This window comes from Cognataquiflexum rubidum, from assembly GCF_022538115.1.
In the GTDB taxonomy this organism is placed as follows: Bacteria; Bacteroidota; Bacteroidia; order Cytophagales; family Cyclobacteriaceae; genus Cognataquiflexum; species Cognataquiflexum rubidum.
Genome location: NZ_JAKZAL010000001.1, coordinates 288,358 through 346,028, shown reverse-complemented (window position 1 = coordinate 346,028; position 57,671 = coordinate 288,358). Strand labels below are relative to the sequence as shown.

Sequence of the window (57,671 nt, the reverse complement as noted above, 5' to 3'; positions counted from 1 at the left end):
ACTTTTAGGCTGCCGCCATAAAGTTTGCCGGAAAATCCCCTGAAATCATGGAAGGCTTCCGTCCTAGGTCTCGTTACATATTGGATCGGAAATCTTGCCACTGTGCTTTCATGTAAATCCGATGATTCCAACACTTCAAGGTGATCCAAAAGCGAATTCCCGACATACCAAGGCATGAGTTCTGAATGCTTGGCTATATTTTCTCCTTTCAAAGCGGAGATCGGAATGAAGGTGATCTGATCGGTATCGAAATCGCTTTTTTCGGCCAAGACCTCAAAGTCTGCTTTGATTTTAAGGAAAATATCTTCGTCGTAATTGACAAGATCCATTTTGTTGACAGCGACGACCACATGTCCAAGACGGAGTAGGTTGCTGATAAAGAAATGCCTGTTGGTCTGCTCGATCACACCTTTTCTGGCATCTATCAGGATGATCGCGACCTGCGAAGTGGATGCTCCTGTCACCATATTTCTGGTATACTCCACATGTCCGGGAGTATCTGCAATGACAAAATTGGTCTTGGCGGTATTAAAATAAATATGTGCCACATCGATGGTGATGCCTTGCTCACGCTCTGCAATCAGGCCATCGGTGGCCAAAGAAAAATCAAGGTAATCAAAGCCACGCTGACGGCTGGTTTTCTCGATTGCTTCCAGTTTATCAGTAGTAAGGGATTTGGTATCAAACAAAAGCCTTCCGATAAGTGTACTTTTGCCATCATCCACCGATCCTGCAGTTGCAATTTTTATAAGTTTTCTATTTTGTGTCATGGGAAAAAGGGAAATAAGTTAATGGTTATTGGGTTACTTTTAATTGGTCCACAGACCACAGACGACAGACCACTGCACTTTTAATTTAGAGTTTTTTGTCTCACGTCTCATGTCTAGCGTCTCACGTCTCTTTAAAAATACCCGACTTTCTTCCTGCTTTCCATGGCTGCTTCAGAGCGTTTGTCGTCGATCCTTGCGCCCCGCTCGGAGATGGTCGAATCCCTGATTTCTGCTACTACGGCCTCCAAAGTGTCAGCATCAGAAAGTACGGCCGCAGTACAGGTCATGTCGCCGACAGTCCTGAACCTGACCATTTTCTCAAATACTTCCTCGTGGGATTCCCTGTACACATGCTCGTTTGCTGTCCATACCATGCCGTCACGGAAGAATACTTCTCTCTTGTGGGCGAAATAGATGGATGGAATCGCAATGTTTTCTGTTTTGATATATTCCCATACATCCAATTCAGTCCAGTTGGAAATAGGGAAAACCCGCACATTTTGGCCTTGGTGGATCCGGCCGTTGAGCATGTCGAATAACTCCGGGCGTTGGTTTTTTTCATCCCACTGACCAAAATCGTCTCTCACAGAAAAGACCCTTTCTTTGGCCCTTGCTTTTTCTTCATCCCTTCTTGCTCCACCGATGCAGGCGTCAAACTTGAATTCTTCGATGGCATCCAAAAGGGTAGTGGTCTGCAAGGTATTTCTGCTGGCATACCTTCCTCTTTCTTCGGTGACTTTCCCTTGGTTGATGCTGTCCTGCACGTTGCGGACGATCAGTTCAAGGCCCAATTCGGCGACCAATTGGTCACGGAACTCGATGGTCTCCGGGAAATTATGTCCTGTGTCAATGTGCAGCAGAGGGAAAGGAATCCTTGCCGGATAAAATGCCTTTTGGGCCAATCTGACCAAGGTAATCGAATCTTTTCCTCCCGAAAAAAGCAAAACCGGTCTTTCAAACTGTGCCGCCACTTCCCTCAGGATATGGATCGATTCTGCTTCTTTAGGATTAGGTATAAATAGGTTTGACATGTCTTTTTACTTTTGTTTCTCAAATCTCAAATCTCGTTTCTTACGTCTCGTCTCTCGCCTCTCGCCTCTCGTTTCTCGCTTCTCATCTAGCGTGAAGCCCACATTCCTTTTTGGAATCTTCCCACCACCACCGTCCCGCTCGGGCATCTTCTCCGGGAAGGATGGCTCGCGTACAAGGTGCGCAACCGATGCTGACAAAACCTTTGTCATGAAGCGGGTTATAGGGGATTTTGTTTTCATTGATGTAAGCGATCATTTCACCAAAACTCCAATCCAGCAAAGGGTTGAACTTGATAATCTGATTTGCTTCGTCCCATTCGATCTTTTTCATGTCACTTCGGTTGGCACTTTGCTCTGCACGAAGTCCTGTGACCCATATACTGTTTCCGAGAAGGGCCCTTTTGAGGGGTTCGACTTTGCGGGCATAGCAGCAGGATTTGCGGTTATCAACCGAATCATAAAAACCATTGATTCCTTGTTTCACGACCAGGTTCTCCACTGATTCCCTTTCAGGATAGAGGACTTTGATTTTAGTGTTGTATTTGGTTTCGGTGCGGGCTATCAGGTCAAAGGTTTCCGGAAAAAGCCGCCCTGTATCCAATGAAAATATATGTATCGGAAGAAAGTTGTCAGCGATCATTTGGGTGATGACCTGATCTTCTTGGCCCAATGAGGTAGAAAAGACAACTTTCCCCCTGAAAAGATCAGAAAGAAATGCCAGCCCTTCTGCCGCAGAAAGGTTGTCTATCTTTTCGCTGAGGTTATGCAAATTCTTTTTTAGGCTCATCTTTTTCAATTTTTGTTGCGCTTTCCCACGCCCTTTCATGGAAGTAGTAGAGAATGATTTTGGTGACCACCTCGATGGATCCGATGGATATCGCCATCACCAGCTGCCCGGTGACAAAAAAAGAGATCACCATGGTATCCAAAGTCCCGACGATTCTCCAGGAAATGGATTTCATAAAGCTCTTTAAATTGGAATCTTTGCCCTGTTTGGCCACAAACCACTTTTTGATCGGCTGGTCTAAAATCATATAGTTAACATTATAACACTTTTACAAAAGTATATAAAGTCTATAAATATTATAGGGTAATAGGATAAAAAATTTTATTCTTTATCTAAAATGTCTGCTAAGGACTTGTTTTCCAACACATTGAGCATCTCGTCACGGACTTGGATCATAACTTTGTTGAGGCCACAAAGTGCCTCGCTTTTGCATTCGGCGCAGGGTTCGTAGTAATTGAGGCTGACGCAGGGAAGCAGGGCAATTGGTCCGTCAAGCAGGCGGATAACTTTGGATAGCGCCACATCTTTGGGTTCTTTGATCAGGTAATAGCCGCCGCCTTTGCCTTTTTTGCTTCCGAGGATGCCCGCTTTTCTGAGTTCGAGGAGGATGTTTTCCAAAAATTTATGTGAAATCCCGTATTCCTCAGAAATGTCATGGATTAGCACTGTCTTTTGGTCACGGTGCTTGCCAAGGTAGGTCAGGGCATGAAAAGCGTATTTGGTTTTTTTGGAGAGCATGGATACAAAAATAGGGTTTTTCCGCTATTCTCAAAGTTTCTCTTGACCCCTCAGAAAAGTGAAAAGAACAAAGATTTGTGGTTTGTTCATGGTCTATTTATTAGAGGAATCAAGTCTTTACCGTTTTCAAACCTCTGAAAATTCTATTTATGTCGGACTGTCAATATTTGGTTTTATTAATATTTAGATAGATTCATCAAAGAAACCATAAAAAGTTCATCGATCATTTTACCAGCCCAAATCATTATTTTGAAAGGTTAGGTTCAAGGAATTGACAAATTCGGATATCTTTTTCATGTATGCTGTACTTGATTGGTCGCTTTGGTTCATTTTTTCATAGTACAGATAGGGTTGATCATAGGCTTGGTTGAGGAGGTTAAGATTGGTTGTTGATCTCGAATTAAAGCTTATCATTTTTACGTATTCCAAAATTTCATTATTGCTGAAAAATGATTTCTGAAAGGAATAATCAGGGGAGGAGGAGTGCGCTAAGGCCGCAGTGAAAAAGGCCATCTTTTCTTTCTCTTCGGATAACCTATCAGGTATCTGAATATCATAAGGAAAACCATGAGTTAGATAGTTGATTTTAACTTCCCGGTTTTTGACATTCATAAGCAAATTAATTTTGGCGATGTAAGACCTTCCCCGGTTTTCAAAAAAATGGACTTCTGCCCGATTTATTTTTATTGGAATCCCGTTGGCTGAAATAAAACTTGTGTTATTGATTGAAATCTTTTGGATCACACCATGTTCTGAAATATTGGTTTGAATGGTGCGGTTTTTATCACTATAGGTGATGATGTTGGTGTTGGATACGACTTTGGATTCGAGGGGTTGGTATTCATTCTTATGTGATTGGATTATTCCAAAAAACAAATCATTTAAAAATTGACTGAGGATTGCAAAGGAGGTTTGGTAAGGTATTTCATTAGGATCGAAATTGGCCAAAAGCTGTTTTTGATGGAAATAAGCAATGTTTCCTGCCGAAAATTTATTGGCTTTTTGGTTTCTATCGATCAATCCTGAATAAGCGAGTATACCAAATGAATGAAATTCAGTTTTGCCAATGAGTTCCAGGTATTGTCCTTTTAGCATGGTGAAATTATTCAGGTCATTTTTTAACAGGAACCTGAAATTTTCAAAAACCCTTTTTTCATCAGCTGTCTTCACATCCACAGGGCTTAATTCCAGGAAGCTTTCCTTGAGTTTTATCAGTGTCACTTCATCATCGACAAGGATTGAATCACAAAAAGCAAGGGGTTCAAATCCAAGGTATCGGATTTCTATTCCGCAAAGTGGCATTTCGATTCCGGACAAATCCATTTCCCCGCTTTCATTTCCGACTTTCACCAGATTTGAATCTGGTGACCTCAAAGAAAAGAACGGTAGTCTTTCACCTTTCGAATCCACAACCCTTATCTTTTGAGAAAACGATCGGTCTGTCAAAAAGACCATGAAAAGAAATAGAACCAAGAATGTTTTCATTTTAACGAAAATTTAAAAATACCAAGCTTGTCTTTTTCTTCATCCAAAATACCATCTGCAATGAAGGTACTTCCTTCACTTCCCAAAACCCTAAACCTTTCTGGAACCTCAAAATCACCAACCAAAATATGGTTTTTGAATACCTGCAACCTTGACTTTCCTTTTTCTAAGCCATCAGGAAAATAGGTTCTAAACAGCAACTGACTTGCACTGTCAAAATAGATATGATGGTAAAAACCGGCCTTTTCCAAATCGGTTTTATAATTGTCAATCGCTTCTTCGATGGTTTGTGTTTTTGGATAATTGACGTTCATTTCTTCTCCCGGCCATCCAAATTTTCCAATCAGTTTAAAATCCTGATTATAGACATGGATCAAAGGATCGATGCCAAAGGACACCAAAATGGAATCTCCTTTTGTGGTAAAATGAAAGAAGTCAAAGTTTGGGATGAAGCCGTGACGGAGATATTCCTCACTTCGGTTTCCAAATCCCGTTTCTATCTTATTCAAGCTTAGGTCGTATCTCCCAAAAGTGTACACGTTTTTATAATATTCTTCAGAAATATAACCGTTGAGTGTTGGATGACTCATGGAAATTGGCAATAGGATTGATCTTTGTGCATCTTTGCCAACTGGAAGAAAAGCAGAATTTTCTCCCTTCATCTTCCATGCGATTTCATAAAGTCCCAACATCTCTGCTTTGGGATTATCGAGCATTTCCTGATAGGAGTCGCTGTGGTTCCATGCAATCGGCAGTCTTTTTTGTCTGACAAAGTTGCTGTCGAAGATTACCAATTCAAAGTTGTCCAATACCACATGGCCCTCTTCCAAGGCTTTTGGTACAAAGCCTTGGATATTGTTTTGTTCACTTGGACCATCTCCTTTTCCCAAAAATGTACCTATCAGTTCTCCTGAGGCATTGTACTTCGAAACTGTGCTGAAAATCTGATCTACGAAATATAGCTCGCCTTGGGAAAACTGGAAAAAGCCAATCCCTGAGAAATCATCTTTTACCAAATACACGGTATCTACGGCAATTCCTGAATACAATATTTCCTTTTCCTGAATGGTGGTGTTGGTTTTGGGATTCTCGCATGAAAACAAAAAATAGGGTAGAAGCATGAAAGTGAACCATGCATTTTTTGAATACAAAACATAAACGGTTTTTTCAAAAATGATTTTGAAACAGCTATTCAACTTCATATCGACTTTTCATTAATGGTGGTGGGCAATAATATGGTTTTGGTACGAATGAATTCAATTACTGGCCAAGGGAAATATTGAGACCATTCAAAGTGGATATTTAGCGCTATGATTTGGGACTTAATAGAGTTTGAAATTGATTGACCGCCATTAGAGTAAAAGAATTTAAATAAAACTAATTCTACTCCAATGAAAAAAGAATTGTGGCCAAAAGCAAGAATTTGGTTTGTGGGCGAATTGTGAAATCTTCTAAAGCCTTGATTTTCAGATCAAAAAATTACTAACGATCTAAGATTAAAAGAAAAGCCCTTGGAAACCGGAATTTCCAAGGGCTTGATTGTTCTTTGAAGTTTCTGAAAAACTCAAAGAATGGAATTTGTCAAAAGTTGAAAATCAAAATTTAAAACGCTTTCACTTTTCCAATCAGCAAAATCGGATTGTCATCAAGGTAATCGGTCGGGATATACTCAGAGATTAAAGCTTTTTGTTCCTCCGTGAGATTATTGATATACTCGATATTCAAACTTAAAATGAATCGGTCGTCAGAAATTTGCCCAATTATTATGGATTCTAGTTCTACTCCCCTGATTATAATACCCTTAAATGTTTTTGAATTTTTGGAATCTTTATGGATGAGGGTATTCAAATAATCCCCATTCATAAAAGAACCCAAATAATACGTGACTACATAATAATTCTCTGTTTCCAACAGACCGAATGAATGCGCTTTCTTTTTTTCATCATTTTGAATTAGGTCGAAAAATGGATTTGGGTCATTCTTAATATTCTTGATTTCGGATTTCAGGATTTCAAAATCCCCAAAGTCAAGGTCAATTGAATCTGTTTTTTGGAAGCCAAAGTTATTTTGGAAGATCATACTCTCGACAGGGTGTATTGAGGAAAATCCATCTTTATTTCGGACAACCTGTCTGTCGCCTCCATAATTCAGGTGAAGGTAAGCTGAATCCAAAGGTTGGAACAATTGGTATTCATTTTTATCCATTAGTACTTTCAGAAATCTATGGTTTTTTCCGCCAATAATGTCCAAAATGATTTCATTTTCTGGTCCGAGGATAAAAGCACCATAAGATGCTGTGAATCCCGGTTGGATTAGAAAACTACCTGAAAATTGATTACGGTCAGAGAATCTACAAATAGTTCTTTTGCCATTGTCAAATACTATCAATTCACCCGAACCTTTATTGAATTCAAAGTTTCCGATGGATTTGTATTCCTCAGGACCTTCTCCTGAGGCTTGAATGAAAATATCTAAGTCCCCATTTTTGCCAAGTTTGAAAATCCTGTCTTTTCTTCCGTCCAATAAAAATAGGTCCTCCTTATATTCCTTTACCCTAAAGATAGAAGGAATCAATTCATCATACTTCAAATGGATGAATTCAAATTCAGAGAAAAGGTCCGATATCTCAGTTTTTTCAGTAGATATAGAGACTTTGACAGGTTTGTTTAGAGCTTCCTCACCATTCTTTTGGCAAGAAACCAATAAAATAAACAACAATATCAAAGTGCATTTTGAATTCATAAGAGGAAGTTTTCTTTAAGATTAGAGGAAAATCTACTTGTTTTATTTTATAGGTATCCTTTTAAGATTGGAGGCTAGTCGTTCAACCTAATCTTTGAACCAATTTAACTAGAAACCTGTAAAAATATGGATTTAGGTATCATTATCTATAAACAAATAGATATCAGCTTGATTTTCAGATCAAAAAATTACTAACGTTCTAAGTTTAAAATAAAAGCCCTTGAAAACCGGAATTTCCAAGGGCTTGATTGTTCTTTAAAGTTTCTGAAAACTTCGAAGAATAGAATGTATCAGAAACCTTTGAGGTCTCCAAGACCTCGAAGGTTTAATGATCAAATATGCTATTAGTGGATTGGATTGTTAATTGTCAGAAAACAGAAAACCCTCGAGGTTTAGAAAAAAACCTCAAGGGTTCTGAGATTAAATCAATTCCACACTTCTCTTCACAAAGGCTGTCAGGTCTTTGCCTGTAAGCATACCTTGGGAAAGCAAAGCTAAATCAAATGCCTGCTTGGCAAGTTTGGTCTGCGCCTCTTCATCCTCGGTTTTGAGGAGTTTGTCGATCACAGGGTGATTGCCGTTGATGGCTACTTTGTAGTTGTCAGGAAGTGAACCGTAGAAGCTCATCCCGCCGCCCATCTGCGCCATGTCCTTCATCCTGCGCATAAACTCATCCATTGTCACGGTCACAGGCATTTCCTCAGGGCTCAGTCCTGCCACATCCACGCTGTAGGTGGCGTTGGAGATTGCTTTTTCGAAGATTTCCTTCACCTTCTTGGATTGGTCTTCGGTAAGGAGGTTGGCATAGGAATCGTCCTTCTCGATCAGCTTCTCCGCTACATCCGCATCTACACGCTTCAGTTGGGTTTTTTCCTCTTTCATCTCTAGATGTTGGATGAAGTGGCTGTCGATCGGAGAGTCCATCACAAGGACATCGTAATCTTTTTTGTTGGCAGATTGGATAAATCCATCCTGCTTGTTGACATCAGTGGCGTAGAGATAGACGGTTTGGTCATTTTTGTCTGTCTGGATCGCCTTCACTTTTTCTTTGTATTCAGGCAAAGTGAAATATTCGCCTTTGGTGTTTTTGAGCAAAGCGAAATCTTTTCCTTTTTCGGCAAATTTGTCTTCGCTGATCATGCCATACTTGACAAAAAGGCCGATGTCATTCCACTTTTCTTCGTAGACTTTTCGGTCTTTTTTGTAAAGTTCTCCAAGCTTGTCTGCTACTTTTTTGGTGATATAGCTGTTGATTTTCTTCACATTGCTATCCGCCTGTAGGAAGCTTCTTGATACGTTAAGCGGAATATCCGGCGAGTCGATCACCCCATGCAGGAGCATCAAAAACTCAGGCACGATGTCCTTGACCTCATCGGTGATGAATACCTGACGGCTGAAGAGTTTGATTTTGTTTTTCTGCATTTCGAAGTCGTTTTTGACTTTAGGGAAATACAGCACCCCTGTAAGGTTGAACGGATAATCCACATTCAGGTGAATCCAGAAAAGAGGATCCTCGCCCATAGGATAGAGTTCCTTGTAGAATTTCAGGTAATCCTCGTCCTTCAGGTCGTTGGGAGACTTGGTCCAGATCGGGGAAGTGGTGTTGATGATATTGTCTGTTTCGACAGACTTCCATTTTTTCTTGCCTTCAGCGTCTTCACCGTCTTCTACAGAATCGGTTTTTGTACCAAATTTGATCGGAACAGGAAGGAATTTGCAGTATTTGTCCAGGATGCCCTGAAGCTTCCATTTGTCCAAAAATTCTTCAGAATCAGCATTGATGAATAAAGTGACTTCTGTTCCCCTTTCGGTTCTGTCACCGGCGCTGATTTCAAATTCGGTGCTGCCGTCACAGGTCCAACGTGCCGCTGCTGCGCCTTCCTGATAGGAAAGGGTGTTGATTTCCACCTTGTCAGCCACCATGAATGCGGAGTAGAAACCCAAACCAAACTTGCCGATGATTTCATTGGCGTCTTTGGCATCTTTGAATTTCTCCACAAACTCAGCCGCACCGGAGAAAGCAATCTGATTGATGTACTTTTTGATTTCCTCGGCAGTCATGCCAAGGCCACGGTCAGAGATGGTGATGGTTTTTTTGTCTTTGTCAAAAGCCACTTCGACAGTGATGTCGCCGAGTTCGCCGTTGTATTGGCCCAAAGTTGCCAACCTTTTGATTTTCTGTGTGGCATCTACCGCATTGGAAACCAATTCACGGAGGAAGATTTCATTGTCAGAGTATAAAAACTTCTTGATGATCGGGAAGATATTCTCGGTATGTATCGAGATGGTACCTTTTTCCTGCATAGCTATTTTCGTTTTAGTGAATACATTTTTGATATAATGCCCTTATCAAGGCTTGTTCCAATTAGCTGAAAATGTCATTTTGGCAGATTTAAATGAAATAAGTGGAAATAGATAGAAATAAATTGAAATAGGGGGAATTCGAACCCTACTTTTATTTCAACCATTGACTTCTAACTCCTGCAATCTTCTTTACTTTTTACTTCTAACTTTTCACCTCGTACTTCCCAACTTCCCGACTTCCCTCTTCCCTACTTCCAACTTCCAAACTTCTTTCTTTATCTTTGCCCCATGCTCAAAGAAATTGCTGTTCTGATCCAAAAAGAAATCACCCTCGAATGGAGACAGAAGTATGCGCTCAATGGCATTCTTTTGTATGTCGTATCGGCAGTTTTTATTACGTATCTCAGCGTGGGAGCGAAGCAGGGCAATATCGGAGTACCTACGTGGAATGCACTGTATTGGATCATTATCCTGTTTTCTGCCGTCAATGCCGTGGCCAAAAGCTTTGTGCAGGAACATCAGGGCCGACAGCTTTATTATTACATGATTGCTTCTCCTGAGGCTATCATCATTTCCAAAATCATCTACAATACACTTTTGACACTTGTTTTGGCATTGTTGGGATATCTGGTTTTCAGCGTGATTTTGGGCAATCCCGTTCAGGATCAGGGGATGTTTTTGTTGAACCTCATATTGGGAGCGGTTGGTTTTTCGGCCTGTCTGACGATGGTATCGGGGATAGCGTCCAAGGCGAGCAACAATGCGACGTTGATGGCGATATTGAGTTTTCCGGTCATCATCCCGATTTTGCTGATGGCCATCCGGGTGTCAAAGAATGCCATTGATGGGTTAGATTGGTCAGTGAGCTTGGATAAGATTGTAACGCTTATGGCGATCAATGTTATCGTGGCTGTGACGGCGTATATCCTGTTTCCTTATTTGTGGAGGAGTTAGGGACTGTCCCGTAAAGGCGCAGAGAAAAAATAAGTCAGAAGGTTATAGGTTGTTAGACTTTGGTAAAGAAACTTTTTCCCGCAAAGTCACAAAGACCCAAAGATAAAAAAGCAAGTCGGAGGACAACAGGCCGGTAGACTTAGGCAAAGAAACTTTTTCCCGCGAAGCCGCAGAAGAAAAGGAGAGCAAGAGGAGAATGAATTATTCAGAATTAGAATGTTTGTGGAGACACAAACATTGGCGGTGTCGACCGACCACGTAGTGGTCAAATATTGGTAGCCCCGAGTAAGGAACGCAACTCGGGGTAAAAACGAAAACCGTGATTCCGGTTTTTGGCCGAAGAAATGCAAATAGGGAATTGAGGTTTTCGCCAAAAACAAGGACGTTCAAAATCCTTTGCGCCCCATGGAGTCCTTTGTCGAAAAAGAAGGATATTTTTTAAATCAATTTCTTTCGCCCTTTCAGGGCTTTGATGAAACCATTCCTCATGATAACGATGGGCTTCACCCATCGCTAGGATATTTCGCACTTTCAGTGCTGATATTTCCAAACCGTATCAAACCAACGGCGTACAACGGCGTCGAATGATCCCATAGGGATCAAATATTGGTAGCCCCGAGTGAGGAACGCAACTCGGGGTAAAAACGAAAACCGTGATTCCGGTTTTTGGCCGAAGAAATGCAAATAGGGAATTGAGGTTTCCGCCAAAAACAAGGACGTTCAAAATCCTTTGAGACCATAGCGAAACCTTCTATTCTTTTGTAGTAAAAAATATACCTCACTCAGATGCAAAGAAAAAAAAGTAAGTAGGAGGACTACAGGCCGGTAGACTTTGGCAAATAAACTTTTTCCCTCAAAGTCACAAAGAGGCATAAGTATTTTAATTCAATTCTTAGAATTAGTAATTGTCCCGCAAAGGCGCAAAACCGCAAAGGGATTTTGATCCAATTCTCAAAAGTCAGTGAAGACACTGACTTAGGCGGAGGAACTGGATTATTTTTCTCGTAAAGCTGCAAAAATCGCAAAGGGATTTTAATACTGAATGATAGCTTAACATCAGTTTGTTTACTTATTATTATTTCTTTGCGCCTTAGCGTCTTCGCGGGGAACAAATAAAAAATTCTCAATTTGGGTCTCAGCGTCTTCGCTTGAGATCTTCCTTTTTTCTGTTGGCCTCTTGGTTTTTTCCTTTTCCAAAACTACTTTTAGTTTCTATGGTTTATCCTGAACCAACACAACCAAACCAAATTTCCCATGAAAGCAGCAAAGCCCCTTATCTTGATTTTTGCATGTATAGCTGTTTATTTTTTCCAGATTTCTTTTGGTCTTGCCCAGACTATACAGGGAGTATATTCCGGTAATATAGCGGGCGAACTTTCAGTCATCACTTTGGAACAAAAAGGGGAGATGGTCTATGGACAGCTATATGACAGTCAAATGAATGAAAGTGAATTTTTTGGGGCAAAAGAAAAGTCAGGTTTTAGGGGAGTGATGGAAATATCGGGAGAGGAGAAGGAGGTGTCAGCAAAAATCGAAAAATCAACCCTTTTATTGACAGTCAAAAGCAGCGGAGAGGTTTTTACGATGGACTTGGTTTCCAAAAATTTGGCCTATGATTTTTCTAAGCTTTTTCCGGAGCAGTTTGGTGACATTAAAAACAAGCTGACAGGAGTGTGGATTCTGAAGGAACTGTATAAAATCGATGAAAATGGAGAAAAAGTAATGGGTGAGATGACAGGTAAGGATTACATGTTTGCCTATATGCCTGATGGGAAATATGTTGCTGACATCAGGGGATTTAGAGATGCCCAAAAAGAGATCCCGGCAGAATACAGAATGAGTGGTTCCGAAATTTTTGAAGCCGCCAATATGATGTCATGGCGGATTATAAACGATAAGATCAACATCTATCCGACCAAGGCCATTCCCGGTTCTCCGGTCAATGACGGATTTTCAAGGTATTTTGAGTTTAAGGGAGATGAATTGATTTTGAGAGGAGATATGCCAAATGGTTGGACGGAACATTATGTGAAGAAAGATTAAGGAGTCAGAATTATTTAACTTCAATCCTCAATTATAAGCGAGGGCACTGAACTAATAGGAGGAACTGGATTTTTTCCCCGCAAAGCCGCAAAAACCGCAAAGATATTTTAACGAAAAAAAGGCAGGCTAACATCAGTTTATTCGATTACTATTTTTCTTTGCGCCTTAGCGTCTTGGCGGGAAACAAATCAAACTTTCTAATTTTATGGATTAGTGTTTTTTCGAGATTCTTTTTCTTTATGCCTCATCGACGTTGAGCAAATTCCCTCTATTTCCTTTGTGTCTTAGCGTCTTTGTGGGATTATATTCGCTTAGAATCTTCGCGCCTTATCGTCTTTGCGGGAAACCTTACTTAACAAACCAACATATCTCATAAAAAGCACAGGAATGAGGAACTTATGCCTTATTTTTGCGCTTGAAAAATCAAACCCATTATAATGAGAGCATATTGGTGGAAAATCCTGACTGTAGCCCTGTTGGCATTTACCCTTACAGCCGGACTTCTCCTTGACGTACCGAGGTTACCCATCCTGAATGAGACGATCAGGGCACTGCATTTCCATGTCACCATGTGGTTTGGGATGATATTGATGCTGATGGTAGCAGTGGTGTACAGCATCAAATTTCTCCGCAGCAACGATCTCAGGCATGATGATATGGCACTCGAGTTTACCAATGCGGCGATCTTGTTTGGCGTATTGGGAATTGTCACAGGCATGCTTTGGGCCAAATTCACTTGGGGGGATTATTGGAGCGGTGATCCAAAACAGAATGCTTCCGCCATCGGGCTTTTGATGTATTTCGCCTATCTTATTTTGAGAAATTCACTCACTGATGTCCATCAAAGGGCCCGAATCGGTGCCGTTTATAACATTTTTGCATTTGCGGCCTTTATACCCTTGATATTTGTCTTACCAAGACTGACAGACAGTCTCCACCCCGGTAACGGTGGCAATCCCGGATTCAATGCCTATGACCTTGACAGCAAACTCAGGATGGTGTTCTATCCTGCGATCATTGCCTGGACACTATTGGGAACTTGGATCAGTACCATAAGGGTCAGGCTGAGAAGAATTGAAAGAAAGTTTGAAGATAAATTGATCAATCAGGTATCATGAAAAAGTGGTTAATAATATTGTTCATGGCATTCAGTCTGAGTGCTTTCGGACAGGAGAAAATTGAAATCAATGAAAACGATTACCAAAACTCCACCGTTGAAATGGCGGATGTGATGCGGTCCGAGGGAAAAATCTACGTTTTGGTAGGTATCATCGGGATCGTTTTTGCGGGATTGTTGGTTTATGTGATCAATACGGATAGGAAAGTGACCCGTCTTGAAAAACAATTGAAAGAAGAATAACATTAATAAGGAGAAAGGAAGTAAAATCTAAAGGAATTTGCTCCTGAACCCATCAAAAAATATAATCTACCAAAATGAAAAAGGGACATATAATTGGTTTGGGAATCATAGCTGTCGCGATCATCATCATCATGTCAATGATCGGGGATGCAAGTACTTACGAAAGTTTTTCCAACGCCAAAGCCATGAAAACCAAAGGCGATGACAAGGCCATCCACGTGGTGGGTCAACTGAAAAAAGCCCAAACCGGTGATGTTGTCGGGATCGAAGTCAATGAGGATAAGACTTCATTCTATTTCCTGATGGTGGACAATGAAGGCACAGAACAAAAGGTCTTTTACAATGAACCGGTGCCACCGGATTTTTCAAGGGCTGAACAAGTGGTGGTCATCGGTGCTTATAAAGACCAAGACCTGTTTGTAGCAGACAAAATCCTGATGAAGTGCCCTTCCAAATATCAGGAAACCGAGCTCAAGACAGCCGGAATGTAAATTAGTTTTCCCTCTGATTCCATTTAACATGATCAATACCTTTATAGGTAATTTAGGCCACTTCGCATTGATTCTTGCTTTTGTCAGTGCCTTGGTTACTGCCTACTCTTATTATCAATACACGATTGCACAGGAATTGGACAAAGCCAATTGGAGGCGGTTCAGTAGAGTCACATTTTATGTCCATTCTTTGGCAAGCGTGACAGTGGCTTTTGCACTTTTTGAGATTATTTACAACCACCGGTTTGAATACTTCTACTCTTATTCCCATTCATCCAAAGCGCTTCCGGTCCATTATATGATCTCCAGTTTTTGGGAAGGTCAAGAAGGGGCATTTATCCTTTGGATAGTTTGGAATGTGGTTTTGGGATTGGTTTTGATCCATACCAACAAATTCTGGGAAGGTCCTGTGATGATCGTCTTTGCCTTGGTGCAGGCATTCCTTGTATCCATGATTTTGGGTGTGGTGATCGGAGATTTGAAGATCGGTAGTTCGCCGTTTATTCTTTTGAGAGATGCTGTCTCCGCTCCGATTTTCCAGATCAATCCTGAATTCAAACCGGAAGATGGAACCGGTCTGAATCCTTTGCTTCAAAATATCTGGATGGTGATCCACCCTCCGACATTGTTTCTTGGTTATGCTTCCACTTTGGTTCCGTTTGCCTTTTTGATGGGTGGACTGGCTACCAAAAGATATTCTGAGTGGGTTCGTCCTGCTTTACCTTGGGCACAATTCTCAGCCATGATCCTCGGAATGGGGATCATCATGGGGGCTTATTGGGCATATGTCACGTTGAATTTTGGAGGCTATTGGAATTGGGATCCTGTCGAAAATGCCGTTTATGTCCCATGGCTGATCATGGTAGCAGCAATCCATACTATGATCACTTTCAAGAAAAGCAGTACTGCATTGAAGTCATCCATCGTCTTGGTCATTGCTTCCTTCATTTTGGTACTGTATGCAACATTCTTGGTGAGAAGTGGGGTATTGGGTGATTCTTCGGTTCACTCTTTCACCGATTTGGGATTGTCAGGTCAGCTGTTGATTTACATGTTATTTTTCCTTTTTGTCGCAATTTTCTTGGCAGCAAAAAATTGGAAACATATCCCTACTTCTGACAAAGAAGCTTCTGTTTATTCCCGTGAGTTCTGGATTTTCATTGGGGCAACGACTTTGGCATTGATGGCTTTCCAGGTAATCCTTCCTACTTCCATTCCTGTTTGGAATGCTTTGGTAGAAAGTTTCGGAGGCATCTCCAATATGGCTCCTCCTGCGGATCAGATTGGATTTTATACCAAATTCCAGCTTTGGTTTGCAGTGGTAGTGGCTTTGCTGACAGCGGTAGGGCAGTTTTTCTGGTGGAACAAAATGGACCCTAAAGCCCTGAGAGAAGCACTTGTGATGCCTTATATCATATCGGTGATCATCTCTGCACTGATAATTGTCTTTGGCAAGGTTTACGATATCCCTTACATCATTGTGGTTTTGGCCTCAGTATTCACCATCGTCGCCAATTCTTCCATTTTGATCAAACTCATAAAAAAGTCCAGCTTCAAATTGGCAGGGGGTTCGTTGGCACATATCGGACTTGGGATGATGCTGATCGGGATTATGTTTTCTTCAGGATATTCCGAAATCATTTCTTACAACCTTTCGGGGTTGACTTATAGCAATTCGTGGGAAGAAGAAATGAACAAAGAGCACGTCCTGCTTTGGATCAACAAACCCACCCAAATCAAAGATTATACAGCGGTCTATCGTGGCAGACAGAAAAAAGTGGTTGGCGTACCCGGATTTGTGAACGTCAAGCAACTCAAATCCACCGGAGAAATCAATGAGGCAATCGCATTGGAAGATATTGTTGCCAGAGGCAGAACCTACTTTGCCAAAGGTGATAAAGTCAATATTGTCTTGGAGGAAAATGATTATTTCCAGATTGATTACTATAAAGATTCTGTTTTCCAGTTTTCTCTGAATCCTATGTCGCAATTCAATTCTTCCATGGGATTGATCTCCTCGCCGGATTCTAAAAGATTCGTCAACAGAGATTTGTATACCTATGTCTCTGCGATCAATGATTATGAAGATCCGGAATGGAGGGAAGATGAGTTTTATGAGGTGGCTCCGGGGGAGACGTTCTATATTTCTGACTTTGTGACCACCTTTGAAGGGGGAGAAGTGTTGAAAGAGCTTGACGGCATTGACCTGAAAGAGGGTGATGTGGCAGTGAAAGCAAAGTTGGTGGTGATGGATTTTGATGTTGAGAAGCGGTTGGAGCCGATTTTCATCATCCGAGACAATCAGGTCGGGAAGATTGCTGCCATAGACAACGAACTCGGTGTTAAGGTTGAATTGGATAATATTAAGCCGGAGTCAAATACGTTTTCTTTCAAAGTCAACAGGTATCAAAAAGACTATGTGGTATTGAAGGCGATACTGATGCCGCAGATCAATATCTTGTGGATAGGTACGATCCTGGTGCTGATCGGTTTTTGCGTAGCGATATACAGAAGGTATGATGAATTCAAAAAAATGAGGGACAAAGGAATGGAGGCCTAAATTCCCGACTAAGTTCAAAACCCAAAAGCCCTAAAGATATCTCCTTTAGGGCTTTTGGTTTTTTTAGAATCACGGCAAAAGATATATATTTCATCTATGAAATTTAAGATTGCAATATTGGGTGCGGGCAACGTCGCCTGGCATTTGGCTCCGGCCATGGAAGAGGCAGGCCATACCATCACAGAAATTTATGCACGGAACCTTGCGGACGCTGAAAAACTAACTGCAAGGTTATACACTGCTGATGCAAAAGATGACCTTGATTTTTCAGATTCGGAAGCGGAGATTTTCATCTTAGCGGTCAGCGATCAGGCGATTTCAGAGCTTGCTGATGAAATCATTTTGCCGGAGGAAAGTATCTTGGTACATACTTCGGGAGCAGTGCCATTAGATGTCTTAGGCTACAGTTCGGCGACTTACACAGGAATTTTTTATCCATTGCAGACATTCAGCAAAGAAAGAAAAATCGACTTTGGCGATGTCCCTTTTCTCTTGGAATCCGAAGACCAATCTGCCCTCCAAAAATTAAAAAAACTTGCAAAATCATTGTCTCCCAATCAATACTTGGTCAAATCCAAGGACAGAATGGCCTTGCACGTAGCGGCGGTTTTTGCAAGCAATTTTTCCAACCACATGTTGAGGATTTCAGAAGAAGTTATGGCGCGTCAGGGTTTGGATTTTGAAATGCTAAAACCCCTCATCATTGAGACCATCAGTAAAAGTCTGGAATTGGGTGCCAAGCGTGCACAGACGGGGCCGGCCAAAAGGGTGGATTTAAATACGTTGGACTCCCACTTTCAATTTTTGAATTACAATGATCAAATCGCAGAAATATATAAGCTCATTTCTCAGGATATTATAGATTCCTATTAAAAAATACCCCCTTTAGGGTATTTTTTAAAGGTTGCAGATCCCGTATATTTGATTCGGGTGATTAAGCAACTTTTTGAGCTTTACTGTTTTTTATAATTGATTTTAGTTTAGTATTTTTTAGTATATCGGGTGGCTGCCTGTAATAGGGCAGCCACACATTTTTTTAATGTTTCCAAGTTCCAAATTTTCCCTGTTGATAATCCCTATAAGCTTCCATGATTTCCTGTTGGGTGTTCATGACAAAAGGCCCTTGGGCTACCATCGGTTCGTTGAAAGGTTTTGCATGGCCAAGAATCAGTACCGTGTCTTCAAAAGCTTCTACAGATAAATTTCCCCCATCGTTGGTAAATTCCACAAGGTTTCTAAAAGGGATTTTTTCACCCAAAATCTTGACCTCTCCACGGACTACATAGAAAAATACGTTTTCTCCAACAGGAATTGATTTATTGAGTTTCGCTCCTTTAGCCATGGTGATGGTGCTCAGGAACATAGGACTGAGGGTTTCAAAAGATCCTTGATGCCCATCCCAATCACCGGCAATCATTTGAACAGATACTTTTCCTTCGTATAGTTCGAAATGGTTGATTTCTTCTTTTTGCAGACCAACATATCTTGGTTCGGTCATTTTCAGCTTGGCAGGAAGGTTGATCCAAAGCTGCAGGATTTCCAGATCACCGCCTTCCTTTTTGAATGCAGAAGAAGAGACTTCTGAATGAATCAGTCCCCTTCCGGCCGTCATCCATTGAATCCCGCCTGATGCTATCACTGATTCATGTCCTCCCGAATCCTGATGCATAATATCACCGGCAAGGATAAAAGTAACCGTTTCCATCCCTCTGTGGGGATGTGGGCCAAAAGGAAGTCCGCGGTTATTATTTAGGTAGGTTTGGAAGCCGTGGTGGTTTAAAAATATAAAAGGATCAATTTGCCTGAGCTTCGGAGAGGGAAGCGGGTTGTAAGTAATGAGATCTGCAATAGGTTGGTAGCTGGCAGGATGTATTTCTTTGATGGTCATGGCTTTAATTGTATGTATAAACATTAAATATGTTTTCCTTCATAAATGTTCCCCTTAGGGCAAAAAAAAACCTGAATTTCTTCAGGTTCTTTATTTAAAATTATATGCATCCTTGCCCGTATCTATATAAAACTAGGTCCGAAGTTCAATTTCAGTTGCTATGGACAGTGGACTGTGGTCGATTATCTGCAACCCTGAGCGCCTTCTTAATTATGCAGGAGGATAGCAGATAATCATATTTTTATTTCAACCAAGCCAGGGAGATTTCGTCAGGTGCTTTCATTCTGTCGGCTAGTCTCATATACCTGTCCGAAAGATGGGCAAGGTAATCCTGCGCCTTGGAAGCTGCATCATTTAGCCCGGTGAGGTTTTGGATGTCCCAAAGTTTGACCAGATGTTCGATGATCCGGGCATAATCCCAACCGGTATAAACACCGATTTTTTGGGTAATGGCAGAGAATTGATCGAAAAGAGTGGGATTACTGCTGCCTTTCCCCATCAAAACTGCCGGCATCACAATATTCTTGCGCATCATTTTCTCAAAAGCGATGATTGCTCCGTTTGGATCAATTTCGAATATCTGACTCATAAAGCTTTTATAGGCTTTTTCATGTCGTGCTTCATCACCTGCGATGGTTTTGCAGATTCTTGAAAGCACATCGTCTCCGGCTTTATCAGCCAATTTCCCTGTATTCACATGGGAGATTTTGGTGGCTCTCTCCTGAAATGACGTATAGATCATGGCCTGATAAGGATCCTTTTCAGATTTGGGATCAAAACCGTTGTAGATCAGCCTGTGGATAGTCTGCTCTACTTTTTTCATATCGGCACGTCCTGAGAGGTAGAGGTATTTGTTGAGCAGGTCACCATGACGGTTTTCTTCAGCGGTCCATGCTTTTGACCATCTTACCCAACCCGAGTTGCTCAGAAGACTTCCTTCTACATTGATTCCTTCCAATAAGTTGAAATAGGTCTGATAGCTTGGAAGCGCCTCTTCGGTAATCATATTTCCGATCAGAGAAGTGATGATGGTATCCGGGATTCCGGCTGCTCTTTCCTGTAGTTTTTTGACCTCGTCAAAAGCATCAGGTTGACCCATGTCGGGTAAAAAATCAGAGGGTTGCCAGCATTCATCCGGGTCTACCAATATTGTTTCAACAGCATTGTTGACGAAGCCATCCAGCTGGGAAATGACCTCCATGTTTTTTTCTAGTTCGTAATTGATATTTTCTGAATTATTCATGACTTTTTATTTTTTGCCTTTAAAACCCTCCTTGCCAAGTTGGGACAGGGTATTCATAAAAGGCTGCAATCGTATAATTTATATAAATTCTAAGTAAAGGTAATCACATTTAGTGTCATTAGGTACTAAGAAACCCAATTTCTGAAACGGGTTTCTCTATTTTACAATTGATTATTTTGTCAGTGTCCAAGTTTTTTGGTTGAAATTAGAAGGTGCCGTCTCTTCCAGTCTTTTGCCGATTTTGTCCAAATACATGGTATTGTACCTGAGGCGGGTAATATAATTTGGCTGGGTCGGGTCACCGTTCCAACAGTGTTCGGCGCGGTCCCCGTATTTAACCTCTCCACCAAAATAAGGTTCGGAAGTTTTTTCGAGGAACTCCTCAGTAAGATAAACGGCATTATTCAGGTAGTAATTATCCATGTCCCCACAGTAGATATGTATTTTCCCTTCTAAATCCTTCCCAAGTTTGGACCAATCCCTTTCCATAATATAGCGGAGGTCAAAATTTTCTTTCCAATGGTTGGCCACTTCTTTGTCGATTTCTCCGGAATACCTGTCCCAAATCGGTTTTGGATAGCCATCCTCCCCGACAGGTGAATAGACCGCCTGCCAAACATCCCATTGGTCACCGGACCTGGTTTTGGTCCCGCCGAGAGCAAGTTCCTTGTGGTTCATGTCTTTGACCATAGCCGAAACATGCCCCAGGTAATTTCTTTTTCCAACCCGGTCGGTAGTCCTGAAAGGTCCGTTGAGGTAATAGGCATTTTGATCTTCGTAAATATTCACAGTCGTAAAGGCACGGAAATCTATCGGGTCAGGACAAGCAGCAAAGCAGCCATTGTATTCTTTGGGATACATCACCTGCACAGCCAAAGCTTCCCATCCTCCGGTCGAACCGCCATAAGTGAACCTTGACCAACCTTCTCCGATTCCGCGGAATTGCTTCTCAATATGTGGGATCAATTCATAGGTAATCGCATCTCCGTAAGGGCCGATATTTTCCGAGTTGACGGCATAGCTGTCGTCATAGAACGGGTTGGCATGTTGGATTTCGATGATGATGAATTTTTTGAAATCAGAAGAAATCCATTTCTGGTAAAAATCATAAGCCTCCTGCTGCTCGATTTTTTCATAACCATAGATGTTGAAGCGGGCATTGTAGGTTTCTTCGATGTTTTCGTCAGGTGGCGTGGTCCTGAATCCCCCAAAATCAGAGGGGAAATGCCCATGATAAATCATCAAAGGGTAATATTCATTTGGATTCTTATCAAAATCCCTTGGTAATAATATGTGTGCGCCTAGATAAATATCCCTTCCCCAAAAGTCAGAAAGCAACTTACTTTTGAATTTGATATGCTTTATAAATTCCGTGTCTTGCGGTTCAGCAACCGGGGGAATAATTTGGTCAATATGGATGTCTACCCCTGATTCCCCATCCCAAGAGATTTTTTTGGGAGTGCTATAGACATTTCCCGGAGTTCTTGCCCACTGTCTGCCTTCCCATTGGTCGACAGGCATCTTGATGACATGCCCATCTGCCCGGTTGAATGTCTCGTGCTTTACAATAAAAGCCTGCACCCAATAGTCGCCTGCAGGGATTTCCTGCCAGTTTTCGATGGGATATCCAAATGTCCCAAAATCAAAAGATAATGAGTTCCCAGCCTGATAATCTTCAAAATCCATCCCCATCACTTGGGCCGAAGTGACATCATCTGACACCGCAAACCTCGGCTCTGTTTTTTTATCATGGTGAAAAAGCAGCAACAGCCTACCGTCTTTTATGCCTTCGGCTAATTCTGGCTGGATTGTAATCTTGGCAGATGGGGTAGTCGGGGCATTACACGAAACAATCAGCAATAACATCAGGAAAGACAGCAGCCTCATAGGAATCTTCTTTGGTTTCTTTTAATTTAGCCAAATTTCCATTTATAGGATTCAAGTAGAAAAATCTATTACATAAGCGGATATAAAATCCTTTTTTTATCAAATTCTGACCGTCTGTCAATAAGAAAGACGGAAGACGGAAGACCTCCGGTTGCTGGAGGGCAAGGATGTACCGGGCATTTCAGTCAGCATTAAGAAAAAAATGAATTGCGTAAATCCATATAAATTATCCTTAAATTTTTACTTTAATCTTTTATATTGACTTCCCAATGTAGTGCTGTTGCGTTATGAAAACCTTTTCCAAAGTTGGGAGAAGACCATAAGAATCTTAAAACATCCATTCCGAACTTTGGAAAAGTTTATCCAATCTCCCCTAACTAAAAAATATTGATTGACCTGCTATGAGAAAACCCTGCTTTTGTTGATTGCCTCGGCTTTCGTTTTTGGTTGTGCCCAAAAAACCGAAACCATAAATTATACCCTGCTGTCAGATGAGGAAAGACTTGCTGCCGCAAAAGAAATGGCCCAAAATACCATCATGGTAGATGGGCATGTGGACCTTCCTTATAGGATGAAAGTTGGTGGTTTTACCCTTCAGCGGGAGATTTTGGATGTATCCGTCCGGACTGATGGCGGTAATTTTGATTTTCCGAGATCAAAAGAAGGGGGCTTGGACGCACCGTTTATGTCGATTTATATTCCTTCAGGCTATCAGGACAGGGGAGGGGCAAAGGTTTTGGCGGATTCATTGATCCTGATGACAGAAAGGTTGGTGAATACATGGCCTGACAAATTTGCGATGGCATATTCCCCTTCTGATATTGAGAAAAACACCAAGGAGGGTAAAGTTTCATTTCCGATGGGAATGGAAAATGGGGCTGCGCTCGAAGATGACATCAACAATGTCCAATATTTTTACGACCGCGGCATCAGGTATATCACCCTCACCCATGGCACAGACAACCTGATCGGGGATTCCTCTTACGATACCACGCGTACGCACAATGGCTTGAGTGACTATGGTGTAGCCGTTGTCAAAGAAATGAATAAGGTAGGGATCATGGTGGACATTTCACACGTCTCGGACAGCACATTTTACGATGTGATGAAAGTAACAGATGTTCCCGTCATCGCGTCCCACTCTTCAGCAAGGAAGTTTACTCCGGGATTTGAAAGGAATATGGCAGATGACATGATCAAAGCCCTCGGCAAAAACGGTGGTGTCATCATGATCAACTTTGGGGGAAGTTTTGTCGATGGAGAATATAATGAAAAGTCCGGAGCAGTTCGGGAGCATATTGTCAATTGGCTTGCAGAAAACGGTTTGAGCAGCACCGATTCGGCAGCTGTGGCTTATATCGAGAAATATTCCGCTGAGAATAATCCATTCCCCAATGTGGAAAAAGTGGCTGACCATTTTGACCATGTAGTGGCTTTGGTTGGAATTGACCATGTGGGTTTGGGTTCTGATTTCGACGGGGTGGGGGATAGCCTGCCAACGGGTCTCAAGGATGTATCCATGTATCCCAACCTTATAGCTGAACTTCTCAAGCGTGGATATTCCAAAGAAGACATCGAAAAGATCTGTTACAAGAATATTTTCAGGGTTTGGGATGCGGTGATTGCGGCTTCAGGGAAATAAGTTATGGATCAGATATCTCTATTCGTCCTGATATTGGTCGATACTAAATTGAAATTGGGATATTTCTTGGACCAGACCATAAACTAACAGCCCCATCGGGGCAAAATATCGGTAGCCCCGTGCAAGGTGCTAATCTGATTTTATACTTACACCAATCTCGGTGCACCGTCGCACGGGGTTAAAAGAAATATGATTCTCTTTGTATTTCGGTCACAGATTTTCCAAGAAGGAGAATCATCTACACCGAAATGGGAAGGGAATTCTCTTGGTTCCGGCCTGATACCTTCCTATTTCAATTTGTCCATCGTCCCCACCGGAATATCCTTATTCCCCATTTGCTTCAATGGCTTGATCTCTGACTTTGGATATTCAAATCCATTGTCTGACAATTCCCAAAGCAAAGGCGCCAGATTTTGAACCGCTGCTTTACAGCCTTGGACAATAGCCCCCATTTTTCCTGTTTGCTTGGAGAGTTTGGCTTCATTCTCGATTTCGAATGGTCCGGTAAATCCTTTTTCCTTCAGGATATGGACAAAGGCTCTCCAATCCATGCTATCCCCCAACCCAAATCCCGGTAAAGTCGCCTCGTAATGGTGTCTGTCCCATTCATTTTGACTAGATGGGATTCCTGCTTTTGCCGCCCATTCGGGTTTGACGCGTTGCATAGGGTACATATTTCCCCAAAATGGATCAGGATTATTTCTAGTCGACTTCACATGGATACGTTTTAACCTTGACATATCTGTATGTCTGATCACTTCCACAGGATCGGTATGCTGCCAGACATCATGCGAAGGGTCATAGATTTCCCCGTGGTTTTTGCTCGGGATCAGGTCGTACATGATTTTCCTTGCGGCCAAGACTCCGGTCAGGTTGTTGTATGTCGTAGAGTATCCTGAAGAGCGCCAACCTTCCATGGGACAGTTTTCATATAAGACGGTGACCCCAAGGTCTTCCGCATATCGGATGATCGGAGAAAAGACTTTTTGGTATTCTTCGAGATTTTTCTCGAAACCATTTTCTTGGATGCCCAATTCATGGTTGTAACCCACAAAAGTTCCCACTTTCACATCATTCTCATCTCCGCCCATCAGGTAAGCCATCCGGATCAGTTTCAGCAGGTGGTTTTGGTTTTTTACCTTGTGAAAAGGATCGCCGCCAATCAGGTTTTCAAAAGCACCGATGGAAAGCCGAAGTCCGGCGGTATTGAACTTGTCGATCATCTTATTGGCAGCCTCGGGATCGAAGTTTTCATAATCCATATGGGTTGCCACAAAGTCATCCCTAGTGCCGTCTTTTCTGAAAACACAAACATCCAATCCCTGAACTCCGATTTCGGTGGCTTTGGTGATGGTTTGATCCAAATCCAATTGGTCAAAAGCGGATGTCATGATCCAAATCTGATTGCTCATAGTAGTAGTTTTTTTTAAAGATAAATACCCTGTTTTGGTTTTAAAAGCCAAATCCCGCCAATGCCGTCCGCTTATCAAATCGAAAAAACATTTTCAGGGATAATTGCTTAATTTTGAGGATAATCTACTCACCAAAAAATGAAAACACTTAAGAACTTATCTTTTATTTTGGGAGGAAGCCTTATTTTGGGTTTTTCTTCCTGTTCCAATCCACCCCAAACTGAGGAAAAAGTTGAGCCTAGTCCCTTTGCCGTGGTATCGCAAAAGCTGACTTTTCAGGTTGATACTTTGACCACCACTCTGATCAGTCCTTGGGGAATGACTTGGTTGCCGGATGGAAGATTGCTTGTCACTGAAAGAAAAGGGGAGATACTCGTATTTAAGGATGACAAATCCACAGGAGAAAAATTAACAGGTGTACCGGCTGTAAGCGAGGTCAATCAAGCAGGACTTTTGGATATCGCCGTTCACCCAAAGTATGAGGAAAACGGGTGGATTTACATGTCCTACGCCAAAAAGCAAGGCAAAGGAGAGGTCTTGGTTATCGCAAGGGCAAAGCTCAACGGCAATGCTTTGGAAGGATTGGAAGAGGTATTTGTGTGCGGACCTGAGTGGGAAGGCGGCAGACACTTTGGGTCAAGGATCGTGTTTGACAATGACGGCTACCTGTATTTCTCCAACGGAGACAAAGGTTCTAGACCTGCCAACGCACAGGAACTCGACAATGACCATGGCAAAATCCACAGAATCTATGATGACGGTAGGATTCCTGAAGACAATCCTTTTGTCAATACTCCCGGAGCTTCACCATCAATTTGGACTTATGGAAACAGAAATCCACAAGGCATGGTATATGACAAGGCAAACAACCGAATCTGGGCTGTCGAACATGGACCAAAAGGCGGTGATGAACTAAACCTGATCGAAAAAGGCAAAAACTACGGTTGGCCTGTCATCTCATATGGGATCAATTATGACGGAACTATCTTGACTGAATTGACCGAAAAAGAAGGAATGGAACAGCCGGTTACCTATTGGGTGCCTTCCATTGCGACATGTGGTGTGGCCATTGTTACTTCAGACAGATATCCTGAGTGGAAAGGAAATATTTTGGTAGGTGGATTGGCCGGAATGCAGATCGCAAGGGTAGAATTGGATGGGACCAAGTATGTTGGCCAAGAGACGCTATTGAAAGATATCGGCCGGGTAAGGCAGGTTTCTGAAAGCCCCGATGGCTATATTTATGCTATCACTGAGGCTACCGGACTTTTGGTGAAGCTGATCCCACAGAGGTAATTGCACATCATTCGATTTTAAAAATAGAGCCCTGTCAGATTTTTCTGACAGGGTTTGTTTTTTTCTTTTCAATCAATAGACCTCATTTTGGCGATCTTTTCTCGTGTCACTTTTTGTCTTACCACGAAAAGTAAGCATCCCGAGCTATCGGGAGGTAAGGAACTGCGGAGTGCCACTTCAGCCCTGTCCACCGCGACGGATCTTCCTGCCCACAGGTGTTCTAATAAAGGATCTTCCTGAAGTATACGATTCCTGAATAATAAACCATTGAAATTTCTATTATCTGGTTTTCTTCGACCAACAGCCCCGAAGTGGGCTGAATATTATTAACCCCGTGCAAGGTGCTTTTCTGAATCTCATACTCTCACAAATCTCCCTGCACCGCCGCTCGGGGTAATGAAAATGCGATGTTGTTGGTTTTTGGGAGGAAAAAGGTAAAGTGAGGATTGGAGTTTACACCAAAAACAGGGAAGGTTGATTGATCAATTCATTTTGAATTTCACGCCATCGGGGATTCCTCCCTTTGTTTTCAAAATACCGCTATGGATACTATTTTACAGTTTTGGTTAAAATCTTCAGGATCCAACTCCACCATGTCGCTGGCATTTAATCCATCTTTAGACCCTGAATAACATTCCTTATCAAGGTGGAATTGTATTCCTTCTAGTGACTTAGTACTCGCCCAAAACGAATCCGATACGTAAGAATAAAAAATTTCAAAATCAGGGTAAGTTTTGGTAAAATCTGAGAGAGAAGAATTCACCGAAATCCCGTCTTTCGTTTTGCATCGGCCTGACTCGATCCAAATCTTTTGGATGGTCAATTCTTCCAATACTATGTCAAAGAGTTTACCCGACTTGTCGCTAACCGATACCATATTTAAGGTATCAATCCCTTCATCCGTGTAAGAAGGGCTCAACTTCTTTTCATAATTCAGTTCAGGGGATTTCTCGGAATAAGTATCACCGATTTTAAATCCTTCAATGGAATTCCCTTCTATGATATATTCATTGTCAACAGAAATTATTTCCGTTGGGATAGGACTGGTCAATTTCTCTTTGGATTCTTTGGTCTGAGAACAGCCAAATAGAAGCATTCCGGTTGCCATCAATAAAAAAATGTTTTTTCGGTCTTTCATCTGATTTGATTTATTCGTGGTTTGTGGAGGTTGGACGTTGAGGTATCCCAATCACCCTGACGCAATTTCTTGCTACTTATATCCTCATTTAGACATTTTTAACAGACTAAAATTAAGATCAAAAAGGTATATCCCAATGGAAACAGGGGGGAATAAGGAAATAAAATAGGAACCCAAAATAGTCTGACGACTCAAAGCCTTCCTTTTGGATTCAAAATAATTCTAAAAAAACCTGCACTTTTTTTTTACCCATCGACCAACCATTTCTACAGCAGCCTCCGTAATGGTTCAAATTCAAAAATTTTATGTTCCACAAAAACTGAAAACAACATGTTAAAGAAAATTTTAATGGCTTCCATTTTTATGGGAATTATCAGTGGATGCCAACAGGAAGAAGGATTGCCGGGAGAGGATATATCTGTCACAGAAATAACCGAAGTTGATCTTCCCCAATCGGCGGTAACATTTATTTCTGACAATTTTGAAGGAGAGGTCGTTACTTCCGCTTTTCGGATTACCGACGGAAAGGAAGTTTCATTTGAAGCAAATCTCACCAATCAAATGAATTTGGTGTTTTCCGAAAATGGCAGGATCCGGGCTTTCGGAGAAGATGGTGCGGAAGTAGACTGTGAAGGAAGACACAGAAAAAGAGGTGGCTTTGGCCGTCCTCCGAGAAGGCCGGGAGAAGATGGACCCAAGCCAAATGTGATCGACCCTGCTGATTTGCCGGATGCTGCAAAAGAATACCTGAGGGAAAACTATTCAGAAAATGAAATAATTAAAGTCATTTTCATTGAACGGGAAGAGTTGAACCAATACCATGTCCTTGTCAAGGAAATAGGGATCGTAATTTTCGATGCAGATGGAGCGTTTTTGAAATTGAGGGAAAAACAGGTAAGGATCTGCCCAAATTTCCAAAAAATTGAAATTGAAGACCTTCCTGAAAGCATTACTTCCTACATCGCAGAGAATTATCCCGACAATGAAATTTTAAGAGCACGCAAGGGTACCAGAAAAGAAAAAGTGGAAATTCATGTCTTGGTGGCCGGCGTAGGCGCTTTGATTTTTGATGAAAGCGGCGAGTTTATTGAATTGAAAACCTGTGGTATGAATAAAGGATAAGTATATATTTGGTTTGGCTTTGACTCCGGGGATCGAAATATTCCCGGAGTCATTTCAACATTTCGAATGACAGAAGAGGAAAAGCACTTGATTTTGGGATGCAAGTCCAACCAGAGAAATGCACAGGCAGCGTTTTATAGGAAATATTATGGCTTTGCCATGAGTATTTGTCTGAGGTATTCCCACTCCAGGACCGAAGCCGAAGAAATGATCAATGATGGTTTTTTGAAGGTATTTACCAACATAGAAGCCTACAATCCTGAACTGGAAATCAAAGCATGGATGAACAGGATTTTTGTCAATACGGCCATTGATCATTTCAGAAAGAATAAAAAACATTACTTCCAGGATGATATCGATCAGGCATACGATGTGTCAAGCGGATCTGAAGATGCATTGGAAGCGCTTTCTGCAGAGGAAATTATGGCGCTGGTTCAAGGTCTTTCACCTTCTTATAAAATCACCTTCAACCTCTATGTCATGGAAGGGTACAAACATCATGAAATCGCCGAGAAACTCGGGATTTCTGAAGGGACTTCTAAATCCAACCTGTCTATCGCAAGGGCAAAATTAAAGCGGGCACTTTTGGAAAAATCCAATTAAAGAAAAATGGAAAAGTTTGATAAAATAATTAAAGACAAGCTGTTATCCTTTCCTACTGAGGAAAAGCCAAATGATGATGCCGTATCAAACATGATGGATTTGCTTGATCAGGCGCTTCCTTTGGAGTCCAAAACCCGGGTCCTAAATCCCATAGCTGACACCAAAAAACCAATTCACATTGTCTATAAAATCGCAGCCTCATTGACATTAATGGTCATTTCCCTGTATGCCCTGATCGCATTCAATGAAGTAACTGTCGAAGTGGGCAAAACCGCATTTGAACAAGTGGAATTGCCTGATGGATCGATCGTCCATATGAATGCTGATTCCAGAATCGCTTACAATAAATTTCTATGGAATTTCAGCAGAAAGGTAACCTTTGAGGGAGAAGGATTTTTTGAAATCCAAAAAGGTGAAAAGTTCGAAATCTATTCCACTTTGGGAATGACTCAAATCCTGGGCACAAGTTTTAACATTTATTCCCGTCCGGGAAAATATGAAGTGGAATGCCTCAGCGGCAAAGTAGCGGTCACTTCCAATGCCACCCAGAAAAAAGTGATACTCTTACCGGGTGATGGGGTGGTTATAAACCAATCTGATCTGCAGTCTTATTCCCTATCCACTCCAACCAGCCCCACGTGGCTCCAAGGTGAATTTTATTTTGAAGAGGAGAATGTAGAAGATGTCATCTCAGAATTAGAAAGACAATTTGACCTTGAAATCTCGTTTCCTGAGGAATTAAGAAATCAAAAATATACAGGATACTTCGACAATAAGGACTTGGACAAAGCACTCAAATTGGTTTGTGAACCTTTGGGTTTACAGTACTTCCGAATGGGCAATTCATTGGAATTTACTTTTACCAAATAAACCTATAGATCAAAATATCATCTAAATCCAAAATACTGATATCCGCTTCCCCTTAGGGCTTGTTGTTTCTACAACAAAATGAGTTTCAATCATCGAAAACCCGCATGCTGAGAACCCTCTTTCCTGTCCTTTTTTTTATTCTAATTGCCAATGTCACGTTGGCAAATCGGGCAACTGTGGTCAATGAGGAATTTAGAAATGTTCCTCTCAAAGAAGTCATTCAGGTTTTGAAAAGAAACTATCGACTCAAGGTCGCTTTTAGTGACAAAAATGTCCGGGATGTTTTGGTCAATGCAAGCATCCAGAATCTTTCGATTGAGGAAGCTTTTGTGAAGATTTTGGAAAATACAAACCTTGGCTTTGAACTAATAGATGAGAATACCATCATCATCAAAAAGCTAAAACAACAGCAAAATGAACCGCTTGCACTCTCTGAATTTTCAGGAGTCATCAGTGATGCCATGACAGGTGAAAACTTACCTTACGCGGCGGTTTGGAATGAGGAAAACCAAACGAACTTTCTGTCAAATGAGGAAGGTTATTTTTTTATTTCCGATACCAGAAAAATCAACAAGATCCGTGTTTCCTATCTTGGATATCAGGATACTGTTCTCGTACTCAGTGAACAAAACCAACATAAAAGATTTCAGATTGGGCTAAAAGCCAAGGTGACAGAGCTGGCAGAATATATTATTGCAGATCAGGAAATTGACCATTTCAGCACCGGAGGTCAGGCGGGCAAAATCACCTACAACCCCATCAATGCGAGGCAGACTCCTTCCGTGGGAGAGGTGGATGTATTGAGATCTCTTCAGTTATTGCCCGGAGTAAATGCGACCAATGAAATTTCTTCCGGACTCAATATCAATGGCGGGACCAACAACCAGAATCTATTTTTATTCGATGGATTCACCGTCTATCACGTTGACCATTTTTTTGGGTACTTCAGCGCTTTTAATCCTTATGCTATCAAGTCTTTGAGACTTTACAAAGGCGGTTTTGAAGCAAAATATGGTGGCAGGGCGTCAAGTGTGGTCGATATTTCGGGAAAGGATGGGAACCGAAATGAGACAAAAGGTTCCTTGGGATTTAATTTGCTGAGCGTCAATACGTCCCTGGAAGTCCCCTTGTCAGACAGGGGCGCCACTTTATTCTTTTCGGGTAGAAGGTCTTACACTGATGTGTGGTCTTCTTCGCTGTTTGAGGATATTTTTTCCATCTTCGAGAGCAGCATAACTGAAGGCCCGCGGGGTCCTTTATTCCCGCGGACGATCCAATCCGAGGTAAAACCTGATTTTTACTATTCAGATATCAACTTCAAAATATCTTCCAAAGTAGGCGCCAAAAATCAAATTTCATTTAGCTTTTATGACAGCAATGACCTGCTGAACTATACGGAAAATTCACAGGTAAATTTTAGAGACACCCTTTCAGTGTCAACAAAAAAGCTGGGGGTAATAAATTGGGGAAACGTGGGAACCTCCCTGAATTTTTCCAGGCAATGGAATAGCACCAATCATTCAAGCGCCATTATTTCTTATTCATTTTACGAAAGCACTTTTCAGGAAATAGCAACTTCTGACGTCAAATCATCCGGTCAGGGTAATTTCCAAACTGTAGCATCCCAGGATCAGCTCAATAATATCGAGGATCTTACCATCAAACTCGATCATGAATGGACCCTTGGAAATTCGAGTACCATCGAAACAGGAATATCAGGTTCTCTGTATAACAATCAGCTGAAATATGTGGCAAATGATTCCTTGCTGGTAGATAAATCCGAGCTAAACGAATACCTTTTGGTACATTATTTACAAGGGACTTTTGTCCTGAGCCCTAGCTTCTCCATCTCTCCGGGACTTCGCAGCAGCTATTTCTCTACCACGGGTAAAATTTATTTTGAACCCAGATTTTCATTTATCCATAAACTTAATGAGTCACTTCAATTAAAGGGAGCGACAGGGATTTATAATCAGTTTATCAACCAATCCAATACCAAGAATGTCCTGCAGGGAAGCCGTGATTTCTGGATTTTGGCCAATGGGAAGAATGTCCCGGTTCAGCTAGCTTGGCATGGCTTGTTGGGGATTGAATATGCGGTAAACAAAAACCTTTTCACTTTGAGTTTTTTCCAAAAAAACTTTGAAGGATTGATGGAATACGCGTTTAGAAATGGGAGTCTGATAACCCAATTTGAAGACCAAAACAGGGTCTTCACTTCAGGAGACGGGGTAGCTAAAGGGGTGGAAATGATGGTCAAAAGAGATTTGGGAAATTTTTCAAGTTGGGTGACCTATACCCTTTCTCAGGTTAAATATACATTTCCAAGGATAAATCAGGGCAGGGCCTTTTTTGCAGACCACGATCAGCGTCACGAGATCAATTGGTTTGGGGTATATGCATTCAAGAATTTCGAGTTTTCGGCTACCTGGATTTATGGTTCAGGAAAGCCGTTTTCCTCCTTTGAGGAGGTTGTCACCAGGCCATCAAATTCCCAAAATGGTCCTCAGATAATCCAGTTACAGATTCCTGAACGGAATGGCGAAAGATTGCCGGCATACCATAGATTGGATGTAAGTGCAAGGTATTTTCTAGATCTTGGCAAGTCCAGGGCCAATGTTTCATTGGGTATTTTTAACCTTTACAACAGAGAAAACATTCTCGACACCAAAGTTTCAGTGGTCGCTCCCCGTGACAGGAGGAACAACAGGGATCAAATTCTTGCGACTACTTATGTGCCCCTGATGGGAATTACGCCAAATGTTTCTTTTGAGATCAATTTCTAGGTAACCAAACTCTTAATTCCGCTGCATGTGGTAATGAAAAATAGGCCAGATTGGTTTTTGGGAGCAAAAAGGTGAAGTGAGGAAAAGGGTCTACACCAAAAAAAGGGAAGTTTGAGGTGTCAATTAAATATGAATGTCTTCTTTCTTTTTTTCCATCATTTGACCCTATTCTTCTTGGTTTTTCTCTTGTCACTTTTTGTCATGATACAAAAAGTAACCAAAAAAATCTAGCGCAATAATCCTCCCCCACACAATGCCACCGCCGGCCCGGAATTGCGCTTCCTCCCCGCCAGTATTCCATAGTAAGATTCCTTTGAAGTAAAAGAGTCTTATTTCCTCTACCATTCCTGATTTCAATTTCTCAATTTTCTTTAGGACAAATCCGCCCCATCGGGGCGAAATATCGGTAGCCCCGTGCAAGGTGCTTCTCTGGTTTTTATACTCTCACTGCTCCCAATGCACCGCAGCTCGGGGTAATGAAAATGCGATGTCTTTGGTTTTTGGGAGCAAAAAGGAAAGGTGTAGAATAGGGTTTTTACCAAAAACAGGGAAGGGTGAAATGTCTATTCTTTATTAATTTCTCCCAATGGGCCGCAAGGAAAACACTAAAATAAAAGAATGGTCCGAATGGAAATATAAATTCCAAATATAAGAAGGCGTAATTTCATCCCGACAATTGTCGCGGATACGCCTAGCGCCAACGCCATTCTACAACCAGACAGGGTACTTCCGAAGTGGGAGGGGGTACTTCCGAAGTACCCCCTCCCACTTCAAAATAGACTGCAGTCCTCTTTTTTTAGAGTTGAGTCATCTTTTTATAGACTGCAGTACTCTTTTTGTAGAGTTGAGTCACCTTTTTACAGACTGCAGTACTCTTTTTGTATACTTCAGTCGTCTTTTTTTAGATGTCAGTCTACTTTTTGGTGACTGCAGTACTCTTTTGATAGACTTCAGTCGTCTTTTTATAGAGATGAGTCATCTTTTAATAGACTGAAGTACTCTTTTTGGTGATAGAAGTAGGTAATGAAGTGGGTCAATTGACGATATAGTGAACTCAGGTAAACCAAAAATAAAAAAATGTCTATCTAGCCGGAGAAATCATATTTATATGGAGCAATTATGAATTTAAAAAAGCCCTTTATTATGTAATTCACTAGTTTTTAATATATTATTTGGATAAGTTTTTAACATAATCTTATGGAGCAATTTATCATCTGTCACAATTTGATTTGAAAATCCGCTCAAATAAGTCAAATGATTAAGATCTATATAATCATTTTTCGCAGGAAAACTTTTGCTCGATACTTTTTGATCCAAGTAATAGGTAATAGTAATCAAATAAATATCTATTGAATTATCATAGGAAGATATTAATTCAGATAAAGATTTTTGTGATTTAACTATTGGGTTTTCCAGCAAAATTGTAGCTATAAATCTAATCACAATATTTTTAAGATTTAATAAATTATCTTGAGTCCATCTTGATTCAAACTGAAGGATCGCCTGCTTAACCTCAGAGTTAGAGAATTGCATTAACAATTTTTTTTTTAATCCATAACTTGCATTTTCATCATATTCCTTTCCAAATAAAAATATGTCATTTAATCCATTTAGATTAATGGTTTTCAAAAGACTTTCATAATCCTTGGTTAGTTCTACCAATTTTAAAATCTGACCTATTTTACTGGATAATTCTAAGTTTTCTAAATTAAATCCAAAAGCATTATAAATTTTTATTTCAGGAAGATTAGGATCGAATTTGATTTGACTTCTTAAAACCTTTTTAAAAATAGACTGTCTTAAATAAAAAGAATTATTATCCTTTATCCCTGATAAAATTTCTAATAATGCTAAAACTGAAGTGTATTTATCATTCACAAATCCTATATTCCCCAAAAAAGGTGCGAGTTTCCTTATGGCATTTGTTTCTAAATACTTCATTTATTTGAGGAATTACAAGCGATTATGAATTAATTTAATTTTTTGATGCTTGCTGAAGAGGCGATTGGAACAAGTAAAATACATTTAAAATGTTTTTTTAATAGTTACTACAATCATTCTCAATTTCTAATAATTTGTAATAAACTCTAAAATCATAAATAAAACTTGAAAGAATTGACCCATCAATCGAATATAAATGTGTAAGTCTTTCTAAAGTGGTACTTACAGTTTCCTTGGGTTTTAATACGTTATCAAAAACAGTGGTGTCTCTATCAAGTTCCTCCATTGTCAAGGAATAATATTTGACAGGTTCATGAATTCTCAAATATTCTAAAATTAGTGGTTTTACTTTGGACGAATCAATTTCATACTTATAGGCCAATAAATTTAAAACCTCGTTGTAATCCTTCCATACGATTTCAGAATAGGTTAGAGACATATCTTTTTTCTTTTCATCCTTCGTATTGGAATCACATGCTAAAAAGGATAAAAAGATAAATATGAAATATATTTTTTTCATGTCAGAAGGTTATAAATGATTTGCAGAGAGAATTATTAAATGGGAAATCATTAATTAAGTTTTTCATTTTTAAAAACTTCTATGTAAAATTATGAATATCCCAAAACTAAAAGTAAGATCAAAAAAGTGGTTGGCATTTCAAAATAGGCAAGTCTTTCATTGAATTTTTATTTTCAAATTCAGATATCTGATCAAAAAAAGTCTGACGGCTCTTGACCTTTCCACTTTATTTTGCGTTTTCGCATCTTTTCAAGAGATATCTTTTATCGGTCTTTGCTGTCTTGGTGGGAAATACTGGCTTTGATTTTAAACATTCCCGAAACTTTTTGAATTTCTAGATTGTTTTTACCCAACTTTTGCGGAGTATAATTACTTATTTTCGATTCTATCTAAAAAATCACTTTCGATAATTTCATAATCCAGCAATCTAAATTCAATTATGAATGGATTCTTCCTTGATTTTTCATAAATATCAGTTTTCCCGTATTTATAATAAAATAGTCGGTTTTGGTCAAAACTTTCGTAATTATCTAATTTGGCCATTCCCGGCATTAATATTTCATCAAGCTCAATATAAGAGTAGTTAATTTGGTTCCCATTATCATCTTTGTAAATTATTAATCCTTTAATGTTACTTATTGTTTGATTTGTATTATTTATCAATGAAACAGATTCTTCAACACTGTGTCCAAGTTTTTCATAAAATGAAACTGAAACATTGTTTTGGTTCTTAGCTTCAAGCTTAACATTTGTTACAATTGGTTCCCATTTCATAGTTTTTGTTTCCAGGTCAGGAATAGCGTTAGAGGGTACAGCGAAATTTAAATTTTGTGAATCTTTAATTGTAAATGTCGATATTCCTATAACATTACCATTCTCATCCAGGACAGGTCCACCACTACTCCCTGGGGAAATAGGCGATGTGATTTGAATTAAATTATAATTTTCTGATACTTGTCTAATTCCACTAACAATTCCTGTAGAAATAGTCCCTTCCAATCCTTTGGGGTTTCCAATAGCTAAAATTTTATCTCCAATTTCCGGTTTACCTAAATTTAATAATAATGAAGTTGCATTAGGTTCTCCTACTTCAAGAATTGCAACATCAAGTTCTTCAGAATAACTTTTTACCCAAACTTTTTCTGATTTAACTTGTGTCCCAAGGTTTTTTATAAGTATCCTGTCTGAATTCTTAATCACATGATAATTTGTTGCTATTAAATTTTTTCTAAAATAAAAGCCACTCCCTAAAGCAAGAGGGGCCTGATTTGAATCGTAGGTCATAATTAAAACAATTGAAGATTTTGATTTATTAAAAATTGTTTTAACATCCTGAGCTTTCAATCCTATTGAAATAAAAATTAATAGGGAAATAAAGATATATTTTTTCAGAGCTCTCATAAAATGGTTTTGGTTAGATAAATTCAATAGAAATAAGGATTTTTCCAACGTCTTTTTTCATTTTCATATTCATAATTCCTATTCGTACTTGAGTCCAGAGTGAACTTCTTCCCATCAGTTTTCATTAAAAGGACTTCTGCATTAATTCTTTTGCCAACTTTCATCATAGTATTGATTAAATCATTACTAGCTCTACAACCTAAATATATTGTTTTAGCATAGGGGAAAGGAATTTTGTTGTTAAAATAATTACTAATTTTTTCATCTAAAATCAGTCTCCATTCTTTCTCATATTTCCATTTTGTCGATTTTACAATCATGGTTTTATAAATCAAATCCTCGATCTTGCAATTATAAATTAGACACCCTTTTTCATCAAGGTCTAATTTATTTAGTTTGGAAACAGGAATATTAACTCGATTTGCTGAATATTCTATTGGAAACAAACCTGCTTTAACAATAGCTGAAGTTCGTTCTTCTATATATTTTTCTTTATCCTTGTAAAAATCTGATTCACTTCTAGTAAATTGAGTTGTTCTTTTCAAAGGCTCCAGATCGTATTCAACACAAAATCCTTTGTGATTATTTGCATAATGTGACCACATCAATATTTGATTATAAAACTCTTCATATTTTTCTTGCTGGGAAAAGCAAGAAACACGAATGTTAACATTTTTCAATTTTTCTATTTTAAAATTATTCTTATCAACTTGGTGGCGTAGATATTTATCAACTTTTTCCCTAAACTCCTCTGATTTTAACTGAAGTAATTCCCATTTTATATCGTAAAAACTTTTTTGCCTTGACCTCCAAAGAATATTTTCACCTGAATAACTTCTTTGGATTAAATCTTTATCCTCCAAAGAAAATCCATTTTGAAAATTTTCCTTAACACAACCTGAATTCTCAATAAATTTTAAAAGTCTATCCTTTTCATACCTTTCAATATCATAGCCAATATTGCTATCAAATGGGTCGTTAAAGGATGTTGGATGTGATAACCAAAGTTTTTGATTTTGAATATCTAGAATATTGTCAGAGGTAGGTGAATAATATTTAAACAAGTACTTCGGCAGGTATTGGTTCTTCTTTTCAAGAAGACTCAAATTATTGAGGATAATTCTTGAAAAATGCTTTTCCTTAGCGAAACTAGAATTGAAAACATCTGTAATAAATTTTCTTTGCCAATTTTTGTTTTCTTTCATAAATAATTTCGATTTTTTTCTCTTTACCCGAGTAATTTCTAGAAAAAGCTATTTAGCTTTTAAAACTAAAAGTAATATCAAAAAAGTGAATTTCATTTCAAAATATGTAAGGCTTTCATTGAATTTTTAATTTCAAAATCAGATATCTGATCAAAAAAAGTCTCACGTCTATTGAACTTCCGATTTTACTTTGCGTCTTCCAGTCTTCGCGAGAGATATTTTTTATAGGTCTTTGCTGACTTTGCGATTTTACGGGACCATCCAAAAATCAAACTTTTGCCTTCGTGAGACATATCCGATCCTGTCCAAATCTTACTTTTCTCTTCAGCTTATTTTTACTTTTTAATTTCGGATGGGTCTCTACTGGTATGGAAAATATCCAGGATAAAAATTGATTCTTCTGTTACCTCATAGATGATTTTATAGCTCCATATCACCTTGTAGCGAAAGTTTCCGACTTCATCTTCAAGGTGGTGTTCTCTTTCAAATTTTTCAGGAAAGTCATGGAGGGATTTCGCTTGGGTGAATATTTTATTTCTGACCTTTTTTGCAACTTCAATAGATTCCCTCCCCTTGATGTAATTATAAATATTTTGTAAGGACTTTTTTGCTTCATTATCCCAAATGATCTTCAATTTCCTTTTTACCATATTTCAAACTCTTTCTCCAGGTCCTCGTGAGTGGTAAATTGACCAGCCTTGATTCTTGACTTGGCATTGAGGATTCTCTTTTTAAGGGCTTCTTCACTCAAAGGCTCTCCCGGTTTTGTAAAATCCTCTTGCGTATATTCTTTAGCAACGGCATAAAGCAATATTAAGAGTCTTTCATCAGCTTCGTCTATAAATTGATAAAGTTCATGTCTGATTTGTGTTTCTCCCATAATTATTTCTCATTTTATCAAAGTTAACGAATTCAAACAATAATTTGATTTTTAAACATTCCTGAAACTTATTGACTTTCTAGATTGTATTTACCTCAAATCAACAGAAAGCACCTTTTGCATGATCAAGATCATCGTCGGTACCAACCGCAGAAATTCCGTCTCAGAAAAAATAGCATTGATATATCAGGATCTTTTGGCCAAAATGGATACGCCATCGGAGATTTTATTATTGGAAGATTTGCCGCATGATTTTATTTTTTCGGCCCTTTACCATAACAACGGCAAAAACGAGGGCTACAATAACTTTCACCAAAAAGTCAAAGAAGGGACGAAGTTTGTCTTCGTCGTACCGGAATACAACGGTTCTTTCCCCGGCATATTGAAAGGATTTATAGACGGGATGACTTATCCCAACTCTTTCCGCAATAAAAAATGTGCCTTGATAGGCATTTCATCAGGAATAGGCGGGGGTGGCATCGCTTTGAGCCACCTCACCGACATCTTCCACTACGTGGGTATGCATGTACTTGCCCTCAAGCCCAAACTAGCCAAGATCGAGGACAATATGTCAGATAACCTGCTCACCAACAGGCTGTACATGGAATTACTCCATACCCAGGCAGAAATGTTGATTAACTTTTAGAGTTAATCGACATTGTCATGCAAAAACCTGTTGTTCTTCAGAAACTCATTTTCATCAGTCAAATTGTACCTTGAAATGTTCCTTTCGGAGCTGTGCTGTACATCTGATAACTTCACTTCTTTTCTGAGATAAGCAGGGGTCTCTAATTTATCTTTGAATTCCTCAGGATTCTGGTTGTAAGTTTTGATGCTTTTCAGCTTTTCAAAACGCTCGTGCGCCCTTTGGATTGCTTTCAATTTTAATTGCTCATAATAATCATTGCTATGTGAAGGTTTTGCTTCTTCTGTTGCTGTAGCAGTTGCTTTTGGAGCTTCTTCCGTGATTTCTTCCTCAGTATCTAGGGTAAAAAACACCTTGTTGCTTTCAGGCTTGGCTGGAACAAATTCAAACTGAGGCTCCATTTCTTCTTCCTTGTTTTCAATTGCCGGAGCAGGAACTTCCACTTTTGGTTTGATTTCCTCAGGCTTACTTTCATTGGCCGGAGTAAACAAAGGCTTGTTGAAAGTGAACGTAAAAGTCTGACCCGGTGCCGGAGTGGCATCTTCCTCTACTTTGGAAGTTTTGCCTGATTCGAGGTCGATTACTTTTTTGCTGGTATCTTCTTCCATGACCGCGGCAACAACCACTTCTTCTTTCTTACCTGAAGGAGAAGCTGTAGTTAATCTGTCCATTTCAAAACCTGTGGCAATGACGGTAACACGGATTCCTTTGCTCAGTTCAGAGTCAATACCCTGACCGAAGATCACCTCGGCATCGTCACCGGCTCTTTCCTGGATGTATTCGGTGATTTCGCTCAACTCGTCCATGGAGAGTTCGTCGTCCTCACCGGACATGATCGAAAGCAATATTTTCTGAGCGCCTTTGATGTCTACGTTGTTCAACAACGGAGAAGCAATGGCTTTCTCGGCTGCACGGATGGCACGTCCTTCACCTTCTTCGGTAGCAGAACCCATTACTGCAGCGCCGGCATTTTTCATTACTGTTTTCACATCTTCGAAATCCACGTTGACATCCTGATGGATGGTGATGATTTCGGCGATAGACTTGGCAGCAGTTGTCAATACGTTATCGGCTTTGGCAAATGCCGAACGGATTGCAAGGTTGCCATAGATTTCTCTCAGTTTGTCATTGAGGATGACCAAAACAGTATCGCAGCTTTCTTTCAGAGCTTCGATACCCTGCTGTGCGGCGATCATTTTCTTTCTTCCTTCAAATACAAAAGGAGCGGTAACGATACCCACGGTAAGGATGTCCATGTCCTTGGCGATTTTGGCGATCACCGGAGCGGCTCCTGTACCTGTACCACCACCCATGCCGGCAGTGATAAATACCATCTTGGTATTGTCTGAAAGCAATTCTCTGATGTCTTCTTTGCTTTCCAATGCCGCACTTCTTCCTTTTTCAGGATTGGCACCGGCACCTAGTCCTTCGGTCAGGTTTGCACCTAATTGAAGCCTCAAAGGAACCGGACTGCTTTTCAAAGCCTGGGCGTCGGTATTGACCACGACGAACTCCACGTCCTTGATTCCTTGGTTGTACATATGGTTCACTGCATTGGAACCACCTCCTCCAACACCAATCACCTTGATGATTGATTTATGGTTTTTTGGAAGATCAAATTTGTAATCTTTCATGTTATCTGACATTTTTTATCTATTGGTGAACTTGTTTTTCTTTTTAGTATGGTTTTTGTAAGGAAAGGGAAGTAGAAGACAAGGTCTTCTACCTCCCTAGTATGATAAGCCCTAGTAATTATTGTCATCATGAATATCATTGGTGATGATATCCTTCAGTTTCTTACCTATGCTAGAGAATATGTTCGGGCCAAATTCTGTTTTTACAGGTTTGGCCTGTACTTTTTGTGTGTTATTGTTTACGCTTTCTTTTCTGAGTCTATAGATGTTTTCCCTTTCGTCAAGAGACTTGAATCCTGCCAATACCAATCCCACTGAAGTGGCGTACATCGGACTTTTCACTTCTTCTATTTTGGACTTGCCTAAGTGCTCATTTGGATAGCCGATCCTGGTATCGAGTCCGGTCATGTATTCAAACAGCTGGGAAACTCCCTGCAACTGTGAACCGCCTCCCGTGAGGACAATTCCTCCTGTGAGTTTTTTGTAATGACCGCTTGCTACCAATTCATTCTGGACGTATTCGATGATTTCTTCCATCCTTGCCTGAATGATGGCTGCGAGGTTTTTGATAGAAATCTCCTTAGGCTGTCTGTTGCGGAGACCCGGGATAGATACGATTTCATTTGGATTGGCTTCTTCGGCGATGGCTTTACCAAATTTGGTTTTGAGCAATTCGGCCTGATGGTGAAGAACCATGCAGCCTTCTTTGATATCAGCTGTGATGATATTTCCTCCCAAAGGAATGACCGCGGTATGGCGGATGATATTGTCGTAGAAAATCGCAATGTCTGTGGTACCGCCTCCGATGTCTACCAAGCAAACTCCGGCTTCTTTGTCCTGCTCGCTAAGTACAGACAGAGAACTCGCCAAAGGTTCCAAGATCAGGTCTTGGGATACGAGGTTGGCACGCTTTACACAGCGGTTGATGTTGTTGATGGCTGTTGTTTGTGCGGTGATGATGTGAAAATCAGCTTCCAATCTGGACCCGGACATCCCGACAGGATCTTTGATCCCATCTTCATAGTCCACAATGTAATCTTGTGGCATGACATGGATGATGGTATTTCCGGGAGGCACGACAATGTTTTCCATGTCGTTGGAAAGTCTCCTGACATCCTCTACAGTGATTTCATCCTGATTGGGCTGACGGATGATGACACCGTGATGGATGGTGCTGCGGATATGCTGACCGGCAATACCGACAATCACTTCCACAATATCCACGTCAGCCATGTCTGACGCATCCTGCATCGCCTTTTGGATGGCGTTGACAGTTTTGTCAATATTGGTGACGATACCACGGATAACCCCGTCGGATACGGCCTTGCCCATGCCGAGAACTTCCAACTTTCCAAATTCGTTTTTGCGACCGATGATCGCGCAGATTTTGGTGGTTCCGATGTCAAGTCCTACAATCAATTTGTTATTTTCCATAGCGATTTCAATTATTCACAAACAATCTGGCCCTTATATTTTACACTCACTCTGCTGTATGCATTCCATCCTTTTGCGGGGATGATTTCTTCATAAAACAGGTTTATCTTTTCAAATTTTTCTTCTAAATCCTTGGCTTCCCCAAACTCGATTACCTGCTTGCCTACCTGCTGGTAGAGTTTGATGTCCGTCTTTCGGGAAATATCCATCCCGGATATCTGCGCTTTCCAAAACTCATCGGCATTGATAAAATTGATCATTGCCATGAGGTCGCTGTGGCTTTCGGAAATATCCTCGAGCTTCAAAAGACTTTCGGCGTAAGCACCCTCAAGCGTCATCACCCTGGTGGTATATGAATTGGATGTAGGTAATATTTTTCCTTCCGAAGAAATGTAGCCGTCCGCTGCACTTGGTCTCACAATCCTTGCAATCGGGATATGCTGGGTGATTTCAACCATCACATGTCCTTTGGGGTCTGCGAATACTTCTGCATTGCGGACAAAAGCATAAGTCTCCACCTTCTTTTCAATTTTATTCAAATCCACTTCCTGCATGGATACACCATTTTGCAGGATTGGAAATTCAGTCTGTATGTTTTTCAATATGTCTTTTTCATTTACGAAATAGACATCTGCAATTCCTTTGACCCTGACTTCAATCCCGGTGAAGACTTTTTCAGAGTCTTTTTTCTCCACAAATCCTATAAAGCCGATCAGAACCAATGTCAAAGCGGCGAAAATCAATGATTTTTTGATCCTAATTTTCATAGCTCTTTCATCCAGTTTGCGATAGGTGATACCAGTCTGTCAATGTCTCCTGCACCGATGGTGACCAATACCTCCGGCTTAGCCGCTTTGAGGTAATCCAACAATCCTTCTTTGGATTGGAGGGATTTTTTGGCGGAAGTGATTCCTTCCAACAACATCGTTGCATTTACTCCCTCGATAGGGAGTTCCCTTGCCGGATAAATCTCCAGCAATACCACTTCGTCAGCGATAGAAAGACTCTCTGAAAATCCTGCTGCAAAATCCCTAGTCCTTGTGAAAAGGTGCGGCTGGAAAATTGCCGTCAACCTTTTGTTAGGATACATGGCTTTGACAGATGAAAGAAAAGCGCGGATCTCTTCAGGATGGTGGGCATAATCATCGATAAATACCCTGTCCTTTTCCTGAACCCAGATTTCAAATCTTCTTTTTACTCCTTTATAGCTTGCCAATCCTTCTCGGACGGCTTGTTCTTCTATGCCATAATCCAAAGCGACTGTGATGGCAGGCAGGGCATTTTCCACATTATGAAATCCCGGCATGTACATTTTTAATCCCTTGATTTCTTTGTCTCCACTGACATAATCAAATGTGAAAGCCGCAGGTCCTGCCACGATGTTTTTGGCCTGGATCTCTCCGATGTTGATTCCGTATTGCTTTACAGTAACCGATTTGGATTTCGGAGCGCCGAGTTTTTGGAAGGCCTTTGCATGGATATACAATGACCCGTCGGCAGCAATCAGGTCAATAAATGCCCTGAAGCCATCCATCATCTGTGCGTCATCTCCATAGATATCCAAGTGGTCGGGATCGGCGCTGGTGACCACAGCCACATTTGGATGAAGGTGCAGGAAAGAGCGGTCAAACTCATCTGCCTCTACGACCACCGTTGCGTCTCCACTTTCCTCGTCATGGAGGATGAGGTTGGAATTGTAATTTTGTGTCAAGCCTCCCAAAAAGGCAGCGATATTTTTTCCACCTGATTTCAAAAGGTGAGCGACCATGGAAGAAGTTGTCGTCTTGCCATGTGTTCCCGCTACGGCAATCGTCGGAAGGTCAGCAGTGATCATCCCAAGAACAGCAGCTCTTTTTTTGATGCTGTAGCCGTTGTTTTGGAAGAAGTTCAGTTGGATAGAATCCTTTGGCATCGCCGGAGTCCAAATGACCAAAGTATGGACTTTGTCATAGCGGATCCTGGAAGGGATATTTTCCAAAGTATCTTCAAACACAATCTCCATTCCCTCTGCCACCAATGCATCTGTCAATGGAGAAGGGGTGCGGTCATAGCCGGAGACTTTGATGCCGACATGGTTAATCCACCTCGCCAATGCACTCATGCCGATGCCACCTATTCCAAGGAAATGGACGCTATGTAGGTTTTTCAGATTCATTGAATGATGCTTTCCAATACTTTTACAATTTCTTCGGCTGCTTTTGGCTTGGCCAGTTTCTTTATATTTTCGCCCAATGACCGGGCTTTGATATCGTCCGCCATGAGTTGGTTTACTGTCGATTTCAATTTCCCGACTGCTTCGCTGTCCTTCAAAAGGACCGCTGCATCTGCTTTTACAAAGGCCATTGCGTTTTTGGTCTGATGGTCTTCTGCCACATTGGGAGAAGGGATAAATACCACCGGTTTGCCTACAAGGCTGAGTTCGGAAACCGAAAGCGCTCCGGCCCGCGATACCACGACATCTGCCGCGGCATAAGCCAAATCCATTTCCCTGATAAATTCAAGGACATGGATGTGTTTCAGTCCGGAAGCCTTTACTTTTTCTGACATTTCGGAGAAGTAGAACTTCCCGCTTTGCCAGAGAACTTGGTAGCCTTCTTTTTCGAGACCTTCCATATCAGCCAATACCGCCTGATTGATGGTGCGCGCTCCAAGACTTCCTCCCAATACCAACAGGACTTTCTTGCCTTCTTCTAATCCAAAGTGTCGGAATGCTTTTTCTTTTTTTCCTTCCAAATGAAGGATGTCTTTGCGGACAGGATTGCCGGTATATTGGATCTTATCGGCGGGGAAAAACTTTTCCATCCCCGGATAAGCCACACAGATCTTTTTTGCTTTTTTTGCCAAAATCTTGTTGGTCAATCCGGCATAAGAATTTTGCTCCTGAATCATAGTCGGGATTCCTTTTCCTTGGGCAGAATACAGGAGTGGACCACTTGCATAGCCACCGACTCCGACCACGGCATTGGGTTTGAATGTCTTGAGAAGTTCATTGGACTTGTTCAGACTTGCCAATAATTTGAAAGGAAAGCTGAGGTTGGAAAGGCTGAGACTTCGCTGCAATCCTGCTACTTTGAGTCCTTCGATCCGGTATCCTGCCTCAGGCACTTTTTGCATTTCCATTTTTCCTTCTGCACCGACAAATAGAATCTCCGTGTCAGGATGCTTCTCCATCCAGGCATTTGCGATCGCAAGTGCCGGATAGATATGGCCTCCTGTGCCTCCTCCGCTGATCATGATTCTATATGGCGTGTTATTTCCCAATTTCTCTTATGCTGTTTGAAATGTCTTCCTCACTTTATTGCTTCCCTCAGAGGGACTGTCCAACTGCTCCTGATGGTCGCCCCTGCTTACACTCAATATGATTCCCAATGAAAATCCTGTAAATACCAATGATGTCCCTCCCATACTCAGCAAGGGCAATGGCAGACCGGTAATCGGGCCCAATCCCACCGCAACAGCCATGTTGACCATGGCCTGCAGCACTAGAGCGAAACTCAGTCCCGCTGAAAGCAATCCTCCAAACGGCTTGGTCGAGGAGGCGACAATCCGCATTCCCCTGAACAGAAGCGCGAGATAAAGGAACAATACCGTCGCACCGCCAACCATCCCGTATTCCTCGATGATGATCGCATAGATAAAGTCAGAATAGGGATGCGGAAGTGTATTTCTCTGTTCGGATTTGCCTGGACCTTTGCCCGTGATTCCTCCTGTGGAAATGGCGATAAATGATTGCTCTGCCTGGAAAGGAATTTCATCCCCTGACATAAATTTTTCTATCCTGGAAAAGAAAGTTCCGCCCCTTTGTCCCAAGAAAACCGAAGTTGTCAGGAACAATCCACCCACTAAAACCACCATCAGGATATATTTCATCGGCACTCGGCCAATGAAAAGCAGCAACAAACAAGTCGACAGCAACAAGACTGCGGTGGACATATTGGCCAATCCGATCAGGCCGGAAACCAAGCCAATGACCAAAATCATCGGTAGGAAAGCGTTTCTGAAGTCGTCAATATTTTTTTGCTTTCTGGCGAGCAAAGAAGCCAAGGTTGCTATCAATGCCAATTTTGCGATATCCGAAGGTTGGAATGCCTTGTTGATGACAGGAATGGTGATCCACCTGTTGGCTTCATTGACAGTCGAGCCAAACAAGAATGTGAACAACAGCAGAGGAATGGAAACCACCAACAAAAACCTTCCGATAAGACCATAAGTCTTGTATGGGATTTTGTGGGCGACCCACATCACCAAAAGGCCTGCAAGCACCATCATAGAATGGTCGATCAGGTATTTTTCCGTATTGCCGCCAGTGTATTTGTATGCCAAAGAACCTGTGGCAGAATAAACCACCACGATGCTGATTACAGAAAGAATGATCACGATGCCCCAAATAATCGGGTCACCCTTCAGATTTCTGTCAAACCATATTTTTATGTTCTCCATCATTTTGCGGTCGAGGTTAATGCTGCCACTGCGGCTTTAAACTGATTTCCTCTGTCTTCATAATTCTTGAACAAGTCGAAACTTGCGCAAGCCGGGGAAAGCAAAACCACATCGCCTTCCTTCCCAAATTCCAATCCTAAGGCCACTGCCTCAGCGATGCTTTGTGTTTCTTTGATTTCAGGAATCCTTCCCGAAAATGCTTTCTTCAACTTCTCATTGTCCACGCCGAGGCAGATCAGCATTTTTACCTTTCCATCTGTCAGCCGGTATAGGGCTGCATAATCATTCCCTTTGTCCACCCCTCCGGCAATCCAAACCAAGGGTTGTTTGAAGCTGTCAAGCGCATAGGCTGTGGCATCGACATTGGTTCCCTTGCTGTCATTGATAAAAGCAATTCCATTGATTGTAGCCACCGGTTCCATCCTGTGGGCTGCATTTTGGAAATCCTTCAATCCTTCCCTGATGGCCTCCTCGGACACGCCTGCCAATGTTGCGGCCAAAGACGCGCACATTGTATTGAGCATGTTGTGGGTTCCATTCAGGATAATATCTTTTGGGTTTATTGTTAATTTCTTTCCTATAGCTTGTACCGTGATGGCATTTCCATCAAAGTATCCGCCTTTGTTCTGAGGTTCTTTGAGGGAAAATGGAAACCGATCCGCTTTCAGATTCACTTTTTCAAAACCTGATTGGATCATTTGGTCGTCAAGCCAATAAATCGCTGCGCCTTTTTCATCCATGTTTTTGAATAGAGAAACTTTGGAAGCGATATAATTTTCAATTTTATAATTGTACCTGTCCAAATGGTCAGGAGTGATATTGGTCAATACTGCCACGGAAGGTTTCATTGACTTGAAGCCGTCAATCTGAAAACTGCTGACTTCCAATACCCACCAATCTTTGTCCCCATCTACCAATTGTGCAGCCCAACTTTCGCCGACATTTCCTCCCAAACCCACATTCAATCCTCCTTTTTGGAGAAGATGGTAAGTCAAAAGTGTAGTTGTCGTCTTTCCGTTTGTACCGGTGATCGCGATTACTTTTCCTTTGGAATACCTGAAAGCAAACTCCAATTCATCGATGACCGGAATGCCTTTTTCAATTGCTTTTTGGACGATGGAGACTTTCTCGGGTATCCCGGGACTCTTGATGATTTCACCTGCAGAAAGGATTTTTTCCTCTGAATGCATTCCTTCTTCAAAACCAATCCCGTTCTCAGTCAAGGTTTGTTTTCTAGAAGCGCTGATGGTCCCGGCATCAGATACCCATACTGCATAGCCATGCTTCTTGGCGAGCAATGCTGCTCCCAATCCGCTTTCGCCTGCACCCAATATGGCTATCTCTTTTTTCATTTATCTCAGTTTCAATGTTGCCAAAGTGATGATGGCCAGAAGGATTCCGGTAATCCAAAAACGGGTTACGATTTTGGCTTCATGGATATTTTTCTTCTGGTAATGGTGGTGCAAAGGAGACATCAGGAATATCCTGCGGCCTTCTCCATATTTTCTTCTGGTGTATTTGAAATAGCTCACCTGTATGATTACAGAGAGGTTTTCGACCAGGAAAATCCCACAAAGAATCGGGATCAACAGTTCTTTTCTCAAGGTCAATGACAGGACGGCTATCACACCACCCAACATCAAGCTTCCTGTATCTCCCATAAAAACCTGTGCAGGAAAGGCATTGTACCAAAGGAAGCCAACGCATGCACCCACAAATGCAGCACAGAAGATCACCAACTCGCCTGAGTTGGGAATGAACATCACATTGAGGTATTGGGAGAAAATGGCGTTGCCGGAAACGTAGGCGAATATCGCTATCGTCAGTCCGATGATCGCGGAAGTTCCCGCTGCCAATCCATCAATCCCATCTGTGATATTTGCACCGTTGGAAACTGCCGTGATGATGAAAATCACCAAAAGGATATACAATACAGGGGTAATGCTTTCCCCCATAAAACCCAAGAAAGTCTCGTAGTTCAGTTCGTTGTTTTTGACAAAAGGAATGGTAGTCTTTGCGACTTTCACATCTTTGAAAGCAGGTGTCTCGACTACGCCTTCCTCGATTGAAACAGGATTGGTAAATTCCCTGATCACAACATCTTCATGGAAGTATAGCGTGGCACCCACGATAATCCCGATGGTAACCTGACCTACGATCTTGAACCTTCCGGCAAGACCGTCTTTGTTCTTTTTAAATACTTTGATGTAATCATCTACAAATCCAATGGTCCCCAACCAAATCGTGGTAATAAGGAGAAGGATGATGTAGACATTGTTGATATTGGCAAAAAGCAAAGTCGGAATAATGATACCCGCCATGATCATCAGTCCACCCATGGTAGGTGTTCCTTTTTTGGCGGTCTGTCCTTCGAGACCCAAGTCGCGGACCGTTTCCCCGATTTGTTTGTTTCTGATCCAATTGATAATCCTATGTCCAAATGTGATGGTGATGATCAATGAAAAAAGCGCTGCCATGCCTGCCCTGAAGGAGATATAGCGGAAGACTCCCGTTCCCGGAATGTCCATAACTGAGTCCAAATAATCAAAAATAGGATATAGCATATCAGTCTTTATTCAACAGAGTAAGCAATTCGGCTACTACTTTGCGGTCGTCAAAAGGATGTTTCACTCCTTTGATTTCCTGATAGGTTTCATGTCCTTTACCGGCAACAAGGATGATGTCTCCTTTTTTTGCCATGAGAGCGGCGGTTTTGATGGCCTCTCTTCTATCTTCTATCACTAGTGTTTTTTTGAAATCCACGGGATTGATTCCTGCTTCCATTTCCCGCAGGATAGTCATAGGTTCTTCATCACGGGGATTATCCGAAGTCAGGATTACTTTGTCTGAATATTGGGTGGCAATTTTGGCCATCACAGGTCTTTTGGTTTTGTCCCTGTTGCCGCCACAGCCGACAACCGTGATCACCTGTTCGCCTCCGGTTCTTACACCTTGTATGGTTTTGAGGACATTTTCCAATGCATCGGGCGTATGGGCATAATCCACAATGGCAGTGATGCCGTACATGGCGATTTTGTCGAAACGACCCTGTGCACCCGGAACTTTGGAAAGCTGCAAAAGCACTTCTTCCTCTTCCTCACCTAGCAGCACAGCAATAGCAAAAACACCTAAAAGGTTATAGGCATTGAACTGCCCGATCATCCTAAACCACACCTGCCTGTTGTCAATATCCAACTCCAGACCTTCGAGGGTATTGGAGATTATTTTGGCTTTAAAGTCAGCGGGAAATTTCAGTCCGAAAGTATGGCCTGAGCCTTTGAAGTTTTGTAGCATGACCAAACCACGCTTGTCATCGGCATTGACTAGTGCAAAAGCATCTTTTGGCAGTTCATCAAATAGCTTTTTCTTGGCTTTGATGTATTCGTCAAAAGAACCGTGGTAATCAAGGTGGTCATGGGTGATGTTGGTAAACAAGGCTCCGGCAAAGGTCAGACCCGCTGTCCTTTCCTGCACGATAGCGTGGGAACTGGCCTCCATAAAACAATGGGTGCAGCCGGTATCCACCATTTGATGGAGAAGTTTCTGAATGCTCAGCGCATCCGGAGTAGTATGTGTGGAAGGGATGGTCAGCTCGTTGATTTTGTTTTCTACTGTAGAAAGTAAACCAGTCTGATACCCCATTTCCATAAATAACTGATAGAGAAGCGTGACGGTAGTGGTTTTCCCGTTGGTACCTGTTACCGCCACGAGCTTCAACTTTTCAGATGGATTTTCGAAATAATTGGACGCCATAATTCCCAAGGCTCGGGAGGAATTGACCACCTGTACATAGGTGACATTTCCTTGGAGCTTTTCTGGCATAGTTTCGCAGACTATGGCTACAGCTCCTTTTTCTATGGCTGTTTCAATGAAAGCATGACCGTCAACCTGACTCCCGGTAATGGCAACGAAGCAAGTTCCAGGTAGGACTTTGCGGCTGTCAAAGACAATATCGCCAACTTCCACTTCCATGTTTCCAGTGGTAGAAGTCAGGGAGACTTTATACAATATGTCTTTCAATACTTTCATTTATCCCAATACTAAATTGATTACATAAGCATTATTGACTGGTGAACCAGGATTGATGGATTGGTTTCTAACTCTTCCCTTTCCTTGGTAAACGACACGGATTCCTTTGTTTTCCAATACATATAAAGCATCCCGCAAGGACATGCCCATCACATCAGGCACTGTTGGTGAATCCACTTTATTGGCTTTCCAGATGACAGCTTTGTTGACCGGAGTAGATTTTACCCACTCTTCTTCAGTCTCGCCTGAGACGTGGTTAGAGATTCCAAACTTGTTACAGATCATCTGAAGCTCGTCCATTTTGCCTGCCTGTATCAGTGGAAAAGTCCCTGAATTAGAAGTCAAATAGGTTTTGTCATTTTCCTTTTCATTCAATTCAAGATCCTGCGCAAAAATCTTGTCCGCAATTTCTTTGAATACAGGTGCTGAAACATCACCTCCATAAGCAGCAAAACCTTTAGGACTGTCAATCACCACAATGGCCGAATATTTTGGATTGTCTGCAGGAAAGTATCCTGCAAAAGAAGTGTAGTACCGCTGTGTATATCGGCCACCGATCAGCTTTTGGGCAGTTCCTGTTTTTCCGGCGATTTTGTATTCTTCGGTGTAGACATTCTTGGCGGTGCCGTTTTCTACCACCCCTTCCAACAATTCCTTCAATTGGTCAATGGTCTTGGAGGAAGCAATGCTCCTACGTACCACTTCAGTTTCGTACTTTTCTTCGATCTGATTGCCTCTGGCTACTGCCTGCACGATCATGGGTTTTACCATTTTGCCGTCATTGGCCACAGCATTGTACAGCATGAGCGTATGCAAAGGCGTCAACTTGGCCTCGTAGCCGATTGACATCCAAGGGAGCGTGGTTCCATACCAATTTTTCTCTCCGGGTTTTTTGAAGTAGGGTACTCCCTCGCCTTTCAATTGGAAATCAATCGGCTTGTCGAGTCCTGCTTTTTCAATGTAGGAGACAAACTTGCTTGGATTGTGTCCAAAATTGTCTTCCACAAGTCTGGAGATGGCCACATTGGAAGATTTCTCAAATGCTTCTTTGATTGTGATTTTGCCATAACCGCCTTCTTTGGAATCATTCATATTCCTGTCATAGAATTTGAAAGTCCCTTTGCCTGTATCGATAGAATCTTTGAGGTTGATTTTCCCTTCTTCAAGCAAGGCAAGCATGGAAAGCAATTTGAATGTCGAACCTGGTTCTGTCAAGCCTTGGTCACCGATGGCAAAATTGTAGTTCTCTCCATATCCCAATCCGTCCTTATTTTTTTGGAGATTGATCAACGCTTTGATTTGGCCGGTAGCCACTTCCATCACGATGACACATCCAAATTCGGCATCTTTGTTTGTCAGTTGTCTCAAAAGTGCAGATTCTGCCACGTCCTGGATATTGACATCCAAAGTGGTGAGGATATCATATCCGTCGTCCGGTTTGATATCTTCTGCATCAAAAACAGGCTTCCAAGAACCGCCGGCAATTCTTTGAAAAAGGGCTTTGCCATTTTTCCCTTCCAAAAAGTTATTGAAGCTGTATTCTATTCCTGCTCCGTTTTTGTCTTCATTGACAAATCCCACTGTCCTGCTCGCGAGGTTATTGAAGGGTCTGTATCTTTTTTCCACTTTCTCGAAGATCACACCGCCACCTGAGCGGCCGTTTCTGAAAATCGGCCATTTGGCCATTTTCTGCATGTCCTGATAGCCGATTTGGGTACGGTTGAGGATGACATATCTTTTCTTATCCGAGCGTGCATCCCTGATCATTCTTTTGTAAGAATTGGCGGATTTGTCTTTGAAGTGGGAAGACAGAAAGTAGGACAAAGAGTCAATGCCTTTTGAAAACACATCTTCTTTAGCCATCATTGGATCAATGACCACCCTGTAAAAAGGTAGGCTTGTAGCCAAAAGGCTTCCGTCAGCGGCATAGATATTTCCCCTTGTAGCGGTAACCTGCTTGTATTGGAAATTGAGCGTCTCAGACTTTGCCTGCCATTTTTCACCCTCCATAAACTGCAAATGGACAATCCTGTAGAAGATTGCCCCTGCAAACAAAGCCACCAAAATGAAGGCTATCCTTACACGCAGTACTATGGAACGTTTTATATTCACTTAGTCAACAATGATTTTAATCGGTGGTTCATCTATTTCTACGATGCCCAAAGGCGCAATTTTCTTTGCAACTTCAGACTGCTTGCTGCTCAGCATAAACTCCGCTTCGAGCGTGGTGACATCTGCCCTGACGTCTTCGACTTCCTGTTGCAGTTTTTCGATCTTGCGGATCATGTTGTCTGCACGGTGGTTGCTCCATATATAAATGAGCGCCAAGAAAGCCGCAAAGAAGAAAGGTGGTGCAAAATGTACCGGAACACCTTCTCCCAGAATACCGGTCACGTTGAGCTTCTCTTCGATCATGGTAAAGATGTTTTTACCATTCCCCTTTGGAGAAGAACCTTGTTGGATTTTCTTCTTGAAAGTATTTTGGCTCATCTTATTTCTTTTCCGCTATTCTCAGTTTGGCACTGCGTGCCCTGTTGTTTCTCTGTATTTCTTCCTCATCAGCGATGAGTGCCTTTCTGTGTATCGGTTCCAAAGGTCTGAGTAGGTTGCCGTAGAAATCTTTTTCAACCTCACCTTGGAATTTTCCTTTGTTGATGAAGTTCTTGACCAACCTGTCCTCCAATGAATGGTAGCTCATCACGACCAACCTTCCCCCGGGTTTCAATGCCTCCACAGTTTGTTTCAGCATGTCTTCCAAAGCTCCCATCTCATCGTTGACTTCAATCCTCAATGCCTGAAACACCTGGGCGAAGTATTTGAACTCTTTGCCTCGCGGCGCATATTTCTGGAGCAAAGCCTTGAAATCTGCTGTTGTTTCAAATTGCGCTGCCGCTCTTTGGGAGACGACTGCCTGTGCAAGTGTCTTGGCATTTTTGATTTCACCGTAAATGCCGAAAATCTTGTGAAGCTTTCCTTCTTCGTAAGTATTCAGGACATCTTTTGCCGAAATGTCCATTCCACTGCTCATCCTCATGTCAAGTTCCCCTTCGAAACGCGTCGAAAAACCCCTTTTGGGTTCGTCTATCTGATGGGAAGAAATCCCCAAGTCAGCGAGAATTCCGTCCACTTGGCTGACACCATAGAGGCGGAGGTATTTTCTGAAATCTCTAAAATTGGCCTGAATGAAGGTGAAGCGCGCATCCTCAGGAATATTGGCTTCAGCATCCACATCTTGGTCAAATCCATACAAATGACCTTTATCCAGGTGTTTGAGGATTTCTCTCGAATGCCCGCCGCCACCGAAAGTCAGGTCTATGTAAATCCCATTGGGATCAATAGCCAAGCCTTCAATGCAAGGACCAAGCATCACGGGGATATGATAAGGAAGTGCTGTCATGGTCAGGAAAGATATTTATCCATCAAGTTTGACAGCTCATCCTGGTCTTTTATTGAATTTTGACCGTATTTCTCAGGATTCCATATTTCGATAAATGAGCCATATCCCAAGACAGTAGCATCTTTATCAATGCCTGCTTTTTGGAGAAAAGTTTTGGGGATCAAAAAACGGCCTGCGCTATCCAGCTCCACTTCAGTCATGCTTTCAAAAAAACCTCTCTTGATCCTCCTTTGGATTGGATCACGGTCTGAGAGCGCATTGATCTGATGTAATAGTTTTTTAAACTCTACTTGGGTGTACAACGCAAGACATCCATCGTCTCCATGCCTCAAAATGAGGGTATCACCGTTGGAGTCAGGTATTGCTGCCTTCATTTTGGCAGGCAATGCCAGACGCCCTTTCGGATCCACCTTGCATTCATACAGACCGTTGAACATTCCCATGGGCTTATCTTGGATTTACTACAAAGACAAAAGTAAGAAAAGCAATCACACAATCCACCACTTTTCCCCACTTTTCTCCACTTTTTCTTAAAACTATCTAAAAGTTTGATTTATCACAATAAATCTTGAAAATTTTAGGCCTTTTTTTATTTGGAGATCAATGAGTTGGGGAGAATCTCTATCAGAAAAAAACATTAAAATCAATCCAAAAACAGGGTTTTTCTGTTAAATGAAATGGGAAATATTAAGGATCAAATTCATTATTTCCATTTTGGGTGAAAAGTGGGGCAATTTCCCAAAGAGTTTAGCCTTTTTGGAGGATTTTGAGAACCCTTTTTATTTTTTGAAAAGCTTTTGAACCTTTTGACCAAAAAAATTCTTTACCACACAAAACCAGTAGGTTTAAAGATTTTGTTTTCTTTGCAAAAAAACCACGACCATAAATCATGAGATTCTTTCAAATCTTCGTCATCATAATTGCCATTGTTTTTATTTCCTCCTGCGGAAATGAAAAATCAGAAAAACCGGATATCCAAGGCAGATGGCATGCCGAACTGAACCTCACCGGAGACCTTCTCCCATTTGAAATCGGTTTTGTAAGAAATGGTGAAAACTGGATCATGGAAGCTTACCATGCAGAAGAGGTTTTGAGCTTTGATGAGGTGGTGGTCACAGGCGATTCCATCAAGGTCACTATGGGGACTTTTGACTCTGAAATCCGGGCAAAAATCATTGGTAACAACCTGATTGAAGGGGTTTTTACAAAAAATTATGCAAAAGATTACTTCGTGCCCTTCAAAGCTGAAAAGGGAGAAATCAGCAGGTTTGAAGTGACTGAAAAACCATCGACAGATTTCTCAGGAAAGTGGAAAACAGAATTTCTCGAGGAAGATGGAGATACCTATCCTGCTGTTGGGATTTTCACCCAAAACGGAGATAAAATCACCGGGACATTCCTTACCAAACTTGGAGATTACCGCTACCTCGAAGGCAACGTATCGGGCAATTCTTTTTACCTGAGTGCCTTTGATGGCAACCATTTATTCCTGTTTTCGGGAGAACTTCAGGCTGACGGTTCAGTGATAGGACGCTTCCGTAGCGGTCCCAAAGTGAAGGAAACTTTTCAAGCTATCCGCGATGAGAATTTTGAACTTCCAGATGCTTTTTCTCTCAATTACCTCAAAGAAGGTTATGATACTTTTTCATTCACATTTCCGGATGTAAATGGAAAAATGGTTTCTCTCGAAGACGAAAAATTCAAAGACAAAGTGGTATTGGTGCAGATTTTTGGGACCTGGTGTCCAAATTGCGTGGATGAAACCAAGTTTTTGGCTCCGTGGTATGAGAAGAACAAAAGCAGAGGGGTGGAAATCATCGGCTTGGCATTCGAAAGCAAGCCCGAATTTGACTATGCAAGTGCCCGGGTAAAAAAGACAATCGACAGGCTGAATGCCAATTACACTTTTCTGATCGCAGGGGTCAGTGATAAGGAAAAGGCTTCAGAGGCCTTGCCTGCTTTGAATGAGGTTTTGGCATTTCCGACTTTGATTTATATTGACAAAAAAGGAAAAGTCAGAAAGATCCACACGGGATTTACCGGTCCAGGTACGGGAGATTATTATGACCGCTGGGTGGCCGAACATGAAGCTTTGGTGAGTGAGTTGGTGGAGGAGTGAGATTTTCTTTTTCGTGATCTTAAACTGATGGCATAAACCAAGTCGATAGGTCTGAATTTATCGAAAGAGTTATTTTGCCTAGAAAAATCTTTTTAGGAAATTGACATTCTAAACTTCCTTGAGATGCTAAGATCAATTAACATGGCATATTACAGAAAAGAAGACTGGAATAGGTTCATCGTGTCTATTGATGACAGGGCAAAAATGCATGATAAATGGGAGGATTGGCATGCTGAATATTTAAAGGCAAAAACCAGGTTTATTTTACATGGATTTACAGTTAAAGATGTGATTGTCGATATCAATGAGTTGAAAGAGTATTGCAAAAAAAGAGGCATTAAAAATGATGGAAGTGCCCGTTCCCAGTTTGTGATTGGGAAATGATTTGATTGTGAAGAAACACAGGTTTGGGTAGAAACAATGCTTCTTCAAACTTTGCCATATAAAACTAAGATTGAAAATCCTTTGCACCGGCTATGGACTGTCGACCGTGGACCATGGACTGAATTTACTTCTTCCGCTCGATGGTGTACCTGACGAGGCCTTCTAAGGAGTGTTTGTATTCAGAATCAGGGAATTCGGTCAAAAGCGCCATTGCTTCATCAAAATACCTGTTCATGGCTTCATTTGCATAAGCCAAACCACCTGACTTCTTTACAAAGGTAATGACTTCATTGACGGATTTCTTGTCCTCGTTTTTATTGCGGACAAGGTAGATGATTTTCCTTTTGTCCAGCCAAGAGGCATTATTGAGGGCATAGATAAGGGGAAGCGTCATCTTTTTTTCTTTGATGTCAATGCCCAAAGGTTTGCCGATTTCATCTTCGCCATAATCAAAAAGATCGTCTTTGATTTGAAACGCCATCCCGATTT

Annotated in this window: 51 protein-coding genes (2 of these 51 only partly in view); 17 read left to right on the top strand and 34 right to left on the bottom strand. The window is 41.3% G+C overall.

Features of this window, described 5'->3' with window-relative positions; translation table 11 throughout:
• The 9 genes from MMU05_RS01535 to htpG all read right to left on the bottom strand — a co-directional run.
• On the bottom strand, positions 1–770 hold the 5' portion of the coding sequence (locus MMU05_RS01535) for a sulfate adenylyltransferase subunit 1 (RefSeq protein WP_241139896.1). The gene continues 487 nt to the left of window position 1, outside the view; only the first 770 of its 1,257 coding nucleotides appear in the window; the start codon lies at positions 768–770; the stop codon falls past the left edge of the window.
• A gap of 131 nt (positions 771–901) precedes the next feature.
• Entirely contained in the window at positions 902–1,801 is a 900-nt protein-coding gene (gene cysD / locus MMU05_RS01530; RefSeq protein WP_241139895.1) for a sulfate adenylyltransferase subunit CysD, read from the bottom strand.
• Between the two features lie 82 nt (positions 1,802–1,883).
• The gene (locus tag MMU05_RS01525; protein WP_241139894.1) at positions 1,884–2,588 is read right to left on the bottom strand and encodes a phosphoadenylyl-sulfate reductase; all 705 of its coding nucleotides are present in this window, start codon (positions 2,586–2,588) and stop codon (positions 1,884–1,886) included.
• Positions 2,563–2,835 carry a DUF2061 domain-containing protein gene (locus tag MMU05_RS01520; protein WP_241128404.1) on the bottom strand — a complete coding sequence of 91 codons (273 nt, stop codon included), beginning with the start codon at positions 2,833–2,835 and terminating at the stop codon, positions 2,563–2,565. Before MMU05_RS01520 ends, MMU05_RS01525 begins: the two co-directional genes overlap by 26 nt.
• Positions 2,836–2,909: 74 nt before the next feature.
• The gene (locus tag MMU05_RS01515; protein ID WP_241128403.1) at positions 2,910–3,326 is read right to left on the bottom strand and encodes an RrF2 family transcriptional regulator; all 417 of its coding nucleotides are present in this window, start codon (positions 3,324–3,326) and stop codon (positions 2,910–2,912) included.
• Between the two features lie 228 nt (positions 3,327–3,554).
• Positions 3,555–4,811: a hypothetical protein gene (locus MMU05_RS01510; RefSeq protein ID WP_241139893.1), complete on the bottom strand. Its 1,257-nt coding sequence runs from the start codon at positions 4,809–4,811 to the stop codon at positions 3,555–3,557.
• The gene (locus MMU05_RS01505) at positions 4,808–5,962 is read right to left on the bottom strand and encodes a hypothetical protein (RefSeq protein ID WP_241139892.1); all 1,155 of its coding nucleotides are present in this window, start codon (positions 5,960–5,962) and stop codon (positions 4,808–4,810) included. Before MMU05_RS01505 ends, MMU05_RS01510 begins: the two co-directional genes overlap by 4 nt.
• A gap of 451 nt (positions 5,963–6,413) precedes the next feature.
• Positions 6,414–7,553 carry a 6-bladed beta-propeller gene (locus MMU05_RS01500; RefSeq protein WP_241139891.1) on the bottom strand — a complete coding sequence of 380 codons (1,140 nt, stop codon included), beginning with the start codon at positions 7,551–7,553 and terminating at the stop codon, positions 6,414–6,416.
• Positions 7,554–7,973: 420 nt separating this feature from the next.
• Entirely contained in the window at positions 7,974–9,857 is a 1,884-nt protein-coding gene (gene htpG, locus MMU05_RS01495; protein ID WP_241139890.1) for a molecular chaperone HtpG, read from the bottom strand.
• 288 nt (positions 9,858–10,145) lie between these two features.
• On the opposite strand from htpG, the gene MMU05_RS01490 reads away from it, so the two are divergent.
• From MMU05_RS01490 to MMU05_RS01455, 8 genes are all read left to right on the top strand, one after another.
• Positions 10,146–10,811 carry a heme exporter protein CcmB gene (locus MMU05_RS01490; RefSeq protein ID WP_113924047.1) on the top strand — a complete coding sequence of 222 codons (666 nt, stop codon included), beginning with the start codon at positions 10,146–10,148 and terminating at the stop codon, positions 10,809–10,811.
• Between the two features lie 405 nt (positions 10,812–11,216).
• Positions 11,217–11,399 carry a hypothetical protein gene (locus MMU05_RS01485; RefSeq protein WP_241139889.1) on the top strand — a complete coding sequence of 61 codons (183 nt, stop codon included), beginning with the start codon at positions 11,217–11,219 and terminating at the stop codon, positions 11,397–11,399.
• A 666-nt stretch (positions 11,400–12,065) separates the two neighbouring features.
• Positions 12,066–12,854 carry a hypothetical protein gene (locus MMU05_RS01480; protein ID WP_241139888.1) on the top strand — a complete coding sequence of 263 codons (789 nt, stop codon included), beginning with the start codon at positions 12,066–12,068 and terminating at the stop codon, positions 12,852–12,854.
• 437 nt (positions 12,855–13,291) lie between these two features.
• A complete protein-coding gene (gene ccsA / locus MMU05_RS01475; protein ID WP_113924049.1) occupies positions 13,292–13,972 on the top strand; it encodes a cytochrome c biogenesis protein CcsA in 681 nt (226 codons plus the stop codon).
• The gene (locus MMU05_RS01470) at positions 13,969–14,214 is read left to right on the top strand and encodes a CcmD family protein (protein ID WP_241139887.1); all 246 of its coding nucleotides are present in this window, start codon (positions 13,969–13,971) and stop codon (positions 14,212–14,214) included. The genes ccsA (MMU05_RS01475) and MMU05_RS01470 overlap by 4 nt, the downstream gene beginning before the upstream one ends.
• Positions 14,215–14,288: 74 nt before the next feature.
• On the top strand, positions 14,289–14,705 hold the full coding sequence (locus MMU05_RS01465) for a cytochrome c maturation protein CcmE domain-containing protein (protein ID WP_113924050.1): 417 nt from the start codon (positions 14,289–14,291) through the stop codon (positions 14,703–14,705).
• A gap of 28 nt (positions 14,706–14,733) precedes the next feature.
• Positions 14,734–17,265 (top strand): cytochrome c biogenesis protein CcsA, encoded by a 2,532-nt coding sequence (ccsA, locus tag MMU05_RS01460; RefSeq protein WP_241139886.1) that lies wholly within the window; start codon positions 14,734–14,736, stop codon positions 17,263–17,265.
• Between the two features lie 96 nt (positions 17,266–17,361).
• On the top strand, positions 17,362–18,138 hold the full coding sequence (locus MMU05_RS01455) for a Rossmann-like and DUF2520 domain-containing protein (protein WP_241139885.1): 777 nt from the start codon (positions 17,362–17,364) through the stop codon (positions 18,136–18,138).
• Between the two features lie 163 nt (positions 18,139–18,301).
• Here the strand turns inward: MMU05_RS01455 and MMU05_RS01450 are convergent, their stop codons facing one another.
• The 3 genes from MMU05_RS01450 to MMU05_RS01440 form a co-directional block, all read right to left on the bottom strand.
• Complete coding sequence (locus MMU05_RS01450; protein WP_241139884.1) at positions 18,302–19,177, bottom strand: pirin family protein; 876 nt, start codon at positions 19,175–19,177, stop codon at positions 18,302–18,304.
• Positions 19,178–19,394: 217 nt separating this feature from the next.
• A complete protein-coding gene (locus MMU05_RS01445; protein WP_241139883.1) occupies positions 19,395–20,396 on the bottom strand; it encodes an acyl-ACP desaturase in 1,002 nt (333 codons plus the stop codon).
• A 171-nt stretch (positions 20,397–20,567) separates the two neighbouring features.
• Complete coding sequence (locus MMU05_RS01440) at positions 20,568–22,283, bottom strand: hypothetical protein (protein WP_241139882.1); 1,716 nt, start codon at positions 22,281–22,283, stop codon at positions 20,568–20,570.
• A 391-nt stretch (positions 22,284–22,674) separates the two neighbouring features.
• On the opposite strand from MMU05_RS01440, the gene MMU05_RS01435 reads away from it, so the two are divergent.
• Positions 22,675–23,925 carry a dipeptidase gene (locus MMU05_RS01435; RefSeq protein WP_418884451.1) on the top strand — a complete coding sequence of 417 codons (1,251 nt, stop codon included), beginning with the start codon at positions 22,675–22,677 and terminating at the stop codon, positions 23,923–23,925.
• Positions 23,926–24,212: 287 nt separating this feature from the next.
• Here the strand turns inward: MMU05_RS01435 and MMU05_RS01430 are convergent, their stop codons facing one another.
• Entirely contained in the window at positions 24,213–25,337 is a 1,125-nt protein-coding gene (locus tag MMU05_RS01430) for a sugar phosphate isomerase/epimerase family protein (RefSeq protein WP_241139881.1), read from the bottom strand.
• 138 nt (positions 25,338–25,475) lie between these two features.
• Between MMU05_RS01430 and MMU05_RS01425 the strand changes: the two genes are divergently transcribed.
• A complete protein-coding gene (locus MMU05_RS01425; RefSeq protein WP_241139880.1) occupies positions 25,476–26,633 on the top strand; it encodes a PQQ-dependent sugar dehydrogenase in 1,158 nt (385 codons plus the stop codon).
• Positions 26,634–27,162: 529 nt separating this feature from the next.
• Here MMU05_RS01425 and MMU05_RS01420 read toward each other — a convergent pair.
• A complete protein-coding gene (locus MMU05_RS01420) occupies positions 27,163–27,771 on the bottom strand; it encodes a PQQ-binding-like beta-propeller repeat protein (RefSeq protein WP_241139879.1) in 609 nt (202 codons plus the stop codon).
• A 330-nt stretch (positions 27,772–28,101) separates the two neighbouring features.
• Here MMU05_RS01420 and MMU05_RS01415 point away from each other — a divergent pair, with 330 nt between their 5' ends.
• From MMU05_RS01415 to MMU05_RS01400, 4 genes are all read left to right on the top strand, one after another.
• Positions 28,102–28,893 carry a PepSY-like domain-containing protein gene (locus tag MMU05_RS01415; RefSeq protein WP_241139878.1) on the top strand — a complete coding sequence of 264 codons (792 nt, stop codon included), beginning with the start codon at positions 28,102–28,104 and terminating at the stop codon, positions 28,891–28,893.
• Between the two features lie 66 nt (positions 28,894–28,959).
• Positions 28,960–29,496 (top strand): RNA polymerase sigma factor, encoded by a 537-nt coding sequence (locus tag MMU05_RS01410; RefSeq protein WP_241139877.1) that lies wholly within the window; start codon positions 28,960–28,962, stop codon positions 29,494–29,496.
• 6 nt (positions 29,497–29,502) lie between these two features.
• Positions 29,503–30,366 (top strand): FecR family protein, encoded by an 864-nt coding sequence (locus MMU05_RS01405; RefSeq protein WP_241139876.1) that lies wholly within the window; start codon positions 29,503–29,505, stop codon positions 30,364–30,366.
• A 104-nt stretch (positions 30,367–30,470) separates the two neighbouring features.
• Complete coding sequence (locus tag MMU05_RS01400) at positions 30,471–33,152, top strand: carboxypeptidase-like regulatory domain-containing protein (protein WP_241139875.1); 2,682 nt, start codon at positions 30,471–30,473, stop codon at positions 33,150–33,152.
• Between the two features lie 1,125 nt (positions 33,153–34,277).
• On the opposite strand, the gene MMU05_RS01395 is transcribed toward MMU05_RS01400, so the two are convergent.
• The 6 genes from MMU05_RS01395 to MMU05_RS01370 all read right to left on the bottom strand — a co-directional run bounded on the left by MMU05_RS01395 (position 34,278) and on the right by MMU05_RS01370 (position 39,099).
• On the bottom strand, positions 34,278–35,093 hold the full coding sequence (locus MMU05_RS01395; RefSeq protein ID WP_241139874.1) for a hypothetical protein: 816 nt from the start codon (positions 35,091–35,093) through the stop codon (positions 34,278–34,280).
• Between the two features lie 97 nt (positions 35,094–35,190).
• Complete coding sequence (locus tag MMU05_RS01390) at positions 35,191–35,613, bottom strand: hypothetical protein (RefSeq protein WP_241139873.1); 423 nt, start codon at positions 35,611–35,613, stop codon at positions 35,191–35,193.
• A 369-nt stretch (positions 35,614–35,982) separates the two neighbouring features.
• Positions 35,983–37,014: a S1C family serine protease gene (locus tag MMU05_RS01385; protein WP_241139872.1), complete on the bottom strand. Its 1,032-nt coding sequence runs from the start codon at positions 37,012–37,014 to the stop codon at positions 35,983–35,985.
• 23 nt (positions 37,015–37,037) lie between these two features.
• The gene (locus MMU05_RS01380) at positions 37,038–38,219 is read right to left on the bottom strand and encodes a DUF2971 domain-containing protein (RefSeq protein ID WP_241139871.1); all 1,182 of its coding nucleotides are present in this window, start codon (positions 38,217–38,219) and stop codon (positions 37,038–37,040) included.
• 335 nt (positions 38,220–38,554) lie between these two features.
• Positions 38,555–38,869 carry a type II toxin-antitoxin system RelE/ParE family toxin gene (locus MMU05_RS01375; protein ID WP_241128041.1) on the bottom strand — a complete coding sequence of 105 codons (315 nt, stop codon included), beginning with the start codon at positions 38,867–38,869 and terminating at the stop codon, positions 38,555–38,557.
• A complete protein-coding gene (locus tag MMU05_RS01370) occupies positions 38,863–39,099 on the bottom strand; it encodes a hypothetical protein (RefSeq protein WP_241139870.1) in 237 nt (78 codons plus the stop codon). The genes MMU05_RS01375 and MMU05_RS01370 overlap by 7 nt, the downstream gene beginning before the upstream one ends.
• Before the next feature lie 121 nt (positions 39,100–39,220).
• Between MMU05_RS01370 and MMU05_RS01365 the strand changes: the two genes are divergently transcribed.
• Complete coding sequence (locus MMU05_RS01365; protein ID WP_241139869.1) at positions 39,221–39,745, top strand: NADPH-dependent FMN reductase; 525 nt, start codon at positions 39,221–39,223, stop codon at positions 39,743–39,745.
• A gap of 2 nt (positions 39,746–39,747) precedes the next feature.
• Here MMU05_RS01365 and ftsZ read toward each other — a convergent pair whose 3' ends face one another.
• The 13 genes from ftsZ to mraZ all read right to left on the bottom strand — a co-directional run bounded on the left by ftsZ (position 39,748) and on the right by mraZ (position 55,122).
• Positions 39,748–41,379, bottom strand: coding sequence for a cell division protein FtsZ (gene ftsZ / locus MMU05_RS01360; protein WP_241139868.1), 1,632 nt, complete (start codon positions 41,377–41,379; stop codon positions 39,748–39,750).
• Between the two features lie 111 nt (positions 41,380–41,490).
• Positions 41,491–42,813, bottom strand: a complete 1,323-nt coding sequence (ftsA, locus tag MMU05_RS01355) for a cell division protein FtsA (RefSeq protein ID WP_113924066.1) — start codon at positions 42,811–42,813, stop codon at positions 41,491–41,493.
• Between the two features lie 11 nt (positions 42,814–42,824).
• Positions 42,825–43,580: a cell division protein FtsQ/DivIB gene (locus MMU05_RS01350; RefSeq protein WP_241139867.1), complete on the bottom strand. Its 756-nt coding sequence runs from the start codon at positions 43,578–43,580 to the stop codon at positions 42,825–42,827.
• Positions 43,577–44,968: a UDP-N-acetylmuramate--L-alanine ligase gene (gene murC, locus MMU05_RS01345; protein WP_241139866.1), complete on the bottom strand. Its 1,392-nt coding sequence runs from the start codon at positions 44,966–44,968 to the stop codon at positions 43,577–43,579. The genes MMU05_RS01350 and murC overlap by 4 nt, the downstream gene beginning before the upstream one ends.
• Positions 44,965–46,074: an undecaprenyldiphospho-muramoylpentapeptide beta-N-acetylglucosaminyltransferase gene (murG, locus tag MMU05_RS01340; protein WP_262917607.1), complete on the bottom strand. Its 1,110-nt coding sequence runs from the start codon at positions 46,072–46,074 to the stop codon at positions 44,965–44,967. The genes murC and murG overlap by 4 nt, the downstream gene beginning before the upstream one ends.
• 6 nt (positions 46,075–46,080) lie before the next feature.
• Complete coding sequence (locus MMU05_RS01335) at positions 46,081–47,253, bottom strand: FtsW/RodA/SpoVE family cell cycle protein (RefSeq protein ID WP_241140060.1); 1,173 nt, start codon at positions 47,251–47,253, stop codon at positions 46,081–46,083.
• Positions 47,253–48,605 (bottom strand): UDP-N-acetylmuramoyl-L-alanine--D-glutamate ligase, encoded by a 1,353-nt coding sequence (murD, locus tag MMU05_RS01330; protein WP_241139865.1) that lies wholly within the window; start codon positions 48,603–48,605, stop codon positions 47,253–47,255. The genes MMU05_RS01335 and murD overlap by 1 nt, the downstream gene beginning before the upstream one ends.
• On the bottom strand, positions 48,606–49,817 hold the full coding sequence (mraY, locus tag MMU05_RS01325; protein WP_241139864.1) for a phospho-N-acetylmuramoyl-pentapeptide-transferase: 1,212 nt from the start codon (positions 49,815–49,817) through the stop codon (positions 48,606–48,608).
• A 1-nt stretch (position 49,818) separates the two neighbouring features.
• Complete coding sequence (locus MMU05_RS01320; RefSeq protein ID WP_241139863.1) at positions 49,819–51,282, bottom strand: UDP-N-acetylmuramoyl-L-alanyl-D-glutamate--2,6-diaminopimelate ligase; 1,464 nt, start codon at positions 51,280–51,282, stop codon at positions 49,819–49,821.
• Positions 51,283–53,394 carry a penicillin-binding protein gene (locus MMU05_RS01315; protein ID WP_241139862.1) on the bottom strand — a complete coding sequence of 704 codons (2,112 nt, stop codon included), beginning with the start codon at positions 53,392–53,394 and terminating at the stop codon, positions 51,283–51,285.
• Positions 53,395–53,772, bottom strand: coding sequence for an FtsL-like putative cell division protein (locus MMU05_RS01310; RefSeq protein ID WP_113924074.1), 378 nt, complete (start codon positions 53,770–53,772; stop codon positions 53,395–53,397). It lies immediately after the preceding gene.
• A 1-nt stretch (position 53,773) separates the two neighbouring features.
• The gene (rsmH, locus tag MMU05_RS01305; protein WP_241139861.1) at positions 53,774–54,679 is read right to left on the bottom strand and encodes a 16S rRNA (cytosine(1402)-N(4))-methyltransferase RsmH; all 906 of its coding nucleotides are present in this window, start codon (positions 54,677–54,679) and stop codon (positions 53,774–53,776) included.
• Positions 54,680–54,681: 2 nt separating this feature from the next.
• A complete protein-coding gene (gene mraZ / locus MMU05_RS01300; protein WP_241139860.1) occupies positions 54,682–55,122 on the bottom strand; it encodes a division/cell wall cluster transcriptional repressor MraZ in 441 nt (146 codons plus the stop codon).
• A 446-nt stretch (positions 55,123–55,568) separates the two neighbouring features.
• Between mraZ and MMU05_RS01295 the strand changes: the two genes are divergently transcribed.
• Complete coding sequence (locus MMU05_RS01295) at positions 55,569–56,798, top strand: peroxiredoxin family protein (protein ID WP_241139859.1); 1,230 nt, start codon at positions 55,569–55,571, stop codon at positions 56,796–56,798.
• A gap of 123 nt (positions 56,799–56,921) precedes the next feature.
• Positions 56,922–57,182, top strand: coding sequence for a hypothetical protein (locus MMU05_RS01290; protein WP_241139858.1), 261 nt, complete (start codon positions 56,922–56,924; stop codon positions 57,180–57,182).
• 124 nt (positions 57,183–57,306) lie between these two features.
• Here the strand turns inward: MMU05_RS01290 and MMU05_RS01285 are convergent, their stop codons facing one another.
• Positions 57,307–57,671, bottom strand: the 3' end of a protein-coding gene (locus tag MMU05_RS01285) for a polyprenyl synthetase family protein (RefSeq protein ID WP_241139857.1). Its footprint extends 610 nt past the window's final position; the window shows 365 of its 975 coding nt (coding positions 611–975); its start codon lies beyond the right edge, outside the window — the gene reads right to left on this strand; it ends in the stop codon at positions 57,307–57,309.

What these genes read in the sequence shown, in the direction of transcription:
- MMU05_RS01365 (WP_241139869.1), top strand. Translation starts at nt 39,221, where the DNA reads ATGATCAAGATCATCGTCGGTACCAACCGCAGAAATTCCGTCTCAGAA.
- mraZ (WP_241139860.1), bottom strand. Translation starts at nt 55,122, where the DNA reads ATGGGAATGTTCAACGGTCTGTATGAATGCAAGGTGGATCCGAAAGGG.
- MMU05_RS01320 (WP_241139863.1), bottom strand. Translation starts at nt 51,282, where the DNA reads ATGAAAGTATTGAAAGACATATTGTATAAAGTCTCCCTGACTTCTACC.
- MMU05_RS01510 (WP_241139893.1), bottom strand. Translation starts at nt 4,811, where the DNA reads ATGAAAACATTCTTGGTTCTATTTCTTTTCATGGTCTTTTTGACAGAC.
- MMU05_RS01395 (WP_241139874.1), bottom strand. Translation starts at nt 35,093, where the DNA reads ATGAAGTATTTAGAAACAAATGCCATAAGGAAACTCGCACCTTTTTTG.
- murC (WP_241139866.1), bottom strand. Translation starts at nt 44,968, where the DNA reads ATGAATCTGAAAAACCTACATAGCGTCCATTTCCTTGGAATAGGTGGC.
- MMU05_RS01480 (WP_241139888.1), top strand. Translation starts at nt 12,066, where the DNA reads ATGAAAGCAGCAAAGCCCCTTATCTTGATTTTTGCATGTATAGCTGTT.
- mraY (WP_241139864.1), bottom strand. Translation starts at nt 49,817, where the DNA reads ATGCTATATCCTATTTTTGATTATTTGGACTCAGTTATGGACATTCCG.
- MMU05_RS01455 (WP_241139885.1), top strand. Translation starts at nt 17,362, where the DNA reads ATGAAATTTAAGATTGCAATATTGGGTGCGGGCAACGTCGCCTGGCAT.
- MMU05_RS01465 (WP_113924050.1), top strand. Translation starts at nt 14,289, where the DNA reads ATGAAAAAGGGACATATAATTGGTTTGGGAATCATAGCTGTCGCGATC.
- ccsA (WP_113924049.1), top strand. Translation starts at nt 13,292, where the DNA reads ATGAGAGCATATTGGTGGAAAATCCTGACTGTAGCCCTGTTGGCATTT.
- cysD (WP_241139895.1), bottom strand. Translation starts at nt 1,801, where the DNA reads ATGTCAAACCTATTTATACCTAATCCTAAAGAAGCAGAATCGATCCAT.
- MMU05_RS01335 (WP_241140060.1), bottom strand. Translation starts at nt 47,253, where the DNA reads ATGGAGAACATAAAAATATGGTTTGACAGAAATCTGAAGGGTGACCCG.
- ftsA (WP_113924066.1), bottom strand. Translation starts at nt 42,813, where the DNA reads ATGGAAAATAACAAATTGATTGTAGGACTTGACATCGGAACCACCAAA.
- MMU05_RS01310 (WP_113924074.1), bottom strand. Translation starts at nt 53,772, where the DNA reads ATGAGCCAAAATACTTTCAAGAAGAAAATCCAACAAGGTTCTTCTCCA.
- MMU05_RS01380 (WP_241139871.1), bottom strand. Translation starts at nt 38,219, where the DNA reads ATGAAAGAAAACAAAAATTGGCAAAGAAAATTTATTACAGATGTTTTC.
- MMU05_RS01440 (WP_241139882.1), bottom strand. Translation starts at nt 22,283, where the DNA reads ATGAGGCTGCTGTCTTTCCTGATGTTATTGCTGATTGTTTCGTGTAAT.
- MMU05_RS01425 (WP_241139880.1), top strand. Translation starts at nt 25,476, where the DNA reads ATGAAAACACTTAAGAACTTATCTTTTATTTTGGGAGGAAGCCTTATT.
- murD (WP_241139865.1), bottom strand. Translation starts at nt 48,605, where the DNA reads ATGAAAAAAGAGATAGCCATATTGGGTGCAGGCGAAAGCGGATTGGGA.
- MMU05_RS01420 (WP_241139879.1), bottom strand. Translation starts at nt 27,771, where the DNA reads ATGAAAGACCGAAAAAACATTTTTTTATTGATGGCAACCGGAATGCTT.
- MMU05_RS01485 (WP_241139889.1), top strand. Translation starts at nt 11,217, where the DNA reads ATGGAGTCCTTTGTCGAAAAAGAAGGATATTTTTTAAATCAATTTCTT.
- MMU05_RS01470 (WP_241139887.1), top strand. Translation starts at nt 13,969, where the DNA reads ATGAAAAAGTGGTTAATAATATTGTTCATGGCATTCAGTCTGAGTGCT.
- MMU05_RS01450 (WP_241139884.1), bottom strand. Translation starts at nt 19,177, where the DNA reads ATGTTTATACATACAATTAAAGCCATGACCATCAAAGAAATACATCCT.
- MMU05_RS01375 (WP_241128041.1), bottom strand. Translation starts at nt 38,869, where the DNA reads ATGGTAAAAAGGAAATTGAAGATCATTTGGGATAATGAAGCAAAAAAG.
- MMU05_RS01500 (WP_241139891.1), bottom strand. Translation starts at nt 7,553, where the DNA reads ATGAATTCAAAATGCACTTTGATATTGTTGTTTATTTTATTGGTTTCT.
- MMU05_RS01405 (WP_241139876.1), top strand. Translation starts at nt 29,503, where the DNA reads ATGGAAAAGTTTGATAAAATAATTAAAGACAAGCTGTTATCCTTTCCT.
- MMU05_RS01490 (WP_113924047.1), top strand. Translation starts at nt 10,146, where the DNA reads ATGCTCAAAGAAATTGCTGTTCTGATCCAAAAAGAAATCACCCTCGAA.
- MMU05_RS01295 (WP_241139859.1), top strand. Translation starts at nt 55,569, where the DNA reads ATGAGATTCTTTCAAATCTTCGTCATCATAATTGCCATTGTTTTTATT.
- MMU05_RS01400 (WP_241139875.1), top strand. Translation starts at nt 30,471, where the DNA reads ATGCTGAGAACCCTCTTTCCTGTCCTTTTTTTTATTCTAATTGCCAAT.
- ftsZ (WP_241139868.1), bottom strand. Translation starts at nt 41,379, where the DNA reads ATGAAAGATTACAAATTTGATCTTCCAAAAAACCATAAATCAATCATC.
- MMU05_RS01525 (WP_241139894.1), bottom strand. Translation starts at nt 2,588, where the DNA reads ATGAGCCTAAAAAAGAATTTGCATAACCTCAGCGAAAAGATAGACAAC.
- MMU05_RS01385 (WP_241139872.1), bottom strand. Translation starts at nt 37,014, where the DNA reads ATGAGAGCTCTGAAAAAATATATCTTTATTTCCCTATTAATTTTTATT.
- MMU05_RS01350 (WP_241139867.1), bottom strand. Translation starts at nt 43,580, where the DNA reads ATGAAAATTAGGATCAAAAAATCATTGATTTTCGCCGCTTTGACATTG.
- MMU05_RS01445 (WP_241139883.1), bottom strand. Translation starts at nt 20,396, where the DNA reads ATGAATAATTCAGAAAATATCAATTACGAACTAGAAAAAAACATGGAG.
- MMU05_RS01515 (WP_241128403.1), bottom strand. Translation starts at nt 3,326, where the DNA reads ATGCTCTCCAAAAAAACCAAATACGCTTTTCATGCCCTGACCTACCTT.
- MMU05_RS01430 (WP_241139881.1), bottom strand. Translation starts at nt 25,337, where the DNA reads ATGAGCAATCAGATTTGGATCATGACATCCGCTTTTGACCAATTGGAT.
- MMU05_RS01520 (WP_241128404.1), bottom strand. Translation starts at nt 2,835, where the DNA reads ATGATTTTAGACCAGCCGATCAAAAAGTGGTTTGTGGCCAAACAGGGC.
- MMU05_RS01370 (WP_241139870.1), bottom strand. Translation starts at nt 39,099, where the DNA reads ATGGGAGAAACACAAATCAGACATGAACTTTATCAATTTATAGACGAA.
- MMU05_RS01415 (WP_241139878.1), top strand. Translation starts at nt 28,102, where the DNA reads ATGTTAAAGAAAATTTTAATGGCTTCCATTTTTATGGGAATTATCAGT.
- MMU05_RS01390 (WP_241139873.1), bottom strand. Translation starts at nt 35,613, where the DNA reads ATGAAAAAAATATATTTCATATTTATCTTTTTATCCTTTTTAGCATGT.
- MMU05_RS01290 (WP_241139858.1), top strand. Translation starts at nt 56,922, where the DNA reads ATGCTAAGATCAATTAACATGGCATATTACAGAAAAGAAGACTGGAAT.
- rsmH (WP_241139861.1), bottom strand. Translation starts at nt 54,679, where the DNA reads ATGACAGCACTTCCTTATCATATCCCCGTGATGCTTGGTCCTTGCATT.
- htpG (WP_241139890.1), bottom strand. Translation starts at nt 9,857, where the DNA reads ATGCAGGAAAAAGGTACCATCTCGATACATACCGAGAATATCTTCCCG.
- MMU05_RS01410 (WP_241139877.1), top strand. Translation starts at nt 28,960, where the DNA reads ATGACAGAAGAGGAAAAGCACTTGATTTTGGGATGCAAGTCCAACCAG.
- ccsA (WP_241139886.1), top strand. Translation starts at nt 14,734, where the DNA reads ATGATCAATACCTTTATAGGTAATTTAGGCCACTTCGCATTGATTCTT.